This is a genomic window from Cupriavidus sp. 01L46 (assembly GCF_056399905.1).
The window spans coordinates 1-50,589 of the sequence record NZ_JBFTSF010000038.1 but is presented as its reverse complement, the minus strand read 5'-3'; the positions used below and the strand labels follow the sequence as shown (position 1 = coordinate 50,589).

Sequence of the window (50,589 nt, the reverse complement as noted above, 5' to 3'; positions counted from 1 at the left end):
CCCGCGAAGAGAAACGCCCAGCGAAAATCGCCGAGCGTAAAGTGCGGCACGTCGCTGGCCTCGCCGCGCAGCGATGCGGCAATCCTCAGCGACAGCGAGCCAAACGCGATGCCAAGGCCGATCGACATCTGCTGGGCAGCATTCCATAGCGTATTGGCGCTGCTCATCTGGTTTTGCGGGATATCGGCATAGGCCAGCGTGGCGAGCGTGGAGAACTGCATTGAGCGCGTCACGCCGTAGATAAACACCACGAACAGCACGATGGCGAGCGGCGTCTCGGGCGTGAGCAACCCGCACGCGACGATGAACAGGCTGGCGAAAGCCACGTCGACGATCGCGGTGGCACGAAAGCCGTAGTGTTGCAGCACGCGCGTGGTCAATGCCTTCATGCCGAGGTTGCCGAGCGCGCTGGCTAGCAGCAACAGCCCGGAGCGGAACGCGGACAGCCCGAAGCCAACCTGGAACAGCAGAGGCATCAGGTACGGCACCGCCCCGATGCCGATACGGGTGACGGACCCGGTGATCACGGTGACCGAGAACGTCGGCACGCGCAGCGTCGTGAAATCGAGCAGCGGATGCTCGCGCCCCGCTGCATGGCGCACGGCCAGCACGCCCAGGGCGACGCCAGCAGCCACGAAAGCGCCCGCCGTTGCCAGGCTGGAGCCTTGCTGGCTGGCCAGCTCCGTGCCGTACAGCACGAAGGTGAGCGTGGTCCCGCTGAGCAGGAAGCCAACGATATCAAGCGGCTTGGGCTCGCTCGCGCGTTCGTTGCGGATCATCATGAAGGTGGCGATCAGCGCGGCAATGCCGAATGGCACGTTAAGCAGGAAGATCCAGCGCCAGGAGGCGTAGGTGGTGATGAACCCGCCGATGGGCGGCCCCACCACGGGCGCCACGATGGCCGGCCAGGTGATGGTGGAAATGGCCTTGATCAATTGGCGCTTATCCGTGTTGCGCACCACGATCAGCCGACCGACCGGCACCATCATCGCGCCGCCAATGCCCTGCAGCACGCGCGCCGCGGTGAACGCGAACAACCCGTTCGATGCGCCGCACAGCACCGAGGCCACCGTGAAAACAACGATCGCCCCGCCGAACACCGTCCTTGACCCAAAGCGATCAGCGATCCAGCCACTGATCGGGATAAACACCGCCAGCGCCAGCATATAGGCCGTCATGCCCAGGCTCAGGTCATTCGGCCCGACCCCGAACGACCGCGCCATCTGCGGCAACGCAGTAGCGAGCACGGTGGTATCGAGGTACTCCATGAAGAAGGTAGCCGCGACGAGATAAGGCAGGAATCTCATCGACGATGACTGGGTTTGCGTGTGGTCCATGGAGCGGCGGGTGCGGGGGATGCGGGTCTGCGCGGCGAAGCGGGCGGACCGCCTTTTTGCCACCGGAAAAGCCATTTCAAGCCAGGATGGCAATCATACCGGGCATCGGCAAAGGACGTTCGCCCACGCCCGGCCCCGCGCAGCCGTCATGCCGCGCCTGCGCGCGCCGGGCCCTCCGCCTGGCGCTGCGGCACGCGCACCGGGTCGACATGGGTCATCACATTGAGCACGTCCTGAATCTGCATGGCGGCAAGGCGCGCCTCCACCGCAATACGGTGCCCTGCTTCGACTGTCATTGCGCCATCGATCTCCAGATGCACGTCGACCAGGATCGCGTCGCCCATCTTGCGGGTCTTCAGGTCATGCAGGCCCAGCACGCCAGGCGTGGCCAGCATGGCCTGGCGAATCGCCTCGATGCTCTGCGCGTCCACGGCACGGTCCATCAGGTCATGCAGGGCATCCCAGGAGAACTTCCAGCCCATCCTGGTCACCATCAGGCCGACCACCAGCGCGGCCACAGGGTCGAGCATGTGGTAGCCAAGCAGGTTGCCGCCGATGCCCACGGCGACCACCAGCGACGATGCCGCATCCGAGCGCGCATGCCATGCGTTGGCAACCAGCATGCTGGAGCGCACGCGCTCGGCCACGGCAAGCATGTAGCGGAACAACGATTCCTTTGCCGCCAGCGCGCCCAATGCCACCCATAGCGCGACACCCTTGACCGGCTGGATCAGATCGGGATGCTCCAGCTTTTGCACAGCCGACCACAGCATGCCGACGCCGACCGCGAGCAACAGCAGGCCGATCGCCAGCGAGGCGGCGGTCTCGAAACGCTGGTGGCCGTACTGGTGGTCGGCATCCGCGCCCTTGCGGCTATGGTGGCTGGCAAACAGCACGACAAAGTCCGAGACCAGGTCGGAGAGCGAGTGAATGGCATCCGCGATCAATGCCTGGGAGCCGGCCACCACGCCCGCCACCAGCTGCATGCAGGTCAGCAGGATATTCACGGCCACGCTCACCCAGGTGCTGCGCCGCGCCGCCTGGTCCCGGGCGGGCGTTTCTACCTCGGCCTCGTCGATGACCTCATCAGTTCGCATCGATGGATGACTCCTGTTGTCCGGCTCACGTCCGGTTTATGTCCGGTTTATGCTCAATTAGCGTCCGGTCAATGCCTTGCCGGGTAAAACGCGGCCGCGTCCGAGCCATTCCAGCCACTCGAACAGCGCCATTCCGGCCAGCATGGCCAGCACAAAGACTGCGCCTTGCCATGCGCCCGCGCCCAGCAGCACCAGCGCCGGCCCCGGGCAGATCCCCGCCAGCCCCCAGCCCACACCGAACAACAGGCTACCACCAAGCAAGCGCCGGTCAATCCGGCGCGACGCCGGCAGCTGCATGGGCAAGCCCAGCAGCGAGACGGCACGCCGCCGGGCAATGCAGAACGCCACCACGCCCACCGCGATCGCGCCGCCCATCACCAGCGCCAGCGAGGGATCCCAGCGCCCGGCAAGGTCGAGGAATCCGAGCACCTTCTCTGGATTGGCCATGCCGGCCAGGATCAGCCCGAGGCCGAATACCAGGCCAGAGGCCAGCGAGATCAGCAAGGAAGAAAGGCGGTTCATGTCGCTCCTCATGCGCCGAGCAAGTGCCGTGCGACAAAGACCGTCGCAAAACCGGCCCCCATAAAGGCCGCTGTGGCCGCCAGCGAGCGTGGCGAGAGCCGCGATAGCCCGCAAACGCCATGCCCACTGGTGCAGCCCGCGCCGTAGCGGGTACCCAATCCCACCAGCAAGCCGGCGACGGCCAGCAGGCCGGCGCCGGCATGGACCCGAATCTCCGGCAGCGCGCCGAACAGGCGCCAGAGCAGCGGTGCCGCCAGCAGGCCAAGCACAAAGGCGATACGCCAGCCGGCTTCCGCGCGCGTTGGCCGCAGCAAGCCACCAATGATGCCGCTGATGCCCGCGATGCGCCCGTTGAGCAGCACGAGCGCGGCGGCGGCCAGTCCAATCAGCAGGCCCCCGCCCAGCGCGGACCAGGGCGTGAAGTGTGTCCAGTCAATGATCATGGCCAGTGGCTCCTTCATTCAGTGGGGCAATACAGGGCGTAAAGCGTTTCGAGCACGGCCAGCACCCGCGCATCGGCAACCGCGTAGAAAATCCGCTTGCCGTCGCGCCGCGTGTTGACCAGCCCTTCCGCGCGCAGCACACCGAGTTGTTGCGACAAGGTGGGTTGGTGGATGCCGAGCAGCGCTTCGAGCTCGCCCACCGACATCTCGCCCTGGCTGAGCTGGCAAAGCAGCAGCAGCCTGTCTTCATTGGCGAGGGCGCGCAACATGGCGGTGGCGTCGCCCGCGGCGGCGCGCATCGCGTCCAGGCTCAGGGAGGGAGAAGCCGCTTGCATGGGTTCGGCAAAGGCCGGGCGAGACCCCGGCCTGCTAATCAATATACGGTCGAATATTATATCAAAAAGTATATTGATTCCAGTCCAGGCCGACCTTCAATGCGACATCAACACCGGAATGCCGGCGTGGCGCATCAGGGTGCGGGTGGTGCCGCCAGTGACCAGTTCACGCAACCGGGCGTGCCCATAACCACCCGCCACCAGCAGGTCGGCCTGCAAGTGCCGCACCGCATCGAGCAATAGCTCGCCGATCCCGTGGCTGCCTTGCACGGCGTGCATGACGCTGGTGACGCCCTGGCGCGCCAGGTGATCGCGCAGGCCGGCGTGCGCGCCGGGCACATCGGGCATGCCGTGGGCCGCCGAGCCGTCATGCGTGCTGGACGCCGCCACCACGGTGACACGCTTGGCCAGGCGCAGCAGGGGCATCGCATCGGCCACGGCCCGGGCGGCTTCCCGCCCACCATCCCATGCAATGGCCACATGCTCGCAGGGCAAATGCCGCACGCCCGGCGGCACCAGCAGCACCGGGCGGCCAGTGTTGAGCAACACATATTCCGGGGTCTGCGCCACCAGCACGGGAATGGTTTCCGGCCCGGGCAGGCGGGCCAGGACGACCACGTCCGCCACCCGCCCTTGCTGGACCAGCGCCCAGCCCACGTCGTCCTCGATGACCCGGTGGGTGAAACCCACGCCGGGCGCCGCTTCGCGCATGGCCCGATGAAATGCAGCGCTGGCTTCGGCGCCCTGCGCCAGCAACTGGCGCCGGGCCAGTTCCGCGTAGTATCCCGCCTCGTCGCCCGCGCCCCGGAACGGCTCCAGCCGCATGCCGGTGGCCGTCACCCCGATCACATGGCCGGCCGAGCGCTGCGCCAGTTCCGCAGCCAGGTTGACGCGATCCGCACAGCCGGGATCCGCTCCGAGTTCGACCAGCACGGTCTTGAAATCCATGATGTTTTCCCTCCGGTCTGGAGACCCCTGCACACGGTTGCAGGCGTTTTTTGCGACTATCCGAAAATGGACTCTACTCCGTGCGCGGAGCAGCGCAAGCGGGCAATGCGGGCGAATTGCGGCAGATCAATGCCGAGAGCCTGCCCCGCGCGGCCGGCGCGCGGAGCTACGCAAGCGGCGGCAGATCGAGCTGGCTGGCCATTGGCGCCAGCGCACGGATCAGCATGATGCTCATATCAGTGAACGCCAGCGTGCAACTGGCCAGCGTGCCACACCAGTGCGCATCGGCCAGCGTCAGGTTCTCCCAGACCTCGACCGGATGCTCGGGCGGCACGCCCTGCGCCACCAGCCAGGCGGCGATATCGCTGGGCATGAAATCCCATGGGCGCGGAATCACGATGGCGTTGCGCTGGTCCGCCAGCACGTGCACCAGATGGCGCTTGAACGGCTCCAGGTCTCCGCGCCGGTGAAAGGTCAGGAAGGTGGTCTCGTCAAAGCAAACCTTGCCGCGCGCGGCCAGCACCTGGGCCGAAGAGATGCCGGGCACGGTATCCACCGGATGGCCGCATGCCCGCTCGACCCGCTCCAGGTACTGGAATCCGCTGAAATGCATGTCGCCCATGAACAGCACCACGCAGCGCCGGCCGCCATGGTGCTCGGCGGCAACCCAGGCGAGCCGCTCCACCTGGTCCTGGTATCCCATGGTGACCACCCGGGCCGCCGCCGGCACCAGCGGCCGGATGACGTCGATGACCGTGTCGAAGCCGGCCACGATGTCGGCGCCACGGATCAGGTCCGCCACGCCGTGGGTCAGGAAGTCGAGGTGCCCGGGGCCAACGCCGGCGCAGATGATCATGAAGAGTCCCGCTTCGATCGATGCAAATGGGGACGGCGCGCGCATCGCCCCGTCAAGACAGGGCGCGATTATGCCAAGCCATCGGCGCGCGAGGCGGGCGCCGGGGGCCGCCTCGCGCAAAAAAAAGTACTTCAGGATCCAGCCATGGATGCCGATACCTGCTTCAGAGCCGAGTCAATGTCCCGCGAGCCCTACCGGGCAAGGCAGGCATTCTCGGTCGTTAGCGACGTTTACCTCACTCATGCCAGATAGAGACAAAGCGCTCAGCATAGCCGACCCCCATCAGTTGTTCCGCAATTCGCTCGAGCAAGCCACCGACGCCGTCTTCATCCTGAACGCGGACAACAAGGTGATCTTCCTGAACGCTGCTGCGGAGGCACTCTATGGCGCATCCCGTACGCAGGTCTTCGGCATGAACGTCGAGGCGCTCGTGCAAAAGCTGCCGGATGCCGACGCGAAGCGCGCCCAGCCCTTGCCCGCCGTCCAGATCCTGAGGCCGGATGGTGAACTTCGCTTTGGCCATGTCGCGGAATCCAGCACCCGCCTGGGCGACGTTACGCTGCGCACGCTGCTGGTCAAGGTGCCCAGCCACCAGGATGCCAGCCGCGACGATCACCCGCTGCTATCCGTCATTGCCGACGAGATCGACAGCGCCGTGCTGGTGGTCGATGCCGACTGGCACATCGTGTACGCCAACGCCGGGCTCACGCGCATGCTGGGCTACAAGCCCAGCGAGCTGACCGGCAAGACCCCGCGCGAGATACTGGCCGGCGAGTTCACCGATCCCGGCGTGATGCAACGCTTGCATGCCCAGCGCTCATCCCCGGGCGGCGAGCGCCACGAGGCCCTGGTGTATGCGCGCAACGGCAGCGCGCTGTGGGTCTGCGCCACCGTCCGCCATCTGGTCAGCGCGACTGGCGACCGGCATCACGCCATCGTCATCCTGTCCGACATCACCCAGCAGCGGACCTACGAGATGCTGCAGCGAAAGGTCCTGCAAGCCATGGTGATGGAGCAGCCGCTGCCCGCCGTGATGGAGTTGATCTGCGAAGAAGTACAACGGGTGGCACCCTCCGTGATCGCGTCCGTGCTGCGGGTGGACGCCGACGGGCGCATGCACCCGCTGGCCGCGCCCGGCCTGCCGCCCGAGTATTCGGCCGCGCTGGACAGCCTGATCATCGGGCCGTCCGTGGGCTCCTGCGGCACGGCCGCCTGGCTGGGCGAGCCGGTGGTGGTCAGCGATATCGCCAACGATCCGCTTTGGGCGGATTTTCGCGATCTTGCCCTGCCCCTCGGCCTGGCGGCATGCTGGTCCTATCCGATCAAGGCCAGCGATGGCCGCGTGCTTGCCACGCTGGCCTTCTACTGCCGCACCGTCCGCCGGCCCGACGCCTTCCATCAGCAGCTGGCCGAGGTATGCGCCTCGCTGTGCAAGCTCGCGTTCGAGCGCGAGGAAGCCGCCGAGCGCATCCTGCAGCTCGACCACTACGACTCGCTGACCGGCTTGCCCAACCGCAGCCTGCTGCAGATGCAAGCCAGCACCCTGCTGCTCGCGGCGCGCTCGGCCGGCACCACGCTCAGCGTGCTGTTCGTCGACCTGGACCGCTTCAAGCATATCAACGACTCGCTCGGCCACGTCGGCGGCGACAAGCTGCTGCGCGAGGTTGCGCAACGCCTTAGCGCGCACGCCGGGGATACCGCGCTGGTGGCGCGGCTGTCGGGCGACGAATTCGCACTGGTGCTGCCCGACAGCGACCGCACCCAGACCATTGCGGCGGGCAAGCGCATCCTGGCCGCGCTGCGCCAGCCGCTGCGCATCGACCACGCCAGCATTGCCCCCTCGGCCAGCATCGGCATCAGCATGTTCCCGGCCGACGGCGATGCGCTGGACTACCTGCTGCACTGCGCCGAGATGGCCATGTACGACGCCAAGGCCGCCGGGCGCAACCTGTTCCGCTTCTTCAGCATCGAGATGAACTGGGCCGCCCAGGAGCGCCTGGCGCTGGAGTCCGCGCTGCGCGACGCCCTGCTGGCCGAGGAGCTTCACCTCAACTTCCAGCCTCAGGTGTTCCTGCGCGATGGGCGCCTCTATGGCCTGGAGGTGCTGGTGCGCTGGCACCACCCGCACTTCGGGATGGTGTCGCCGGACCGCTTCGTGCCACTGGCCGAAGACAGCGGCCTGATCGGCACGCTGGATCGCTGGGTGCTGGAGCAATCGTGCGCGCAGCTAGCTGCCTGGCGCCGGGAAGGGCTTTCCGTACCCACGATCTCCGTCAATATCTCGCCCGCCAGCTTCCGCGACCCGGGGCTGCCTGCGCAAGTGGCCGAGACCCTGGCCCGCCATGGGCTGCCCGCCCAGGCGCTGGTGCTGGAAATGACCGAAGGACTGCTGATGGAAGACGACGCGGGCCTCGCCGCCACCGTTGCCGCCATCCACGCGCAGGGCGTGCGCTTGTCCATGGACGACTTCGGCACGGGATATTCCAGCCTGGGGTACCTCAGGCAATTGCCCGTGCACCAGCTCAAGCTGGACAAGAGCTTTGTGATCGACCTGGAGAGCGATGCCGCCGCCCGCGAGCTGGCCAGCGCCGTCATCCGCATTGGCGACAGCCTGAAGCTCGCGGTGATCGCCGAAGGCGTGGAAAACGAAGCCCAGCGGCGCTTCCTGCTATCGCAGGGATGCCATATGGGGCAAGGCTACCTGTTCTCGCGCCCGCTGGATGCCCTGGCGGTGGCGAAATGGATCGCCGCGCCGCAGGCGGTTGAGCGGCAGCCGGCGGAACATGGGGAGCGACATTCACGGCGCTGAAGGAAGAAGCGGGGCAGCGCCCCGCTCCCGACCTACCGCAAGCGGACCCGTCAATCGAAAGCCAGGCTGACGGATTTGGTCTGCAAGTAGGCGCCTAGCCCCTCGCTGCCCCCTTCGGACCCATAGCCGCTGTCCTTGACGCCGCCAAACGGCGTTTCGGCCACAGCCACGCGTGCCGTATTGACGCCCACCATGCCGGCCTCCAGCGCCTGCGCAGCCCGATGCGCGGTCTTCAGCGAACGCGTGAACACATAGGACGCCAGCCCGAACGGCACACTGTTGGCCAGCGTGATCGCCTCGTCGAAGCTAGCAAAACGCTGGCAAGCCGCCACCGGGCCGAACGGCTCCTCTTGCAGGATGCGGGCCGTCGTGCCACCCACGCCATGCAACACGGTCGGCGCAAAGTAAAAACCATCCCCGGCAGGCAAGCTCCCGGCCGGGCACACCTCGGCGCCCTGCGCCAGCGCGTCATCGACCAGCGCCTGCAATTGCGCGGCGCGGCGCGCATTCGCCAGTGGCCCCATCTGCGTGGCACCGTCCGAGCCAGCGCCAACGCGCAGCCCGTGCGCATAGGCCGAGAGCCGCAGGACGAAAGCCTCGTACGCCGGTGCCTCCACCAGAAAACGCGTGGGCGCGGTGCAGACCTGCCCGGCATTGCGGAATTTTGCGCTGCCTGCCTGCGCCACCGCCAGGTCGAGATCGGCGTCGGCGAACACTAGCACCGGCGCCTGTCCGCCGAGCTCCAGCGTGGCCGGGATGTTGCGCTGTGCGGCCTGGGCCGCCAGCAGCCGCCCGACGGCGGTTGAGCCGGTGAACGACATCTTGCGGATCGCGGGCGAGGCCAGCAGGCGCGAGGCGATGGCGGGCGCATCGCCACAAACCACGTTGAGCACGCCGTCGGGCAGCCCGGCGTCCTGCAAGGCGCGTGCAATCGCCAGCGTGGACAGCGGGGTTTCTTCCGCCGGCTTGATCACGCAGGTGCAACCCGCGGCAAGCGCGCCCGCGATCTTGCGCATCGGCGTGAGGGCCGGGAAATTCCATGGCGCGAAGGCGGCCACAGGCCCGATGGGCTCGCGCGTGACCATCTGGCTCAGGCCGCTGGCGCGGGCCGGCACGATGCGCCCGTAAGCCCGCAAGCCCTCCTCCGCGTACCACGCCAGCACTTCGATGGCGCCGCGCCACTCAGCCCTGGCCTCCGCCAGCGGCTTGCCCTGTTCGCGCGTGAGCGTGACGGCGAGGGACTCGGCCTGCGCGCGCAGCAGGTCCGCCGCCGTACGCAGGATCACCGCGCGGTCCTGCGCGCTACGACTCTTCCAGCCGGCAAACGCACCCGCGGCTGCCGCAGCTGCGCGGTCCACCTGCGCGCCCGAGGCCCCGGCGAATTCATTGAACACGTTGCCGCTGGCAGGATCCGTCAGCACAAAGCCACCGGCTTCGCCGCGCACCCATTCACCGGCGATCAGCATTGGCACCCCGGCCGCTGCCCGGTCCTTTGTCATTGCATCCATGGACATCTCCCCGCTTACAGGGCCTTGAGCACGTCGCCCAGCGTGGAGAACAGAGTGTCGATCTGTGCCTCCTCGATGACCAGCGGCGGCGACAGCACCATGATGTCGCCCGAGGCGCGGATCAGGCAGTTCTTGTCCAGGCAAGCCAAGTGCGCTGCATAGCCACGCTGCCCGGGCTGGCCGGCCAGCGGCGCCAGCTCAACCGCCGCCAGCAGGCCAATATTGCGGATATCCACCACATGCGGCAGCCCCTTGAGGCTGTGCGCCGCGTCGGCCCAGCGCTCGGACAGCTCGGCGGCGCGGGTGAAAAGCCCCTCGCGGCGATAGATGCCTAGTGCCGCCAGCCCCGCCGCGCAAGCCATTGGATGGCCGGAATAGGTATAGCCATGGGGCAGCTCGATGCTGCCGGCCGGGCCGTGCATGAAGGCGTCGTACACATGGCTGCGCACTAGCGTGGCGCCCATCGGCACCGCGCCATTGGTCAGGCCCTTGGCACTGGTCAGGATATCGGGCACCACGCCGAAGGTCTCGGACGCGAAGGCCGCGCCAACCCGGCCAAAGCCAGAGATGACCTCATCGAAAATCAGCAGGATGCCGTGCTTGTCGCAGATGCTGCGCAGCCGCTGCAGATAGCCGACGGGTGGCACCAGCACACCGGTGGAGCCCGACACCGGCTCAACAATGACCGCGGCGATGGTGGACGCATCGTGCAGCGCCACGATGCGTTCGAGCTCATCGGCCAGGTGGGCGCCCCACTCGGGCTGCCCGCGCGAGTAGCCCATTGCCTCGCGGTTGTAGGTATGCGGCAGGTGGTCGACCCACGGCAGCAAATTGCCGTAGGGCTTGCGATGGCCGGCGATGCCGGACACCGACAGCCCGCCGAACCCCACCCCATGGTAGGCACGCTCGCGGCCGATCAGGCGCACGCGCTGCGGCTCGCCCCGAGCACGGTGATAAGCCAGCGCGATCTTCAGCGCCGAGTCCACCGCCTCCGAGCCGGAGTTGGAGAAAAACACATTGGAGAAGCCCGCCGGCGCTTCGGCGATCAAGGCCTCCGCAAATTCAAAGGCCAGCGGGTGGCTCATCTGGAACGACGGCGCATAGTCCAGCCGGTACGCGGTGCGGGCGATGGCATCGACGATCTCGGTGCGACGGTGGCCGGCGTTTACGCACCACAGCCCCGCGATGCCGTCCAGCACGCGGCTGCCGTCGGGGCGGATGTAATACATGCCGTCGGCCTCGGAGAACAGCTGGGGCTGCTGCTTGAAGCGGCGGTTGGCGGTAAAGGGCATCCAGTAGGCGTCCAGCGAGCCACTGGGAGAACGACCGGGCTGGGCGGCGGCCGTGGCAGGAAGGGAATCGGGCAATACGGTCTGAGCGGACATGGGCGGCGTCTGGGTGGGCGACAGAAGAAAAAGAAGAAAAGGAGGATCCAACCTGAGGAACAACGTGCCGCCCATTTTGTACTAAACGAGTATAAAGTGCAATTTGGATTCACAAAGTCTGTGCGTGCGCACCACCGCCGGCACCAACAGCGCGCACGGACGAACGCCACCGCACCGCACTGACGGGCGGTGGAGGTGGCGGCAATCGGGGAAGAAAAGAAACGCTAGCTAAGGTCGCGCGCGGTGACCAGGTGGCGGCGCATCAGGGCGGCGGCCCATTCGCGGTCGCCCAGCGCCAGCGCATCGAGAATCTGCAAATGCTCCTGGCAGGCTTCGATCAGATTGATCTGGCGATAGAAGGCCGCGTGCTCCTCCAGGCGGCGCAACTGGGTCTGCTGCTGCACCGCCTGGAGAATGAAGCGATTGCCGGAAAAACGCGCCAGCATCTCGTGAAAGGAGGTGTTGAGCGAGAAGAACTCACCCGGGGAAAGATTGGTGTACCCCTGGTCGATCACCTGCTCATACGCCTTGCGGCATCGATCCATCTGCACCGCGTCGACCGCAAAGGTGGGCTCCAGCAAGCCTGCACACTCCACGATCATGCGAAAACGGTAGCTCTCGGCCAGCGCCTCCGGCGTCTCCAGCGACGGCAGGAAGCGCCAGCCATGGCCGGCGCGCTTCTCCACCAGGCCATCGGCCATCATACGCATCAGCGTCTTGGTCAGCAGGCTGCGCGACACCGGATAGGTGCGCAGCAGGTCGATCTCGGTCAGGGTATCCGGCAACAGCTTGCGCGCCCGCCCATCCACCAGCTGGCGATACAACTCATCGCCGCCCATTCCCGACTCGCCAAAGTCAGGCACCTCCATTCCTTCGGCCTTGGCCTCGACAAAGTAGCCGCTGTTGGCCCGATAGGCGATCAGGCCGCGCTCGGCCAGCAGCCGCAACGCGGCCCGCACCGGTGTGCGGGACACCTCGAACTGGGCGGCGAGCGTTTCCTCGGCCAGGTGCGCGCCGGGCTGGAGCTCGCCCTCCACCACCTGGCGCGCGATGCGGCGCGCTAGATCGATTTGCAGCGGCGAGACGCGCACGGGCGCCGACCGTTTCCTGGAAGCTGGCATTGGCGGGGATATGGAATAAGTCCTGGCGGAACTCCGCGGGCAGGGTGCGGCGCATCCGCCGCAAGACGGCGGGACAAGAGCCGCGATGGTATCCCTGAAAACGGGTCGGCGCAAATAATCGGAATGTCACATTGCACTTCATATTAATTTAGTACAAAATATTTCCCACCGTACCACCACACATGCCGGAGCCTTGCCGATGTCGTTGCCCCAAGAATCGTCTTTCCCGTTGGTTGAGTTGCATGGCAGTCCGTTCGAGCGGGGCCGGCAGCACGGCGCCGCAGTACCGGACCGGGTTGCCCGCAGCGTCGCGCTGTACCGCACGCAGCTGGAGCGCCGCGGCGTCGGCGCCGAACGCCTCAAGGCGCTGGCCATGGCAATGGCCCCGGCCATCACCCGCTACGACCCCGATTACTTCGAAGAAATGAAGGGCATCGCCGCCGGCGCACAGGTTGCGCTGGAAGACATCATCGTCATCAACTGCCGCACCGAAATGATGTTCGGCCACGCCGAGCTGAAGCCGGCCAGCGACGAGCCGGACGATGGCTGCACCGGCCTCGTTGTCCTGCCCGAAGCCTCAGCCAATGGCCGCCTGCTGCACGCGCACAACTGGGACTGGCGCGAGGAATGCGTCGACACCGGCATCGTGGTGCGCATGGCGCGCGACAACGGACCGGACCTGCTGATGTTTACCGAAGCGGGCAGCCTGGCTCGGCTAGGCATGAACAGCGCCGGCGTATCCTTGACCGGCAACTTCCTGAGCTCCAACCTCGACTACAAGCGCCCCGCCGACGTGCCGCTGGTGCTGGTGCGCCGCAAGATGCTGGAAGCCGACAACGTCTGCAACGCCATGAAGGTGCTGTGGACCTCCACCCGTTTCTGCTCCAACAACCTGATGCTGGCGCAGGCGGAGGGCGAAGCGGTCGACCTGGAATGCGCGCCCGACGAGATCTTCTGGATCACCCCGCAGAACGGCGTGCTGGTCCACGCCAACCACTGGATGTGCCCGGTGGCGCGCACCAAGCTGCAGGACAAGGGCCTGGCCGCAAACCCCGACTCCATCTACCGCCAGCGCCGCACCGAAGCCGCGCTCGCCCGCGCGGCCGGCCGCATCGACTGGGACATCATCAAGGCCGCGCTGGCCGATGATCTGCCCAAGCCCGACGGCGTGCTGCGCTCGCCCAAGCCGGCCAGCTTCGCCAGCATCTCCGCGACCGTGGCCACCACCTTGATGGAGCCGGCCTCGGGCGTCATGTGGATTGCGCGCAAGCCTTACGAATCGCGCCGCTTCGTCGAATACCGCCTATAAGAACGGCCACCCCAAGTGGAGGAGAGACCATGACGAAGATCACGATGATTGCCCGCCGGCTCGCGCTTGTGTTTATGCTGGTAGCTGCCGGCGCAGCAGCAACAGCAAGCGCCGCGCCACTGCCGGAGATCCGCTATGCGGACGGCGCCGGGACCGCCACCTCGATGCCCGGCAACCGGGCCCGCAACACCTCGACGGACAACATCCTGCTGCACGTGGTGGAGTCGTTGGTGGCGCTGCGCGCCGACATGAGCGTGGGGCCCATGCTGGCCGACAGCTGGGCCGTGTCCCGCGACGCACGAACGTATACGTTCAAGCTGCGCCCGGGCGCCACCTTCCACAATGGCGCGCCAGTCACGTCCGCCGAGGTGAAGTGGAGCTACAACTTTCTGATGAACCCCAAGTCGGAGTGGATGTGCCGCAACCTCTATGACGGCGCGAAGGGGCCGAAGGTGATCGCCGTCGACACGCCCACGCCGGATACCGTGGTGTTCCGGCTGGAGGAACCCTACGCCCTGTTCCTCGACCAGATGGCCAGCGTGCAATGCCCGCTGGCGGTGCTGCATCCGAGCAGCGTCGACGCCCAAGGCGCATGGCTCAAGCCGGTGGCAACCGGCCCCTACCTGTTCTCCGACTGGAAGAAAGGGCAATCGGTGCTACTGACCCGCTTCGACGGCTACAAGCCGCGCCCCGAGCCGCTCGACGGCATGGTGGGCAACAAGCAGGCGCTGGCCAACCTGCGCTTTGTCGTGATCCCCGACGCAGCGGCGCAAAAAGCCGCACTGATGGCGGGCCAGGTCGATATCATCAACGCCGACGAAGACAACCTGCCGCCCAAGGACCCGCGCTGGAACGTGGTAGTTGAGCAAGGGCTGGATACCGTGAACCTGCTCATGCAGGGTACCGATCCCTTGCTCAAGGACGTGCGCATGCGCCGTGCCATCGCGCTGGCGCTGGACCTGCCAGCCATCACCAAGGCGCTCAACAATGGACTGACGCAGTACAACCCGTCGCTGGTCCCCGCCGCAAGCCGTTACTACTCTGCGGCCGAGAGGCGTGGCTACGCCCGGAACCTCGCCGAGGCCAAGACGTTGATGGACGCTGCCGGCTACAAAGCCGAAGTGATCAAGATCCAGGCCAACAAGCGCTACCCGTACATGTACCGGCTGGCGGTGGTGACGCAATCGCTGCTCTCCAAAGCGGGCATCAAGACTGAGCTGGAGATGCTGGAGTGGGCCACGCAGGTGTCCAATTTCCGCGAAGGCAAGTTCCAGCTGATGGCGTTCGGCTACTCGGCCCGTACCGAGCCCGCCCTGCTCTATCGCGACGTGCTGGGCAACAAGAGCAAGACGCCGATGGCGCAGTGGGAAAACCCCGAGGCGCTCACGCTGCTGGACAGCATCGAGGGCAACCCGGACGAAGCCGTGCGCAGGCAAACCTTCGAGAAACTGCACGACATGATGATTGCCGACGTGCCGATGGCGATGGTCTACAACAAGCCCGGCATGGTCGTGGTCAGCCGCAACGTGACCGGTTTCAAGGGCTGGCCGCTGCGCAAGCCCCGTCTGTTCAACCTCACCAAGCACTGAGCGCGCCATGTTGTCCTACATGCTCAAGCGGATCGGCACTGCCATCCCCACCGTGCTGATAGTCTCGCTGCTGGTGTTCGGCATGATCCGCGCCATTCCCGGCGATCCGGCCACCCTGATGCTCGGCGATATCGATAATCCGCAGGTGCTGGCCGAGGTGCGCGCCTCGCTCGGCCTGGACCGCCCGCTGCCGCAGCAGTACGCGATCTGGGCCGCCCGCGCGCTGCATGGCGACCTGGGCATGTCGATTGCCCGTAAGGAACCGGTGCGGGACCTGATCCTGTCGCACTTCCCGGTGACCGCGCAGATCGTGCTGGCCGCCACGGCGCTGGCCTGCCTGGTCGCGGTGCCGGCCGGGCTGTTCTCCGCGTGGCGGCAGAACAAGGCGTCGGACGTGGCCATAGTCTCGTCGTCGATCCTGCTGGTGTCGATGCCGAGCTTCTGGATCGGCATCCTGCTGATCTGGCTGTTCGGGGTGAAGCTCAACTGGCTGCCCACCTATGGCTTCGAGTCGATTGCCGAGTCCGGCTTCGGCGCGGCGCGCTACCTTGTGCTGCCGGTGATCGCCGTGGCGCTGACCGAGATCGCCGCAATCACGCGCATGATGCGCGCCAGCACGATTGAAGTGCTGCGCCTGGAATACGTGGCCCACGCGCGCGCCAAGGGTCTGCCAGAGCGCCGCGTGCTGTTGCGCCACGCGCTGCCCAACGCCTTTGGCCCGACGTTGACGGTGATCGGCCTGATCCTCGGCCACTTGCTCTCGGGCGCGGCGGTGATCGAGACCGTGTTTACCGTGCCCGGCATCGGGCGGCTGCTGATCGAGAGCATCTACGCCCGCGACTATCCCGTGGTGCAGGGTTGCCTGCTGTTTATCGCGCTGCTCTATGTCGCCGTCAACCTGGTGGTAGACCTGCTCTATCCGCTGTTCGACCCACGCATCAAGCTGTAGAACGCCATGTCGAAACTCAAATACACCAATGCCGTGCTGGGCGCAGTGCTGATGGCACTGGTGCTCCTGCTGGCCATCGCGGGCTTGATCCATACGCCCTATGACCCCATCGATGGCGACCTGCTCGCCCGCTTTGCGCCGCCCACCGCGGAACACTGGTTCGGCACCGACGATTTCGGTCGGGACGTGCTGTCACGCGTGATGGCCGGCGCCGCGGTAAGCGTGACGGTCAGCCTTTGCTCGGTGCTGTTCGCGCTGGCCGCGGGCACCGTCATCGGCGTGCTGTGCGGCTACCTCGGCGGCTGGTGGGACCGCGGCATCATGGTCTTCATCGAATCGTTGATGGCCTTTCCCGGCCTGCTGCTTGCACTTGGCATCATGACCATCCTCGGCCCCTCCAAATGGGGCGTGGTGCTGGCACTTGGCCTTGCGTACACTCCTTCGGTCACGCGAATCGCGCGCGGCGCGGTGCTCTCGCTGCGCCAGCGCGATTTCGTCGTGGCCTCGCAAGCCATGGGCAACAGCGGCGCCTGGACCGTGATGCGGCACATCCTGCCCAATTGCGTAGCGCCGCTGATCGTGTTCTCCACCTCCTTGTTCGGCTCGGCGCTGCTGGCCGAGAGCGCCCTGAGCTTTCTTGGCCTGGGCGTGCCGCCACCGGCGCCCACCTGGGGCGGCATGCTGGCGGAGAGCCGCAGCGCCATGGACCAGGCCATCTGGCTTGCAGCGTTTCCCGGCGGCATGATCTCGCTCGCGCTGCTTGGCATCAACTTGTTCGGCGACGCGGTGCGCGACATGCTCGACCCGCGCATGAAGGGAGCTTCGGCATGACCGCGATGGCAGACACCAACGCAAATGCGCCGCTGCTGAGCGTGCGCAACCTCAGCATTGCCTTCCCCGGCGCCAGGCACATGCTTAACACCGTGGTCGACACAATCTCCTTCGACCTGTGCGCCGGCGAATCGCTGGCCGTGGTGGGCGAGTCCGGCAGCGGCAAGACCATGATTGGCAAGGCGCTGCTGGGGCTGTTACCCGACGCCGCCCGCATCACCGGCGGCAGCGCCAGCTTTCAGGGCCGCGACCTGCTGGCCCAGCCGGCGCAGGACTGGCTGGCCACGCGCGGCACGCAGATCGGCATGGTGTTCCAGGAGCCCATGGTCTCGCTCAACCCAGCCTTTCGCATTGGCGACCAGTTGACCGAGGCGCTGGTGCTCAGGCGCGGCCTGCGCCACGATGAGGCGCGCGATAAGGCCATCGCCATGCTGGAGCGCGTCAAGGTGCACAACGCCGGCGCGGCGATGCAGCGCTACCCGCACGAGTTCTCCGGCGGCATGCGCCAGCGCATCCTGCTGGCCGCGGTGATGCTGCTCAAGCCCAAGCTGCTGATTGCCGATGAACCCACCACCGCGCTCGATTGCGTGGTGCAAAAGGAAGTACTCGAGCTGATGATGGAACTGACGCGGGCCGAGGGCACGGCTCTGATCTTCATCAGCCATAACCTGGCACTCGTCGCAGCGTACACCCAGCGCGTGCTGGTGATGAAACGCGGGGAGGCAATGGAGACCGGCGCCGTGGCGGACGTGCTGTCGAGGCCAAGCCATCCGTATACCCTGAGCCTGCTGGATGCGCTGCCCAAGCGCGGCGACAAGCCTGCGCCGCCCGCCACGGCGATCGCTCCCATCCTGGAGGTGCGCGGGCTGGCGGTGGACTATCACGTTGCCGACGGCTGGTTCCGGCGCAAGGCCGTGCGCGCGGTCCACGACGCCAGCTTCCACCTCGCCCCCGGCGAGACCCTGGCCATCGTCGGCGAATCGGGCAGCGGCAAGACCACCATCATGAAGGCCATCCTGGGCCTGGCAGGCACGGCCGAAGGCGAAATCCTGCTGCACGGGCGCAATCTGGCCGGGGCCTCCCGCGCGGCGATGCAGGCCGCGCGCCATCGTGTGCAGATGGTGTTCCAGGACCCGTACTCGGCGCTAGACCCGCGCATGCGCATCGAGGCCATCGTGGGCGAGGGGCTGCACGCGGACCGGTCGGTGCCGCCGGCCGAGCGGCGTGAGCGGGTCCTGGTGGCGCTGGCCGATGTCGGCCTGGATGCGGGCTATGCCAGCCGTCATATCCATGAGCTCTCGGGCGGCCAGCGCCAGCGGGTGGCCATCGCCCGGGCGCTGGTGATGCGTCCGGATATCGTCATCGCGGACGAGCCCGTGTCGGCGCTCGATGTGACCGTGCAGAAGCAGGTGCTGGCCACGCTGACCAAGCTGCAGCGGCGGTATGGCTTTGCCTGCCTGCTAATCTCGCATGACCTGGGCGTGGTCGAGCAGGTGGCCGACCGCGTCATCGTGATGCTGCGCGGCCATGCGGTCGAGCAGGGCACGCGCGATGCCGTGTTCGACCGGCCCACGCACCCCTATACGCAACGGCTGTTGCAGGCGGTGCCGGAGCTGCGCGGCAGCCCCGAAGCGGGATTTCGCATCGAGACCCGCGCCGTACCGCCCAGCCCTGGCGGCCCACGGCGCTACTATGACCCCAGTGGCGATGCGCCGGCCTCCCGCCGGCTGGTAGCCGCATGTGCAGCGCCCCCCGCCCCGGCGGATGCCCGCTTCGCGCATCTGGTCGCGGTGGCGGCTTAAGGCCGGCACCGCCCGCTGGCTACCTGGCGGCGGCGCGCTTTTCCAGCAACGGCTGGCTCACGCCCTGCACGCCCACCAGCCCGAGCACGGTGGTTAGCCCGACCTGAGCGCCTTCCCAGGCGTTGGCCGGGTCGTACCATTCATCCCGGGCATGGAAGCCGCCGGTCTTGCCGCCGCTGCCGATGATGATGGCGGGAATGCCGAGCGACATCGGCACGTTGGCGTCGGTGCTGCCGCCGCGCAGGCTGGGCGTGCCCTTGCCGTGGCCCTTGATGGCGCGCACCGCCGCCTGCACGATGGTGGCGTCAGGCGGCGTGCGGCCCGCCGGACGGTCGCCGATCTGCTTGACCTGGTAGGTGATCTGGCTGGCAGCGTCGGCCGGATGCCAGCGGCGGTTTTCCTCGGCGACCCCGGCCTCGATGGCCGCCATGATCTGCTTCTCGGTTTCCAGCAGCGACGGCGTCGCGTTGGAGCGGATATCCACCGCCATGCGCGCATCGCCCGCAATCGCGTTGACCGACGTGCCGCCACCCACCGTGCCCACCGTGAACGTGGTCTTGGGATCCTCGGGCGGGCGCACGTCGCTCACCTTGGCAATGGCCCGTCCCATCGCGTGGATGGCGCTGGGCAGGCCGAAGGCGCCGAAGCTGTGGCCGCCCGGGCCGCGGAACGTCACCTCGTAGCGATGGCTGCCGGTGCCGAGCGACAGCACCCGGTCGCCCACGCCCGGCTCCAGCCCGACCATGCCGTCGATATCCGGGTGGTCGCGGAACACGGCCTTCATGCCGCGCAGGTTGCCCAGTTCTTCCTCGCCCACGTTGCCAACGAACACCAGGTCGCCCACGGTGCGCACCTGGTTGTCGTTGAGCACCTTGAGCCATGACAACAGGACTGTCAGCCCGCGCGTGTCATCCGAGATGCCTGGCGCATAGAGACGGCCATCGCGCGGCTTGACCGTGACATCGGTGCCTTCGGGAAACACCGTGTCCAGGTGCGCCGAGATCAGCAGCTTGGGGCCGTTCCCGCTGCCCTTGCGGATGCCAATGGCATTGCCCTCGGCATCGATATGCGCATCGGCAAGGCCAAGCGCCTTGAGCCGGGAGAGGAAATACTCGGCCCGTGCCTTCTCCTTGAACGGCGGCGCAGGGATTTCGGTCAACGCCTTGAGATCGCCCAACGAGCGCGCGTCATCCGCCTTCACGTCGGCCAGCACCTTCCTGACCAGCGGGGCGGCTTCGAGCGTGGCGTAGGTGCGCTCCACCGCAGGCGAGACCGTTGGCACGGGGATGGTCTGCGCAACGGCGTGGGTGCCTGCCAGGGCGAACGCCGCGAGCATCAGGGAAAACGGACGGAACGGGATGGCAACGGATTGGGAGTGTGCTTGCATGGTGGGGCGATGGCTCCGGAAAGGACATGGCAGCATGGCGAACGGCACAGGCATCGGGTGTGGCCGGGCGAAGCCATATTCTGCCAGCGAGGCGGGAGATGGTGGGCGGCAACAAGGGGGCTGCCTGGGGCATCCATGCGCCGGGCAAGGTAATTGGATTACCATTCAATACCTGGCGGCAGGCTGTGCCGTGCCAGTTGCCCGCCTTCCGGCTTGCCCGGTGTCCACGCTGCATAGAGGTTTTACCGAGGGTGATGTGGTAGAAGCAACGATTGAGATGTCCAGTCCGCACGGCCTGCAGGGCCGCAGGGCCACACGGCTGACCACCACGGCCAGTCAGTTCGAGTGCAACATCCGGCTGAGCAGCAACGACTGCACGGCGGACGCCAAGAATGTGTCCGAGGTCATGCGCTTGTCGGCGCGCGCCGGCCTGCGCTTGCGCATCCAGGCCAGCGGCGTGGATGAATCGGTGGCGCTGCGCGTCATCTGCGCCTTGCTGACCGACTAAGCGGCCGGCCCGGCAGTCAGCGACCATGCCCATCACCTACCTGCGCAACCTCACTGGACGGGTACGCAGCCCGCACGCCAACCGGCAGCTTGCCGGCTATCTCAGCTTTGTGGCCGGCGCCACCAACGCCGGCGGCTTCCTTGCCGTGCAGCAGTACACCTCCCACATGACGGGCATCGTCTCGGCCATGGCGGACCACCTGGCGCTGGGGCAGGTCGGGCTGATCCTGGAGGGCCTTGGCGCACTGCTGTCCTTCCTGGCGGGCGCGGCCACTTCCGCCGTGCTCATCAACTGGGCACGGCGTGAACACTTGAACAGCGAATATGCGTTGCCCCTGATGCTGGAGGCTCTCCTGTTGCTGTGCTTTGGCTTGCTCGGCGGCAACCTTGGCAATCACCAATGGCTGTTCATACCCGCCACGGTGATGGTGCTGTGCTTCATCATGGGCCTGCAAAACGCCATGATCACCAAGATTTCCCACGCTGAGATCCGCACCACCCACATCACCGGGATGGTGACCGATATCGGCATCGAGTTCGGCAAGCTGTTCTACTGGAACCTCGCCAAATCCGACGAGACCAAGCCGCCGGTGCTGGCCAACCGGTCCCGGCTGCGCATGCTGGCCATGCTGGTGGCGCTGTTTTTCTTCGGCGGCGTTGTCGGCGCGCTAGGTTTCAAGCATCTGGGATTCAGCGCCACGCTGGCGCTGGCGGCGTTGCTGCTGGTGCTGGCGTTCGTGCCGGTGATGGACGATGCGCGGGCACACGGCGCGCGGCTGGCCGCCTACGGGCGCAAATGGGCGCGCGAGGTATTGCGCGATGTCCATGCCCTGTGGCTGGCCGCGCGCGACCCGCGCACGCCGTGGTACGCAAAAGCCATGGCCCTGCTGGTGGCGGGCTACGCGCTGTCGCCGATCGACCTGATCCCCGACTTCATCCCGGTGCTCGGCTACCTGGACGACGTCGTGCTGGTGCCGCTCGGGGTCATGCTGGCCATCCGGATGATCCCGCCGGACCTCATGCGCGAGTACCGGGCCGCCGCCGTTGCGGCCGGGCAACGCCCAAGCAGCCGCGTGGCGGCCGCGGTCATCATCGCGCTATGGATTGGCGGCGCACTTGTGATGGCTGCGCTGCTCGCGCGCTATGTTCCGTGGCTCCGAAGCAACTGATTTGCAATTCCAGGCTCTCAAGGTACGCGCGGACACATTGGTTTGCATTTGGCACGGCCGGCGCTACCTACAATCGAATTGTCGGGAGGCACATCCCGCCCATCACCGAGCCAGCAACGCATCATGCAGGACCAAGCCTTATCCCCCACCGTGACCTGCCTGCAGGGCCTGCGCGATCTCGCGGCCCTGCTCACCGCGGGCTCCCTGCTCCAGTCCGCCACCTTGCAGGTCATTGCCGAGTACGAACGGCACGCCCGCACCTCCGAAGACGAATACTGCGCCCGACGACATAGTTGGGATTGACTTCGCCCCGGCAGCGCCGCTCAGTGCTTGCACGCCAGCGGCGAACGCACGCCGGCGTCGCGCACCAGTGGCAGGATGGTTGGCGCCAGCGATTTCAGCAACTGCACGGACAGCGCGCTGGTGAAGGCATAGCGCGCGGCGTAGGGCTCTTGCACATACGCCGTGACGTTGCCGAAGTAACGGTCGCCAAGGAAGAACACGAAGGTGGCCGAGCGGCTGACCACGCGCGAGGAAATCAGCCTGCCGCCTGGCCCGTAGACTTCGTAGCGATGATCGCCCGTGCCGGTCTTGCCGCCTGCCACGATGCCGCTGCCAGCCAGCGCGGACTTCAGCATTCCCGCCGTGCCCGAATCCACCACGCCGATCAGCGCGGCGCGCACCACCTCGGTGATATCCTCGCTCAGCAAGCGCGTGCCCTTCTGCCCCAACCCAAAATCCGTCGCGTACGGCGTGCCCGCCGCAAACTCCAGGCTGCGCAGCGCCGTGGCCTGCTGGCGCACGCCGTTGCCCTGCACGATGCCGACCAGCTCGGCCAGCGCGGCCGGCCGGTCCCCCGCCGCGCCGATTGCCGAAGCATAGGACGCCGTGATCGCGCTGAACGGATAGCCCAGGCGCTGCCACCGGTGCGCAATCTCAACAAAGGCCTGGCGCTCCAGCTGGCTGCGGATGCGGCGCGTCTGGCCGCCGGGATGGCGGGTCTTGAACAGCCAGGCATACACCTCCTGGCGTTGCGCGGTGCTGTCGCGCAAGGCTTCATCCAGGCTGGCATCGGGGCGCTGGCGCAGGTAATTGAGCAGCCATAGCTCGAGCGGGTGCACCCGCGCCAGGTAGCCCCGGTCATTGAGCGAAAAGCTGGTCGGTCCGTATTTGCTGTACAGCTTGGCCAGCTTCTCATCGGTCAGCCCCGCCTTGGGCAGGGTGGCGAGCATGACCTTGTTGAACTGCGCCGGATCGATGTCGGGATCGATGCTGCGCAGCGTCACCGCCAGCCCCACCGGCGAGAAATGGCGATTCTGGAGCACGCGCCTGGCCGCTTCCTGCTGGGTCATGCCGCGATATTTCCCATAGAAAGCACGCAGGTAGTCGCTGCCTTCCTTGTCGGCAAAGCGCACCAGGTAAGCACGGCGCTGCGGCGCTGCCGGATTGTTCAGCCAGTCGTCGGCATCGGGATGCAGGCGATAGGTTTCGTAGCGCACGATATCGCGCATCAGGCGGATAAAGACCAGGTTCACCGAGTGCTCGAACGCTTCGCGCACGGTCATGATCTTCATGTTCTCCCAGCGCTCGAAGTTGGTGAACGTCTGCAGCCCGCCCCCGGTAAAGAAGGCCTCTCCCGCGTTGCCGGAATAGCGGCGCAGCATGGCGGCTTCCAGCATGGCGCGGCGGCTCTTGTCGGGTGCGGCGAGCAGGTAGCCCACCACCCACTGGGTCAGCGCGTCCAGCTTGGCTGGCTTGATCTCGCGCAGCTCGGCGGCGGACATGCCGGCATATTTCTCGTGGAGCTCGGAGAGGATTTCCAGGTAGGACACCAGCGTGCGCAGCTTGGCGGTGGAGCCCAGGTTCAGCCGCGCGCCGCGGTTCAGGTCGAACGGCAGGTCGAGGTTGTCGGCCTGCACGCGCAGCAGGTTGGCGCCGTCCACCTTCTCGTAGAGCGTGAAGCTGATCGCCAGCTTGCCCGGGTCGTCGCCCTCGCGCAGCAGGTTGTGGCCGTACATCCCGAAGCCATGCGCGCCGTCACGCGTGCCCGCCCGCAGCAGCGCCTCGGTGACCACCCGTTGCAGGCCCGTGTTGATGGTGCTGTGGACAGTCAGGTCGAGCCGGTCCAGCTCGTAGCTGCTGCCAAGGTCAAGATAGCGCAGTAAATCGGTGCGCACCCCGCTGATGGCCTTGCGCGAGATAAATGACACCTCCGGCCGGTCCATCGCCGGGGGGGCCAGCGTCAAGGACTGGGCCAGCGAAGCGTCGCGCAGCCAGGGCGGGATGGCACCGGCGGCCGACAGCAAGCGGATGTAGCTGTCGGTCAGCTCCACCAGCGTGGCGGTATCGCGCCGCAGGAAATGCGATGGCCCGCGCTGCGCAATGATCAGCGAGAGCGCCTGCTTGAACACCCGCGCCTGCCGCTGGCCAAGCTCGCCCTCGCCCTGGCCCGCGCCGGGTCCCGGCCCGGCGGCGTTCGCCAGCAAGCGGTTGGCCTCGTCGAAGTCCTGCCCGTACCAGGCCCACAGGCCATCGCCCAGCCCGTTGACCTCGCCCACGCCGGCCCGGGCCGACAGTGGCACGGTGTTGAGGTAATCCAGCAGGATGCGCTCCCTGGCGGCCACGGTGTTCGGGCCGTCCAGGTAGGCGCGCATCGATGCGCTGGCCATCTGGCGTAGCTTTTCCTTGGGCGAACCGGTGCGGCCGGCGCGCGAATGCCGGTATTTCTCGATCTGGGTAGCGAGCGTGCTGCCGCCGGCGGCGTCGTGCTTCTCGTTGAAGAAGTGCACGCCCTGATCCAATGCGGCGCGCGTGAAGCGCCGCACATCCAGCGCGGGATTGCGCGTGGGAAATTCGGGATCAAGCAGGTCGCGGTTCTCGATGAAGAGCAGCGCGTTCACGAGCAAGACTGGAACGTCCTTGAAGCTGGCGTAGGTACGAGGCGCCGGGCGCCCGGCGCCAAATGGCAGGTCGTTGCAGTCAAGCAGGTCCAGGCCGGCCTGGGTCTTCTCGTGATAGGGCGCGAACAGGCCGGAGTCCGTCAGTTCAAGCATGCGGTCGGACCACTGCGCCTGGCGTTCGCGCCGAAAGCCCCGCGCTTCCAGCAATTCGGTGAACTGCGGCATCCGGCTATAGCCAAAGCGCAGGTCATAGGGGCCATCGTCCGGAAAGCGGATGCGCTCGCTTGGGCCGTCCTTTACCGCGAAGGCGACGTCTTTCGCCCGCCCGGCGAAGTAGCGCGCCTGCAGCCGCGAGGTGGCGAGTTCCTCGGCAACGACGGCGCAAAGGACGTAACCGCCCCCTACAAGCAGAGCCAATACCAGGAGCCTGGGCCAGACACGTCGACGCACGATTCAGGTCCATTTGCGAGGAAACCGGGGCTTTTCCCGGCGCGTCGGCCTATGCCGGGCGCCTGCTGGCAACGATGGCACTATTCCGCCACGCTCGTCACAACGTATACCCTAGTCTAATGGGGCCTAACGCACAAAGTGCGCGTGCGCCATCCCCGCGTTTTCCGCCATGTTCACGTCATTTCCTGCTGCGCGCCGGCGCTCCCGGCCCGCCTGGCCGCCTCCGCCTAGACGCTGAACGCCGCGATGGCCTGATTAAGCTGGCGCGCCTGGTCCTCCAGCGACGCGGCAGCGGCGGCGGCCTCCTCGACCAGCGCCGCGTTCTGCTGGGTGGACTGGTCCATCGACGCCACCGCCTGATTGACCTGCTCGATGCCGCTGCTCTGCTCGACCGAAGCCGCCGCAATCTCGCTCATGATGTCGGTCACCCGGCGGATCGCCGCAACCACCTCCTCCATGGTGCTGGCCGCGCGCCCGGCCTGGCCACTGCCCAAAGCCACATGCGCCAGCGACGTCTCGATCATGGACTTGATCTCGCGGGCCGCCCCGGCGCTGCGCTGGGCCAGGCCGCGCACTTCGCCGGCAACCACCGCGAACCCGCGCCCCTGCTCGCCGGCGCGGGCAGCTTCCACGGCGGCGTTGAGCGCCAGGATATTGGTCTGGAAGGCGATGCCGTCGACCACGCCGATGATCTCCGCGACCGTCCTGGCCGCCGTGCTGATATCGCCCATGGTGGCCAGCACATCGCCCACCACCGCACCGCCCTGGCTAGCCACCTCGACCGCGCTGACAGCAAGTTGGCTGGCCTGGCGCGCGTTGTCTGCGTTCTGGCGCACGGTGGAGGTCATCTGCTCCATGCTAGAGGCCGTTTCCTCGAGCGAGGCAGCCTGCGCTTCCGTGCGGCTGGACAAATCCGCGTTGCCCGCGGCGATCTGCCGCGTGGCCGACGTAATCGCATCCGAGCCCTGGCGCACCCGCCCCACGGTGAGCGCAAGGCTGGCCTGCATGCGCGCGAGGCCCTCCAGCAAGCGGCCCATTTCATCGCCGCGCGTTACCTGCACCGGGTGGCTCAGATCTCCGGCCGCGATGCGGTCGAATTGCGTCAGCGCCTGCTCCAGCGGGCCAACGATGGCACGCAGCAGGAACACCGCGCAGGCGGCCGCCACCAGCAGCGCCAGCAGGATCGCGGCAATCACGCCATTGCGAAAATGCAAGTACGCCACCTGCGACGCTTCGAAATTGCCCGCGGCCATCTTCATCTGGAACTGGCTCAGTTTCAGGCTGCTGTCGTTGGCGTCCCGAAACAGCCTGGACAGCTTGCCATCCATGATCTGGTCGGCCAGCGCGCGATCCTTGGCGCGCAGCGCGGTGATGATGGCGGCGATGCCTTCGCGGTTGGCGGCATCCCGCTTGGCCGACACGGCCACGGCGAGCCGGTCTTCCTCGCTGTCGCGCGGCAGGGCCATGAAGCGCTTCCAGGCCTCGTCCGAGCGTCGCGTGAGTTCTTCGGTGCGGTCCAGCAAGCCAGGGGCTTCCGGGCTGTCCGGGTACAGCATGGCGCGGTCCAGCGCGGTGCGCGCCCGGGTGAGGCTCAGGTCCGCCTCGCCCAGCGCCAGGGCAGAGGCAAGCTGGTTCGAGTAAGTGGATTCATGGGCGTCGTTGGCGGCGCGCAAGCCGAGCAAGCCGGCCACGCCCACACCAAGCGCGAGCAGGAACAACAGGGAAACGGTGGCAATGAGGCGGGCGCGGATGGTAAGGCTGGCAAGCATGGGAAAGAGGCCCGGAAAGTGAAAGGCGGAAATGGCGCGCTGGGCGGCAAACCTGTCTATCGGTGCGGTGCAGCAGCAACTTGAGGCCGCGCTATCGGCTGTGCGCAAAGCAGCACCTGAAGGGCAAATTCAGGCACCGCGATTGATTTTGCGCAAACTTTCATGCGTCCGCGCGCCGGCCTCGGTCAAGTCCGGCCAAAGCCGTCCGTTAGCCCAGTGATCTCAAACCCCTGTTCCAGACGATGATGAAAAACCTGAGCGTGCGCACTGCCCTGCTGGCAGTCCTGGTGACCTTTGCCTGCATGATCGTGTTCGGCGCGGGCGTTGGCGTGCTCGCGCTGCGCGCCGCGGACCAGGCGACCGGGCGCGTGGAGCAACTCTCCGCCAGCGCCCTGCTGCTCAACGATGCGTACAAGGACATGACCCGGGCACGCTCGGCGCTCGCGCGCGCCTACGCCTCGGCCCGCGAGGGCAGCACTGAAGTCAACACCAGCGCACTCGATGCCGCCGGCAAATCGCTCAAGCGCTCGGCCGAGGCGTTGCAGCGCTTCGAGGCCACGCCCGCCCAGGAAGGCCAGGACGACGCCCAGCGCCGACAGGTCGCGGATGCCGCGCGCCGGCATGCCGGCACGGTCGAGCGAGCCCTGGCCGCCTTGCGCGCGGGAGACCCCGCCACCTACGCGGCCATCAACGAGCGCGACATCACCGCCTCCGGGGCCGAGTATTCGGTGGGCGTCGAGCGCTTCCAGGAACAGGCGAGCCAGCTGACGCAGCAGGAAACCGAGACTAGCCGCTCGCGCTACCAATGGGTGGTGAGGCTCGTGGTGGTTGGTATCACCGCCGCGCTTGGCTTGATCGTCGCGGTGCACCTCGGGCTGCGCGCGGCCATCGTGGCGCCGCTGGCCACGGCCGCCGAGCACCTCGACCGCGTGGCGCAAGGCGACCTGAGCCATCCCACTACTGCCGCCGGCAATAACGAGGTAGGCCGCGTGCTGGCCGCCGTGGCACGCATGCAGGTGGCGCTCACGCGCACAGTCAGCCAGGTGCGCGCCAGCTCGGACTCGGTCAACATCGGCGCGCGCGAGATCGCGGCCGGCAATACCGACCTGTCCTCGCGCACCGAGCAGCAGTCCGCATCGCTCGAGCAAACCGCGGCCAGCATGGAGGAGCTCACCTCCACGGTGAGCAACAACACCGAGAGCGCGCGCCAGGCCAGCGCGCTGGCCGCCGAAGCGGCGCGGCTGGCCACGCGCGGCGGCGACGACGTGCGCGGCGTGGTCCAGACCATGGGCGACATCAGCAGCAGTTCGCAGCGGATCGCCGACATCATCGGCGTGATCGACGGCATTGCCTTCCAGACCAATATCCTGGCGCTCAACGCCGCCGTGGAAGCGGCGCGCGCGGGCGAGGCGGGCCGCGGCTTTGCCGTGGTAGCGGGCGAGGTGCGCGCACTGGCGCAGCGCAGCGCCAACGCGGCACGGGAGATCAAGTCGCTGATCGACGACTCGGCCAGCAAGGTGGGCGCCGGCAACGCGCTCGTCGCCCAGGCCGGCCAGACCATGAGCGAGACGGTGAACGCCGTGGGCCGCCTGGCGCGGATCATGGAAGACATCTCGTCGGCGTCGCTGGAACAAAGCGCCGGCATCGTGCAGGTGAGCCAGGCGGTGACACAGATGGAAGCCGTCACCCAGCAGAACGCGGCGCTGGTGGAACAGGCGGCCGCCGCGGCCGGATCGCTGGAAGCGCAGGCGCGCCAGCTTGCCGAGGCGGTGGGTGCCTTCCGGCTTGCGCCGGCAGCCTGAGGGACCGCAGCGTCCCCTTCCCCCAAAGCCAAGCTCAAGCCGACCTCAAGCCACCTTCACACGGCCGTGATACCGCGCTGCAAGGTGATCTTGAGCATGGAAAACACCTGCCGCGCCACCGGGTTGGCCGCATTGGGCCGCGCCCACAAGTAGTACGTCACATCGGGCAGGCGCGGCAGCCCGTCCTTGTCGCCCAGCACCCGCATGTCGGCACCCAGCAGGTCGATGCTGCGCGCCGTGATCCCCAGCCCGGCGCGGATCGCCGCCTTGATGCCGATCAGGCTCGGCGCGAAATACGCCGCGCGCCAGGGCACGCCGGCCTCCTTCAGTGCATCCAGCGCCAGTTTGCGAAACAGGCTGGGCTCGTCAGCCAGGATCAGCGGCACCGTGCTGCCGCTCTCATAGGCAAAATCCGCCGCGCAAACCCAGATCGTGGGCGAGGTGCGCAAGACCAGGCCGTCCAGGCTGGTGTCTTCCCGGGTGGAAACGGTCAGGTCGATCTCGCCCCGCCGCAACGATTCCATCAGGAAGGGGCTGCGCCCCACATGGATCTCCAGCCGCAGGGCAGGCGAGGCACGCGCGATATGCGACAGCAGCGGCGGCAGGATCGTGTCGGCCACATCGTGCGGCGCCCCGATCCGCAGCGAGCCTGTCAGGTCGCCCTCGCGCAGCACGCGCAGCGCCTCGTCGTTCAGGTTCAGCAATTGCCGCGCGTATTCCACCAGCTTGTTGCCGTGCCGCGTGAGCTGCTTGCCGCGCCCGTGCCGCTCGAACAGCACCAGCGCCACCTGCTCCTCCAGCCGCTGCATCTGCTGGGTGACGGCGGATTGGGTGCGGTGCAGCCGCTGCGCCGCGGCGGCAAAGGTACCGTGGTCGGCAATGGCCACCAAGGTGCGCAACAGGTCCAGATCGAGATTACGCATTCATTAGACTTGCTTAAGTATTTTCATGGGTGATTAAGTGGTTTCAGGTGCCAGCCTTCATTACAGTGAAACCATGCAAGGTGATGCACCACACCGCAAACCAAGAACCATCAAGACTCAGCAAGGATTCTAGAGACATGTCGATCGCACAACAACGCCAGGCCGCCGTCGGGGACACAATTCAATCGATCAAGGAAATCGTAGCCAGCGGCGGCGTCACCCGCGAATCGCTGGCCAGCGTGCTGGGCCAGGTCGAGCAGCTCGCGGCCATGCCGCACCTGTGGGCGCAGAGCGAATTCGCCCCACCGGAGGAAGGCGAGCGCCAGGCCCGCTACCTGATCGCAGAAGACCCCGACCAGACCTTCGCGTTGTACCTCAACGTGATGCGCCCCGGCAAGCGCATCCCCCCGCACGACCACACCACCTGGGCCTGCGTGGCCGGCGTGGTGGGCACCGAGTACAACGACGTCTACCTGCGCACCGACGATGGCAGCGAGCCGGGCGTCGGCACGCTGAAGCACTCGCACACGGTGGAAGTGGGCCCGGGGTCGGGCATCGCGCTGCTGCCCGACGACATCCACTCGGTGGAGATCCGCGGCGAATCCGTGATCCGCCACCTGCACATGTACGGCCGCGCGCTGGAAACCCTGACCGGGCGCACCGCCTACGACCTCGAGACCGGCCGCTGCCAGGCCATGAGCGTGGGCGTCAAGACGCGCCGCTAAACGGCACCCGGGAGGTGCAGCGCTAACCCGCCCTACCGCCAACACCCACCTCCCGGCTTCTGCCGAAGCCCATCTCCAACGCATTTCCAGTTGCCTCCCGCCCGCGTGCGGCCAGGAGGTCTGGCCCCCTTTTTGCCTGAACAAACGCATGCCCGCCATCCTGAACACGCCCGACACCCGCTACACCCAAGTCGACCCGGTCACCCTCAAGGGCTGGCTGCACGACCAGGACGAGATCGCCCTGCTCGATATCCGCGAGCATGGCCAATATGGCGAAGGCCATCCGTTCTACGCAGTGCCACTCCCCTTTAGCCGGCTGGAGCTGGATATCGGCCGCCTGGCCCCCAACACCGCGGCGCGCATCGTGCTGGCGGACGACGGCGACGGCGTGGCAGCGCGCGCCGCGCAGGCACTGGCCGCCCTCGGCTACACCCGCCTGATCGTGCTGGACGGCGGCGTGCCGGGCTGGCAGGCCGCCGGCTACGCCTTGTTCGCCGGCGTCAACGTGCCCTCCAAGACCTTCGGCGAGCTGGCCGAGCACCATTACGGCACGCCGCGCGTCTCGGCCGCGGAGCTGGCGGCCATGCAGGCAGGCGAGCAAGCCCCGGTGGTGCTCGATGGCCGGCCCGTGGCGGAATTCCGCAAGATGAATATCCCCGGCGCCATCTGCTGCCCCAACGGCGAGCTGGCTTACCGGCTGCGCGACCTGGTGCCCGACCCGGCCACGCCGATCGTGGTCAACTGCGCCGGCCGCACGCGCAGCATCATCGGCGCGCAAACCCTGATCAACTTCGGCGTGCCCAACCCCGTGTTCGCGCTGGAAAACGGCACCCAGGGCTGGTACCTGAACGATTACAAGCTGGAGCACGGCGGCACCCGGCGCTATCCCGACAGCGCCGCGCCTGCGGGGCTGGACGCGGCCCGGGCCGCCGCGCAAACGATGGCGGTGCGCTTTGCGGTGCCGCACATCAACGCCGCCGAAGCGGGCGCGTGGCTGAACGACCGCTCGCGCACCACCTTCCTGTGCGACGTGCGCACGCCGGAGGAATACAGCGCCGGCTCCGTGCCCGGCGCCCAGAACACGCCGGGCGGCCAGTTGATGCAGGCCACCGACCAATACGTGGGCGTGCGCCGCGCGCGCCTCGTGCTGATCGATGCCGATGGCGTGCGCGCCACGGTGGTGGCGAGCTGGCTGCGCCAGATGGGCCATGACGCCGTGGCGCTCGAAGGCGGGCTTGCGGCTGCGCTTGCCTACGGCCTCGCCGCGCCCACCGGCCCCGTGGCGCCCTCCCGTGCCTTGCCGGGCATCGACGCCCCCGCGCTGGCGGCTGGCCTGGCCGTGCGGCGGCTGCTGGCGCTCGACGTGCGCGCCAGCATGGCGTATCGCGCCGGGCACGTGCCGGGCAGCCGCTGGTCGATCCGCCCGGTGTTTGCCCGCGATCTCGCCGGCGTGCCGCGCGACACGCCAATCGTGCTGATCGGCGATGACGATCAACCGGGCATGGCCACGCTGGCCGCCGCCGAACTGGCCGCACTGGGCTATAGCGACATCAGGCTGCTCGCCGGTGGCGCGGGCGCCTGGCAGGCGGCGGGCCATGCGCTGGCAAGCGATGCCGGGCATGGCGACGCGGCAAGCAGCCTGCCCGATGCGCGCTGCATCGATTTCCTGTTCTTCGTCCACGACCGTCACGACGGCAACAAGGAAGCCGCGCGCCGCTACCTGGCCTGGGAAACCAACCTGATCGGCCAGCTCGACGCTCAGGAACTGGCCACTTTCCGCTTCGCCTGATCCGCACAGCGTCCTTCCGACATGACCCGCCATCAGCGACCGAGCCAGTCACGCAGCCACCTCCCGCCCCTCGCGGCGGGCAACCGTGCGCATGGCTGGCAAGGCGAGTCGCGAGGCATTGATTCCCATCCGGCTCGACGGTGCAGCGCCAAGGGGACACCCCGGCATGCCGGGGACACAGGGGCAAGAGGCAAGTGGCAGCGACCGGTATGCCAGACCGGCCACCGGGCCCACGAAAAACCTGCCCAGCCCCCTTCGCTCTGACATCTCTCTACATCACAGGGGTTTTTCATGCCACGCATCCAGCAAGTCCTGACCCGCACCTTCGCCACCGCCGTCACCATCACCCTCGCCATGGCCGGCGCCCCCGGCAGCGCGCAACCACTCGCGCCGGTCGGCGGCTTTCCCTCGCAGCCGCTGCGCTTTGTCTCGCCGTTTCCCGCTGGCGGCGGCAACGATGCCGTCACGCGCATTGTCACCACGCGGCTCGGCGAAGTGCTGGGGCAGACCGCCGTCACCGACAACCGCGGTGGCGCCGGCGGCAATATCGGCACGCGCTTCGTGGCCGAGGCCAAGCCGGACGGCTACACCCTGCTGACCTCGCAGGTGTCGGTCATGGCGGTGAACCCGACGCTGTACAGCGCGCCTGGCTTCGACCCGATCAAGAACTTCACGCCGGTCACCCAAATCAATGCGGCTCCGCTGGCCATCGTGGTAGCGGCCAACGCGCCATGGCAGACCTTTGCCGAACTGGCCACGCAGGCCAAGGCCCAGCCGCAAAAGATCACCTTTGCCACGCCCGGCAACGGCACGCTCTCGCACCTGGTCGGCGTGGTGCTGGACAAGGATAGCGGCATCGCCCTGCAGCACGTGCCCTACAAGGGCGCCGGCCCGGCCATCAATGACCTGCTGGGCGGGCAGGTGAACGTGCTGATCACCTCGACCTCCTCGGTGGCAGGCTTTATCCAGGCCGGCCGCATGCGCGCACTGGCGGTCACCAGTCCGCGCCGCCTGGGCGTGTTCGCCAAGGTGCCGACGCTGGAGGAACTGGGCTATCGCAATGCCCGTTTCGAGGACTGGTACGGGGTGTTCGCCCCCGCCGGCACCTCGCCCGAGCGCGTCGCCTACCTGAACCGCGCCATCGTGCAGGTACTGCAGATGCCGGAGGTGGTGAAGCTGATCAACGAAGGCGGCAGCGACGTGGTGGGCAACAAGCCGGAGGCATTCGCCGCGCAGCTCAAGGGCGACATCGCGCGCTGGTCGCAGATCGTCAAGCTCTCCGGCGCCCGCGTGGACTGATCCGCTCGCAGCCGGTGCAGGCGGCATGGCTCTTGCTGCTGCCTGCCACCGCAAGTTGTCACACCAGCCGCGCCACCCTGGCGCGGCACCCCAACAGGCCAAGCCATGAAGCCCAGCATCCTTACCCACCTCGCGCATGCGGGCCGCGCCAGCGCCGTGGATGGCGGACAGCCCGTCAACCCGCCCGTGGTGCGCGCCAGCACCGTGTTGTTCGACTCGGTGGCGCAGATGCGCGAAATGCGCTCCCGGCGCGGCAGCGAACGCCTGTTTACCTACGGCGCACGCGGCAATCCCACGGCGTTTGCACTCGAAGACATGGTCACCGAGCTGGAAGGCGGCTACCGCACGCGCCTGTTCCCCAGCGGGCTGGCGGCCGCCGCGATGACGCTGCTGGCCTACCTGCGCCCCGGCCAGCACGTGCTGCTGCCCGATTGCGTGTATGAGCCGGTGCGCAAGCTGGCCGAAGGTTTCCTGGCGCAGCACGGCATCGCCGCCAGCTTCTACGCGGCCGATGGCCACGACCTGCAAGCCAGGCTGCGGCGCGAAACCCGGCTGGTATACGTAGAGGCACCCGGTTCGCTGGCCTATGAAATGTGTGACCTGCCAGCCATCGCCGACATCGCCCACCAGCACGGCGCGCTGGTGGCGGCTGATAACACCTGGGGCTCCGGCCTGCTGTACCAGCCCCTTGCGCTCGGCGCCGATATCTCCCTGATGGCCGCGACCAAATACCTGTCCGGGCATTCGGACGTGATGATGGGCACGGTCTGTACCGTTGAAGCCGCCTGGCCCGCACTCGCCGCGGTGGCCGACGCCTTCGGCATCAGCGTCAGCCCGGACGACGCCTACCTGGTCCAGCGCGGCATGCGCTCCCTCGGCGCGCGCCTGTCCCAGCACGAGCGCAGCGCGCTGACGGTCGCGCACTGGCTGCGCACCCGCCCCGAAGTGGCGGAGATCTTCTGCCCCGCCCTGCCCGGCGACCCCGGCCACGCGCTGTGGCAGCGCGACTGCCGCGGCACCAACGGCCTGCTGTCGTTCTCGCTGCGCGCCGCGGCACCGGACGCCGCCGAACGCTTCATCGACAGCCTTGCACTGTTCGGCATCGGCGCCTCCTGGGGAGGCTTCGAAAGCCTCGCCGTGGTCGCCGACATGCGCGGCGCGCGCAGCGTCACCGACTGGTCCAGGCGCGGCCAGGTGATCCGGCTGCATATCGGGCTGGAGGATGTGGATGACCTGCTAGCGGATCTGGCGCGGGGATTCGAGGTGATTGGCGGCGGCCGGGTTGCCGGGCGGGCGTTGGAGGCGCGCCTGGATACGGCGTAGTGAACCAATCTGCGTCCCGTGCTAGCATTGCATGCATTGCTAGCACAGGAGATTGACATGGCGACACTGACCATCCGTCATGTGGATGAGGAACTCAAGGCACGTTTGCGCATGGAGGCCGCGCAGCACGGCCACTCGATGGAAGAGGAAGTTCGCGCCATTCTGCGGCGTGCGCTGACCAATGTGCTATCCGAATTCATGCGAGGCCAGCCTGAGCCAGCGGTCATACGTTGGCTCGACCTGCACTCACAACATGAATACGCGATTACTGCGGTGACTGTTGCTGAACTTCTATATGGCATTGCCCGTTTGCCCGAAGGGCGCAGGAAAGGCGGGCTCCAGGAGGCGGCACTCCAAATGATCGAAGATGAATTCGCGGGCATGGTACTTCCATTCGACGAACATACGGCCCCCCATTACGCCGCAGTCGTAACTCAGCGGGAACGATCTGGACGGCCCGTCAGCATGGCAGATGCGCAAATTGCAGCTATTTGCCGTCACCACGGCGCCGTGCTTGCTACTCGCAACGGCAAGGACTTCGAAGGAATAGGCCTGAGCCTGGTGAATCCTTGGCTCGAGTAACGTCGAGCGTGTCAGCGCAAATACGCAGCGCTAAGTCCTGACCGTTTCCCTCGCAAGCCCACCTTGCGATCCGCCGCTTCGCACAGGCATACAATGCCGGCTTTTGCCCTTGCGCCCCGCGATGCCCCCACCCCTGACCGAAAGCCACTCCGCCGTTTTCTCGCCCGAGGAACAGGAGAGCTTCTATCGTCTCATCGCGTCGCGCCGCGACATGCGGCATTTCATTGCGGGCGCGTCGGTCGATGAAGCTGTCCTGATGCGCCTGCTGAGGGCTGCGCACAGCGCGCCTTCGGTGGGGCTGATGCAGCCGTGGCGCTTTATCCGCGTCGCCGATGCCGCCTTGCGCAAAGAGATCGCCGCGTTGGTCGAGGCCGAACGGCAGAAGACCGCCGTGGCGCTGGGCGAGCGCGATGGCGAGTTCCTACGGCTGAAAGTGGAAGGCGTGCGCGAGTGCGCCGAGCTGTTGGTGGTGGCAATGGCACCGGATGACGGCACCGTGTTTGGCCGGCGCACCATGCCGCGCGAGATGGCGCTGTGCTCGGCGGCCTGTGCCATTGAAAACCTCTGGCTGGCGGCGCGCGTGGAAAACCTTGGGCTGGGCTGGGTCTCGATGTTCGCGCCCGACGCGCTGGCTGCGCTATTGCGGTTGCCGCCGGGTGGCCAGCCTATCGCCATTCTCTGTCTCGGCCCCGTGCAAGCCTTCTACCCCGCGCCAATGCTGGAGCTGGAAGGCTGGCGCCAGGGCCGCCCGCTCGCGGACCTGATGTCCACGGACACCTGGGACCGCCCGGACGCCTGAGGCCCCATCCATCGGGCCACTCAAGGCGCCACTGACGGTTCCCGTTTCATGCAGCGCAGCACGAAGGTGGAATGGCTGTGCCGCAAGCCCGGTAGCTTGTAGAGCTTGTGGCGCAGGAATTCCTCGTACCCTTCCGTGCCCGCCACCGCCACCTTGATCAGGTAATCGTATTCGCCGGTGAGCAGGTACGCTTCCATCACTTCCGGCAATTCGGCCAGCGCTTCGCCGAAGCGATCCAGCATGTCGTCGTCATGCCGGTCCAGCGTGACCTCGATCAGCACGGTGTCGGGCAGGCCGAGCGCCTTCTGGTTCAGCAGGGCCGCATAGCCCTCGATCACACCGCTTTCTTCCAAAGCGCGCACGCGGTTCCAGCACGGCGTGGGCGACAAGCCGACCTGCTCGGCCAGCTTGAGGTTGGAGAGCCTGCCGTCGCGCCGCAGCGCGCGCAGGATGCGGCGGTCGGTTTCGTCCAGTTTTGGGGAGGTTGCCATGTCTTCTGCCGATGATAAGGAAGGAATCACCCATAACTCTATCATCAACAGTTAATTCATCTCCAAATTGATCAGAACTGGAGGCAATAAAGAAGCCCATTCTGAGGTGGCGCTGGTAAATTTGTCGCATGCCTTCCCGGCCACAAACCCCAACAAACTGCCGCCGATACCATGTCAACCTTGAACCTCGCCCTGCGGCTGGACCGCACTGACCTCTTCGGCGCCGTCGAATGGACGCTGGCCAACGCCCGCCGCACCGGCCTGCACCTGATCGACCTGTGCTTCGGGCAAGCGGCCGCGCCCTACCAGCTCACGTTGTCGGTCGGAGCGGAAGATGCGGACCGGCTGGATCTGTTCGTCAGGCGGCTGGAAAACGGCGTGGACGTGCTGGAGGTCTTCGAGATTGCGGCGCCGGGCGAGCGCGCTGCCGAGGCGCCGGCGCACGTCGAGGCATGGCGTGACGCGGTGGAACCTTCGCTGGCATTGGCCTAGGCCGTCGCCAAAGAACGGGTCCCGGTACGCAGTCCGGCACCGCGCCCACCGGATTCAGCGCTGCTCGAAGCTGCGCGTGAAGTAGACCAGGCCGGCCTGCTCGCGCAAGCGGTACAAGGAGGCCGGGCGGCGCCCGGTCTCTTTTTGGGCGCCCAGGTCTTCCAGCAAGTCCGCGGCGAGCATGCGGGTGCGGAAGGCCTTTTTTTCGAGAGGGCGGCCCAGCACGATCTCGTAGACATGCTGCAGTTCGCCTAACGTGAACGCGGCCGGCAGCAAATGCGCGGGCAGCGACGTGTACTCGGTCTTGCCCCGCACGCGCCCGAGCGCCGCGCTTAGCAGCGTGGCGTGATCAAAGGCTAGCGGCATCCCCACGCCATCACCCTCCACCGGCGCCCAGCGCAGGTCGGCGGCGTTGCCGCCTTTCTGCAAGGCCAGCGTGTCATCCGCCAGCAAGGCAACGTAGACATGGGTGGTGGACCATCCGCGCGGATCGCGCGTGGCGCTGCCCCAACTGCCTACCTGTTCCAGATAGGGACTATTGACCCCGGTCTTCTCCGCCAGCTTGCGCAACGCGCAGCCCTGTAGATCCTGGTCCCGTTCGATATCGACAAAGCCGCCCGGCAAGGCCCATTGCCCGGGAAATGGCTCACCGGACTGTTCCGGCCGCTGCACGAGCAGAACCTGCAGCGCCCCCGCACGGATCGTCAGGATGACCACGTCGACGGTGGTCAAGGGGCGCGGGAATGCGGCGGTGGTGGGTTTAGTCATAGGGCGGGCGTTCCTGGAAGGAGGTGGTTTGAGCGGTTCGAGCGGTTCAAGCCATTCACGCCGGATTATAGATTGACAAGTGTCTCAGCCACACTTATATTAGTGGCACAGACACACTTAATGCCAGGCGCCCAGCACGGGCGAATCCAACAACACCACCGGAAAGGACCACCATGTTCGGCATCCGATTCATCAAGGCAGATCCCACCACCTATCTGATGCAGATGAAGAGCGGCAAGATCATCCGCGAAGGCAGCGGCCAGTCGTTCTACTACTACGCGCCCACCACATCCCTCGTTGCGGTGCCCGTGGGCAGCCAGATCCTGCCGTATATCTTCGAGCTGATCACGACCGACTTCCAGTCCGTCACCGTGCAAGGCAACCTCTCCTACCGCATCACCGAGCCGCGCAAGACGGCCGCCATGCTCAATTTCGCGCTCAAGCCGGACGGCCGCAACTACATCTCCGAGGATCCGCAGAACCTGCGCACCCGCGTCGAGGGCGTGGTGGAGGTACTGGTGCAGCAGGCCGTGAGCGCCGAAACGCTGCGCTCCGCGCTGCAGGCGTCCGACCGCATGGCCCGCCAGGTCGAAGGCGCGCTCAAGGCGCATCCGGACCTGCTGGCCCTCGGCCTGGAAATCCTGTCGTTCTCGATGGTGGCCGTCAAGCCGCGCGCCGAAACCGCGCGGGCGCTGGAAGCCGAGGTCCGCGAGCAGATCCTGAAGGCCGCCGACGACGCCATCTACGCCCGCCGCAATGCCGCGGTGGAAAACGAACGCGCCATCAAGGAGAGCGAGCTCGACACCGAAGTCGCGGTGGAGCTCAAGCAGCGCACGATCCGCGAAACCCAGATGGAAGCCGAAGCCGCGGTGCAGAAGAAGCAGGCGGAACTGGAGGCCAGCACCATGGAGGCGCAGATCACGCTGGAAGCGCGCCGCAAGGAGTTCGTGGGCCTGGAGGCCGACAACACACGCACCACCGCCGAGGCCGAGGCACACCGCCTGGGCGCCGTGATGCAGGCCTTGCAGGGCGCCGACGCGCGCATCGTGCAGGCGCTGGCCGCATCGGGCATGGCGCCGGGCCAGTTGATCGCGCAGGCCTTCGGCGGGATTGCCGACAAGGCCGAGAAGATCGGGCAGCTGAATATGTCGCCGGAACTGCTTCAGTCGCTGCTGGCACCGCAGAGCAGCGGCCGCGCAAAATAACCGAAGATCAGCGCAGCTTCAAGATGCTTCAAGACGCTTCAAGACGCTTTAAGCGGTATTAAGTAGTTAAGAGAAAAAGGAGCCAAAACAATGAGCGCAAGCGCCGATCGCAAGGTAGTGCTGGTGACGCGCAAAACACGGCTGGAAGAGTTGCTGGCGCGCTACCACTCGCTGGCGCAGGCACGCTTCTACCTGGAACACCTCGGCGCGGACATCACCGATTACCAGCGTGAGCACGACACCTATCTTGCTGCGCGCGAACAGGTGGCCGCCGTGCTGTCGCGCTACCTGCGCCGGCAGGTGGTGGACCGCCAGTTCCTGCCCAACTTCCTGTTCGGCCCGGAGGACATCGTGGTGGCCCTGGGCCAGGACGGCCTGGTTGCCAACACCATGAAATACCTGAATGGCCAGCCGCTGATCGGCGTGAACCCGGATCCGGCGCGCCACGACGGCGTGCTGCTGCCATTCAAGGTGGGCGACCTGGCGCGTGTGCTGGCCGAAGCCATGCAGGACCGCCGCCCCGCGCGCCCGGTCACCATGGCGCGCGCCGAACTGTCGGACCAGCAGGTGCTGTACGCGGTCAACGACTTCTTTATCGGGCCGCGCAGCCACACCTCGGCGCGCTACGAGATCCAGCTCGGCGCGCGCAGCGAGGTGCAGTCGTCGAGCGGCGTCATTGTCTCCACGGGACTTGGCTCCACTGCCTGGCTCAAGAGCATCGTCACCGGCGCGCGCGCCATTGCGCAGCCAGACGGTGGCGCCGACGTAGCCTATCAACCCTTGCCATGGGATACCGACCGGCTGGTGTTTGCGGTGCGCGAGCCCTTTCCGAGCCGCGCCAGCCAGGCCACATTGGTTTATGGCAACGTGCCGCGCGGCGAGCAGATCGTGCTGCGCTCGCTGATGCCGGAAACTGGCGTGATCTTCAGCGACGGCATCGAAGCCGATTTCCTGCAATTCAACGCGGGCACCGAGGCCCGCATCGGCGTGGCCGAGCGCAGCGGGCAGCTCGTGCAGTAGGGCCGCCCCTTATTCGCCCTCCGGCAGCAGTTCGATCCCATCCAGCTCGGCCGCGCAGGTATCGCGCACGATGGAGACAAAGTCGCGCACATAGGGGCGCTGCGCGAGCGGCGCCGGCGTGGTGGCATAGAGCTCGCTCCACAAACCCTTGGCGCCGATGCGCTTGGCCAGCACGTAATCGTGGTCGACGTAGTTCTTCACGCCCCAGTTGGGCAGCGCGGCCACGCCGCGGCGGCTGGCCACCAGCTGCAGCACGGCCACCGTCAGCTCGGCGGTGCGCCGCTGCAGCTTGATGCCGGCGGGCTCCAGCACTTCGCGGATCAGGTCGATGCGCTGCTCCGGCACCGGATAGGTGATCAGCGTTTCGCCGTCCAGGTCGACCGCCTCGATCCGGCGCTTGTTGCGCAGCCGGTGCTCGTTGGCGATCACCGCGAGGATCTCGAAGCGGAACAGCGGCGCCACCGCCAGGCCGCGCTTGGCCGGCGGCATCGAGCCGATCACCATGTCCGTGCGGCCCTCGGCCAGCAGCGCCAGGGGATCGGCGTGGAAGCCCGCCACCAGGTCCACCTCCACCTCCGGCCAGCGCCGGCGGAATTCGTCCATCACGGGCATCAGCCAGTCAAAGCAGGTATGGCACTCCAGCACGATGCGCAGCTCGCCGCGCGTGTCGCCCTTGAGCCGGGCCAGGTCGCGCTCGGCCGTGCTGATGGCCGCCAGCGTCTCGCGCGCCAGCGCCAGCAGCCGGTCGCCGGCCGGCGTGAAGCGCAGGCCCTGGCGGGTGCGGTCGAACAGCGGCAGGCCGTAGTGCGCCTCGATGCCTTTGATCTGATGGGACAGCGCCGACTGGCTGACGTGCACGCGCTCCGCGGCCGTGGCGAGCTTGCCGGATTCGGCAATCGCTACCAACGAGCGCAGGTGCCTGACTTCGATCACGGTTTGCTCCTGGAATGTGAAACATGGCGCCGGGATGGCGTGATATGAAATTGACTCATACGTTGATTAAATCTTATCGCTTGATTCATTTTACGCTGGATTCCACACTGTGCGCCATCGTCACATTCCCAATACCGAGCACTGCATGGCACGCACTCATATCGCTGGATTTCCGCGCATCGGCGCCCAGCGCGAACTGAAATTCGCCCAGGAGGCGTTCTGGCGCGGCGAAACGGACGAGGCCAGCCTGCGCCAGGTAGCGGCCGGCCTGCGCCAGCGCCACTGGCAGTCGCAGGCGCAAGCCGGACTGGACGGCGTGGCGGTGGGCGACTTCGCCTACTACGACCAGGTGCTGGGCCTGAGCGCCTTGCTCGGCGCCCTGCCCACGCGTTTCGGCTTCGACCCGACGCAGCTGAGCCTGGCCCAGTACTTCGAGCTGGCCCGTGGCAACAAGGCCCAGCCCGCCATGGAAATGACCAAGTGGTTCGATACCAACTACCACTACCTGGTCCCGGAACTCGGCCCCGATACCCATTTCGACGGCGGCGTGGACTGGTTCTTCGATGAAGTGGAAGAAGCGCTGGCGCTGGGGCTCAAGACCAAGCCGGTGCTGATCGGGCCGGTCACCTACCTGTGGCTGTCCAAGACCCACGTGGACTGATTCGACCGCCTGAGCCTGCTGCCCAGCCTGGTCGCCGCCTATGGCCGCATCCTGGCCCGCCTGCGCGAACGTGGCATCGAATGGGTGCAGATCGACGAGCCCGCGCTGTGCCTGGACCTGGAGCCGGCATGGCTCGATGCCTATGACAGCGCCTACGCCGAACTGGCCAGGTCCGGCGTCAAGCTGCTGCTGGCTACCTACTTCGACAGCGCCGCCGACCACGCCGCGCGCGCCGCCGCCCTGCCGGTGCAAGGCTTCCACATCGACCTGGTCCGCGCGCCGCAGCAGCTCGACGCCTGGCGCAAGGTGCTGCCGGCCGGCGCGGTGCTGTCCGCCGGCGTCATCGACGGCCGCAACATCTGGCGCACCGACCTACGCCGCGCGCTGGCCGCGCTGGCACCGCTGCATGCCGAACTGGGCGAGCGCCTGTGGGTCGCGCCGTCCTGCTCGCTGCTGCACGTACCGGTCTCGCTAGAGGCCGAGCGCAAGCTCGATGCGGAAATCAAGACCTGGCTGGCCTTCGCCACCGAGAAGCTGGCCGAGGTCAGCGTGCTGGCCCGCGCCTTGAACGAAGGCGAGGCAGCGGTCGCCGCCGAGCTGGCCGCCGCCGATGCCGCGCTGGCCTCGCGCCGCAGCTCGCGCCGCGTGGTTAACCTGCAGGTGCAGGCACGCGTCGCGGCAGTCACCGCTGCCATGGCGGAGCGCAAGAGCCCGTTCCAGACCCGCATCGAACACCAGCGCGCCGCGCTGCAGCTGCCGGCACTGCCGACCACCACCATCGGCTCCTTCCCGCAGACACCGGCGATCCGCCAGACCCGTGCCGCCTACCGCCGCGGCGACATCGGCGCGCTGGATTACCTGCAGCGCATCCGCGGAGAAATCGAGACCGCCGTGCGCAAGCAGGAAGCGCTCGGCCTGGACGTGCTGGTGCACGGTGAAGCCGAGCGCAACGACATGGTCGAGTATTTCGGTGAGCAGCTGTGCGGTTACACCTTCACCGAAAACGGCTGGGTGCAAAGCTATGGCTCGCGCTGCGTCAAGCCGCCGGTGATCTACGGCGATGTGTACCGCCCCGAGCCGATGACGGTGGAAACCACGCGCTATGCGCAATCGCTCACCGACCGTCCGATGAAGGGCATGCTCACCGGCCCCGTCACCATGCTGCAATGGTCCTTCGTGCGCGACGACCAGCCGCGCGCCACCACCACGCTGCAACTCGCGCTGGCGATCCGCGACGAGGTCTCGGACCTGGAACAAGCCGGCATCCGCATCATCCAGATCGACGAGCCCGCGCTGCGCGAAGGCTTGCCGCTGCGCAAGGGTGACTGGGCCGCGTACCTGGACTGGGCCGTGCATGCGTTCAAGATCTCGGCCGCCTCGGTGGCGGACGAAACGCAGATCCACACCCATATGTGCTACGCCGAGTTCAACGACATCCTGCCCGCCATTGCCGCGCTGGACGCCGACGTGATCACCATCGAAATCTCGCGCTCCGCCATGGAGCTGCTCGAAGGCTTCGGCGAGTTCGACTACCCCAACGAGATCGGACCGGGCGTGTACGACATCCACTCGCCGCGCGTGCCTAGCGTGCAAGCCATCACGCACCTGCTGGAACGCGCCTGCGAGGTCATTCCGCCGCAACGGCTGTGGGTCAATCCGGACTGTGGGCTGAAGACGCGCGCCTGGCCCGAAACCGAAGCCGCGCTGGCCAATATGGTCGCCGCCGCGCGCAGCCTGCGCGAGCAGATCGGCAAGGACAGCGCGACCAAGTGGCAGCGCGCCACCCGCCGCACCGGGCTGGGCGTGCACGCCGCAAACCATGGCGCCGCGCACGCAGCGGGTTGCGCCGATTGCGCTAGCCAGGCGGCCTGATCCGCGCCCTGCCAGGTCCGATCAAGCGCCACCAAGCCTTACCAAGCCAACGGGCCGGCATGCATCGCATGCCGGCCCGTTGGCCGTCTTGCGTTCCCTTGCACGCAAAGCGGCAAAACGCCGCACCGCGACGGGCAGACTGCCCCCGGGTGCACGTTGCGGCAATGTGTCACATAGCGTACACCAGGCTTCCCTCCGTATCGTACGCGGCTATCCAAGCACGGTTAAAAGGAAAAGGCGCGGCCCAAAGCAGGCCTGGCGCCACAAGGGAAATCATGAAACGAGCCAGACACTGGAAGCAGCGCGCCGCCGCCCTGCCCGCCGCCGCCTTCACCACATTCACCACCGCCGCGCTCGCACAGGCTGGCGCGCCCGCCACACCCGATGCAACTGTCACGTTGCCTGTGGCGACCGTTACGGCCAAGGCCCCAGGCTCGCTCACCGCGCCGAACGTGCAGCAGCAACAACAGGCACTGGACCAGACGGCCGGCTCGGTCGGCTTTGTCGACGCCGCGTCCTACGGCGACACCTACGCCAGCAACCTGCGCGACGTGCTCAAGGATGCGCCCGGCGTGTATGTGCAGGAGCGCTACGGCCAGGAACTGCGCCTGTCGATCCGCGGCTCGGGCATTGCGCGCGGCTATCACGCGCGTGGCCTGGATCTCCTGCAAGATGGCGTCCCCACCAACTTTGCCGACGGCAGCGGCGACTACTACCAGATCGACCCGCTCGGCCTGAACGCGGCCGAAATCTACAAGGGCGGCAACGGGCTGGCTTACGGTACCACCACGCTGGGCGGTGCGATCAACTTCACCACGCCCACCGCGCTCACCGCCGATGCGCCCAACCAGGTGCGCGTCGATGGCGGCAGCTTCGGCACGGCGCGCGCCAGCGGCCAGGTCTCGCGCCAGATCGGCGCCTTCGACTTTCTCGCCAGCCTGAGCGTCAACCACTCGGACGGGTTCCGTGCGCACGAGCGCGGCCAGTACGAGCAGTTCAACGCCAACTTCGGCTATCGGTTCAACCCGGCGGTGGAAACCCGTTTCTATGTGGGCGCCTATATCGTCGACCAGCAATTGCCCGGCGCGCTGTCGCTCACCGATGCGCTGAACAATCCGAAGAAGGCCGCGCCGGCCGCGCTGTCCGGCGACCAGGCGCGCAACACGCGCACCGAGCGCGTGGCCAATGTCACCACCGTCAAGCTAGACAGCGGCCAGCTCGATTTCAGCACCTGGGTCATTCACAAGAGCCTGTACCACCCGATCTTCCAGGTCATCGACCAGGACTACTGGACCTATGGCTTCGCGCCGCGCTACACCGGCACGCAGACCATCGGCGGCCTGCGCAACCAGCTCATCGTCGGCGCGCGCTTCTTCGGCGGCAACAACGATGCGCGCCAGTACGTCAACAACGCCGGCAACCGCGGCGGGCAGACGCTCAACGCCGCGCAGGATGCGTACAACTACGAGGCCTATCTCGAAGACCGCCTTTACGTGACCCCCACCATCGCGCTGATGGCCGGTGCCAAGGCCTACCGCAATGTCCGCCGCTATCAGGACTACGGCGGCCTGCCGGCCAATCCCACGGCCAAGTCCGATAGCGCCACCTACAGCGGCGTGAACCCGAAATTCGGCGTGCTGTGGGAGCCTGCGCCTGACGTGCAGGCGTTTGCCGACATCACGCGCAGCGCGGACGTACCCGACTTTACCGACCTGAGCCAGACCATGGCCACCACCACCCGCTTTGTGCCGCTGAGCGCGCAGCGCGGCTGGACGCTGGAGCTGGGCACGCGGGGCAAGCGCGAACGTTACTCCTGGGACGTGACGGCCTACCGCTCGCTGGTGCGCGACCAGTTGCTGCAATACACCACCAACCCGAACATCCCGGCCGCGACCTTCAACGCCAACCGCACCACGCTGCAAGGCGTGGAGCTCGGCGTCTCCGGCGACGTGCTGCAGAACCTGTTCGGCTCCGGCGACAAGCTCACGCTGTCGCAACTGTGGAATTACAGCGACTTCCGCTTCGACAACGATCCGCAGTACGGCAACAACCGCATCGCCGGCGTACCCGAGCACGTGCTGCGCACCACCGTTGCCTACAGCCGCGCGGCCGGGCTGCGCGTTGCCGGGACCATCGACTGGGTGCCGGGCGGCGCCTATGTCGACTACGCCAACACGCTGCGCACGCCTGGCTACGTGCTATTTGGCCTGCAGGCCAGCTACGCATTCCAGCGCGGCGTGACGGTGTTCCTGGATGCGCGCAATCTCGGCAACAAGCGCTATGTGAGCGACTTCAGCACCGTGGCCGACGCGCGGACAGCCAACACCGCAGTGTTCTATCCCGGTTCGGGCCGCGCGCTTTATGCTGGCATCAAATACAAGTTCTGAGCCCGCCTTCACTCCACCCGCATCACCGGCGGCGCGCTCCAGGTGCCGTCCAGCATCACCTGCCGGGGCCAATACACCCGCATCATCAGGTTGAAGCCATCAGGCGGCGCCGGCAGCCAGTTGGCCACCCGCTTGCCCGCCGGGCGCGCATTCTGGATATAGATATCGAGCGAGCCGTCCCGGTTGTACCGCAGCCGGTCACGGTCCCCGATGGCATAGCGGTTGAGCGGATTGGCGACAAACGCCTGCTTGTCGTTATAGAGCGTCAGTGACCAGAAGGCCGTGCCCGGCGGCATCTGGCCTTTGTTGAAATGCATGACGTAGCGGTTTGCCCCGTTCAACGGCTTGCCGCCGGCGTCGACCCGCGTGCTGGGATACAACGCATCCGCCGGCAGGTTGGCGCCAAGCCCAACCCGCGCCACCAGCGCGCGCTTGCCATAGGCCGTGCCGTAGTCGCCGAGATCCCGGTGCACGATCCATTTGCCATCCCCTTCGCCACTGCCGCGCTTGGCCATGGCCACGATGCCCGCCAGGGCGGTGGTGGCGCCCTCCTGCACCGCGCGGGCCGTCGATGGCTCCAGCGCGGTCACGGAGAAGGGCTTGCCCGGAACGATCCCGAGCTTCTTGATCGATTCCACCATGGCCGCATCGGCCGCGGCCGGAGGATTGGCCGGCAGCAATTCGGCGAAGCGGGTGAAGAATGCCTGCGCGTCCATTGCCGCCACCTGCTCAACGGGCGGCGTTTCCATATCCACGGGAACCGCTTCGGGCAGCATCGCATCGGCGGGCTTGGGCCGCGCCTTGCCGCCACGCTGCAAGGCGGAGAGCGGCGCCAGGCGATATTGGTCCTGCAAGCGGCGGACCGCTGCGTAATCCTGCTTGCCATTGGTTTGAGTACGGCCGATCAGCCACACCATCTCGGTCGGCGAGCGGATTTCCGTGACGCCTGGCGGCAAGGTGCCATTCCACATCGGCCCCGTGACAGCGTAGACCGCTTTTCTGGTGCCCGCGGTGCGCTTGCCCGGCGACGCGAAGACGTTGGTCCAGGCGTCCATCAGCGGCATCAGGTAATAACGCCCGTGCGTGTCGGGCAGCGCGAGGATCACCGGGCCGCCCGACAAATCCAGCCATGCCGTCGAATAGAGCGTATCGGCATTCGGGCTGACCACGTCGGTGAAGGTGGCGTCCGGGAAACTGCGCTTATGCGAGAAGGTATTGGCCGGCACGCGGGCACTCATGACCTCACGCGTGACATCCATCAGCACCAGCGGATAGGCATAGACAAAAATCTGGGCAGATAAAGCCTTGACCGCATCATCGGATGGCGGCGAAGCTGGCTGCGGCACCGCGGAAGTTTGCGGGCCCGCGGCGCAGGCAGACAACAGCAGACCGAGCGCAAGCGCGCTCGCAATTCGGCGTAGCGAAATAATCATGACCCCGGTTCCTCGTCGGAATGGCTACCTTCCATGGGCTTTTCGCCGACGAACGGGCGACATCGCTGCACAGAGGCGCGTCTATTTTCCCGAGCGATGATGTTCCCGGCAACCGGAGTTGTCAATTGCGCAACGGTAAACAGTGAGGGCAAACGCACCATTGCCCACCAACGCCCACCAACGCTTACCCCGCGCAATGCATTTGACTGGAAGCTGATGGACCGGCGCTATCTCTCATTACTGCTTCGATTACCTTGATGGTTATCTTGCCGATAAGAGCCGCCTGATGAAATTAATATGGCCAAGCCCCTGGAATCCATTATTGGCCCAACACATTCAGCCTGGATGGCTGCCCGGTAAAACCGGAGCCCGAGCGTGTTTGACTGCAGCGCCCCGCCCGAACTCTCGGCACCAAAGAAGTGCAATTCAAGCCACAAAAACAAAGCGACTCGGATTGTGCCGTCTGGCGGATCCGAAAGTAGTTTTGTCCGTTCGGTAACGCTCGGAAGCCGTAGATTCATAACACCGGACATGGGACCGCCCGCGTTTTCTTCCCTGGCAACGCTAATCGATGCCAGCGGCTGCCTGCGCAAGATCATCAGGAGGAAGGCCGGCAACGCGAGCCGCGCCTCGTCCGGTAGCGGCGGGCCATTTGTGGCCGGCCGCAACATGTCGCCCCCTTCCCGGCCCTTGCACTGGGCGGAACGGGGCGGGAAGCGGAGCAACATGCGATGCATGACTACGACATCGACGCGGAGCCGCCCGGGCTCCAGGTATTCGAAGGCGTCGTGACTCGACATCTGCTCGACGAGATCAATGCGACAATCGACGCCAGCCGGCAAACGTGGCGGCCCGCAGATGGCCGCCGCGCCACGCAGGCAGCCGTGCAATTTGCAGACATGCTGCGCCAAAACGAGGGCTTTCAGCTGGCGGAACGGCAGGCCTGCGAGATCTCAAGGCGATGGGCGCGCAAGGCCGGCTGGGAACTCAACGGCGAGCCGCCACTGTGCGTACTGCGCTGTGTCAATAGCGGCTTGCCCGCCCAGAGCCACTTGCGGCATTACGACTCCCATATCCTGACGCTGCTGATTCCGCTGCAAGAGGCGCAGGCCACCCAGGAAAACGGGGACCTGATCATCTACCGGCGCCAGCGCCGTGCGGTGACGGCCTTGTCGAATATCGTTGCGAAGATCCGGCTGATCCTGTTGCGCAACCTGCCGTTCGTCATCCGCCGCGCGCAGACCTTCCGCCATCTTGCCAAGCACCAGTGCGACCGCATCGCCTGTTTGCCGGGCAATGTCTATGCGTTCAACGGCTTCGTCACCCTGCACGCCAACCTGCATGCCGAGGCGGGCGAGCGCCGTTCCTTGATCGTCCACTATTACGATCCCGGCCTGACCGCCGGGCTCAGCACGGTGCCGCGCGCGTGGCGCGCGTTGCGCGACCGGCTGCTTGACGCGTTCCAGCACACCAGGCCGCGGGCCTGAAGCCACGTCCTCCTGTCATCCCCCATCGGTTCCGCTTGGGCGCCCGGATCATTTCGCCGATACTGGGTAAGCGGGTCGTCGCCCCGGCGGCGCCAGGCTGCGAATTGCATCTACGCGATCGATGGGACCGTCATGGCAACTGGCAGTGCGATGCTGGCCAAGCACCCCGACCTGTCGGCTGCGCAGGTTTATCTCTTCGCCTTTACCCTGGGCTGCACCACCGGCGTGGACTTCGTGGCGTCGTCCATGATGGGCGTCGCGGGCACCCATATCCGGGGTGGCATTCACGCCTCGCCTGAGGATTTTCTCTGGAGCCTCACCTCCTATGCCGCCGCTGCCACCGTCGCCAATCTGGTGCTGCGGCGCATCGCGCAGGACATCAGCTATCGCGGATTCACGCTGCTCGGCCTGCTCATCGCCACCGTGGGCGCCGCGCTTTGCGCTGTCTGCAATACACCGCTCGAACTGAGCCTGGCGCGCGCGGTACAGGGTCTTGGGGCGGGTGGCCTGTTCACCGCGTCGCGCATCATCATCCAGCTGGTCGCCGCCCGTGAAGAGCGCCGGCCCCTCTTCCTGGGCTTCAACGCCGGCGGCATGGGCCTGGCGGCACTGGCCCCATGGATTTCCGCGGTGCTGGTGGAGGATGCGAGCTGGCGGATGATCTTCGTGGTCCAGGCCGCGATGTCGGTCGCGGCGATATTGCTGGTGCTGGTCTCGTATCCGCGCCGGCTCGCGGCCTCGCTGGCACCGTGGGAGGTAGACGTCGGCGGCATGGATTGGGTGACCGTGATCTTGCTGGGCACGGGCGCGCTGGTGCTGCTACACGGGCTGGGCGACCTGCGATTCTACGAGCTGGCGAACTCGCCGTCGGTAGCGATCACCCCGATCGTCGGGCTGTTGCTCATGGCTAGCGTCTTCATCCACCAGCATCGCCACCCCGATCCCTGGCTCAACCCCAAGCTGCTGTTCGGCCGCCGCTACCTGGTCGGGCTGGGCTTCTATACCTTGTATTACTTCCTCAACGGGCTCTGGGGCTATGTGGTACCTACCACGCTGCAGTCCGGGCTGGGCTTTACCTTCCAGACCGCCGGCAAGGTGCTCACCATCACTGGACTGATCGGCTTCGCGGGCCTTTGCGTCTTTACCTATGCCGGCGCCCGCTTGACGGGGCAACGCCGCTACATCGCGCTGGGGTATTGCATGTTTGCCGGCGCGGCCTGGATGCTGAGCCAGCGGATGATGCCGGGGGCTTCCATGGCCGTCCTGCTGCCGGCCCTGACCCTGCAAAGCCTGACCACGCCCTTCATCCTGGCATTGGTGGCGGGGCTGACCTATGCGGAATTCAGCGTCGAGGATTTTGCCCACGCCTATCAGTTCAAGAACATCGTGCGCCAGATCGCAACGGCCGGCGGCACGGGCGTGGCAAGCCTGTGGCTCCAGTATGGCGAGGCCATGGCACGCACGCAGCTGGTAGCGCGGATTACGCCCTTCGACCTGCCCGATGGTTATGACGCCGCCACGCTGGTACGCTGGTCGGCGCTGATCGACCAACAGGCGCAGCTGATTGCAGTGAGC

General features: G+C 66.8%; 40 protein-coding genes and 1 pseudogene. 23 read left to right on the top strand and 18 right to left on the bottom strand.

Annotated elements, in window-relative coordinates:
• The 7 genes from AC1DS3_RS09625 to AC1DS3_RS09595 all read right to left on the bottom strand — a co-directional run.
• Positions 1-1,337: DHA2 family efflux MFS transporter permease subunit (locus AC1DS3_RS09625; RefSeq protein WP_477127076.1), on the bottom strand; the 1,337-nt coding region annotated here is incomplete at its 3' end.
• A 146-nt stretch (positions 1,338-1,483) separates the two neighbouring features.
• Positions 1,484-2,434 (bottom strand): cation diffusion facilitator family transporter, encoded by a 951-nt coding sequence (locus AC1DS3_RS09620; RefSeq protein ID WP_477109153.1) that lies wholly within the window; start codon positions 2,432-2,434, stop codon positions 1,484-1,486.
• A gap of 57 nt (positions 2,435-2,491) precedes the next feature.
• A complete protein-coding gene (locus tag AC1DS3_RS09615; protein WP_441631578.1) occupies positions 2,492-2,956 on the bottom strand; it encodes a DUF6691 family protein in 465 nt (154 codons plus the stop codon).
• 8 nt (positions 2,957-2,964) lie between these two features.
• Entirely contained in the window at positions 2,965-3,399 is a 435-nt protein-coding gene (locus AC1DS3_RS09610) for a YeeE/YedE family protein (protein WP_441631576.1), read from the bottom strand.
• Positions 3,400-3,413: 14 nt separating this feature from the next.
• Positions 3,414-3,734 (bottom strand): metalloregulator ArsR/SmtB family transcription factor, encoded by a 321-nt coding sequence (locus AC1DS3_RS09605; RefSeq protein WP_441631575.1) that lies wholly within the window; start codon positions 3,732-3,734, stop codon positions 3,414-3,416.
• A gap of 96 nt (positions 3,735-3,830) precedes the next feature.
• Complete coding sequence (locus AC1DS3_RS09600) at positions 3,831-4,682, bottom strand: universal stress protein (protein ID WP_441631573.1); 852 nt, start codon at positions 4,680-4,682, stop codon at positions 3,831-3,833.
• A 166-nt stretch (positions 4,683-4,848) separates the two neighbouring features.
• A complete protein-coding gene (locus tag AC1DS3_RS09595) occupies positions 4,849-5,538 on the bottom strand; it encodes a cobalt-precorrin-7 (C(5))-methyltransferase (protein WP_441631571.1) in 690 nt (229 codons plus the stop codon).
• Positions 5,539-5,779: 241 nt separating this feature from the next.
• On the opposite strand from AC1DS3_RS09595, the gene AC1DS3_RS09590 reads away from it, so the two are divergent.
• Entirely contained in the window at positions 5,780-8,347 is a 2,568-nt protein-coding gene (locus AC1DS3_RS09590; protein WP_441631569.1) for a sensor domain-containing protein, read from the top strand.
• 50 nt (positions 8,348-8,397) lie between these two features.
• On the opposite strand, the gene AC1DS3_RS09585 is transcribed toward AC1DS3_RS09590, so the two are convergent.
• The 3 genes from AC1DS3_RS09585 to AC1DS3_RS09575 all read right to left on the bottom strand — a co-directional run bounded on the left by AC1DS3_RS09585 (position 8,398) and on the right by AC1DS3_RS09575 (position 12,331).
• Complete coding sequence (locus tag AC1DS3_RS09585; RefSeq protein WP_441631567.1) at positions 8,398-9,855, bottom strand: NAD-dependent succinate-semialdehyde dehydrogenase; 1,458 nt, start codon at positions 9,853-9,855, stop codon at positions 8,398-8,400.
• Positions 9,856-9,869: 14 nt separating this feature from the next.
• Positions 9,870-11,240 carry an omega-aminotransferase AptA gene (gene aptA / locus AC1DS3_RS09580; RefSeq protein ID WP_477109152.1) on the bottom strand — a complete coding sequence of 457 codons (1,371 nt, stop codon included), beginning with the start codon at positions 11,238-11,240 and terminating at the stop codon, positions 9,870-9,872.
• 224 nt (positions 11,241-11,464) lie between these two features.
• Positions 11,465-12,331 carry a GntR family transcriptional regulator gene (locus AC1DS3_RS09575; protein WP_441631565.1) on the bottom strand — a complete coding sequence of 289 codons (867 nt, stop codon included), beginning with the start codon at positions 12,329-12,331 and terminating at the stop codon, positions 11,465-11,467.
• 229 nt (positions 12,332-12,560) lie between these two features.
• On the opposite strand from AC1DS3_RS09575, the gene AC1DS3_RS09570 reads away from it, so the two are divergent.
• From AC1DS3_RS09570 to AC1DS3_RS09550, 5 genes are read left to right on the top strand one after another with little or no spacing between them, the layout of a single operon-like run.
• The gene (locus tag AC1DS3_RS09570; protein WP_441631563.1) at positions 12,561-13,670 is read left to right on the top strand and encodes a C45 family autoproteolytic acyltransferase/hydolase; all 1,110 of its coding nucleotides are present in this window, start codon (positions 12,561-12,563) and stop codon (positions 13,668-13,670) included.
• Positions 13,671-13,699: 29 nt separating this feature from the next.
• Complete coding sequence (locus tag AC1DS3_RS09565; protein ID WP_477109151.1) at positions 13,700-15,259, top strand: ABC transporter substrate-binding protein; 1,560 nt, start codon at positions 13,700-13,702, stop codon at positions 15,257-15,259.
• A gap of 7 nt (positions 15,260-15,266) precedes the next feature.
• Positions 15,267-16,208 (top strand): ABC transporter permease, encoded by a 942-nt coding sequence (locus AC1DS3_RS09560; RefSeq protein ID WP_441631560.1) that lies wholly within the window; start codon positions 15,267-15,269, stop codon positions 16,206-16,208.
• 6 nt (positions 16,209-16,214) lie between these two features.
• Positions 16,215-17,039, top strand: a complete 825-nt coding sequence (locus AC1DS3_RS09555; protein ID WP_441631559.1) for an ABC transporter permease — start codon at positions 16,215-16,217, stop codon at positions 17,037-17,039.
• Positions 17,036-18,841, top strand: a complete 1,806-nt coding sequence (locus AC1DS3_RS09550; RefSeq protein ID WP_441631557.1) for a dipeptide ABC transporter ATP-binding protein — start codon at positions 17,036-17,038, stop codon at positions 18,839-18,841. Before AC1DS3_RS09555 ends, AC1DS3_RS09550 begins: the two co-directional genes overlap by 4 nt.
• Positions 18,842-18,860: 19 nt before the next feature.
• Here the strand turns inward: AC1DS3_RS09550 and AC1DS3_RS09545 are convergent, their stop codons facing one another.
• Positions 18,861-20,228: a M20/M25/M40 family metallo-hydrolase gene (locus AC1DS3_RS09545; RefSeq protein ID WP_441631555.1), complete on the bottom strand. Its 1,368-nt coding sequence runs from the start codon at positions 20,226-20,228 to the stop codon at positions 18,861-18,863.
• A gap of 220 nt (positions 20,229-20,448) precedes the next feature.
• Here AC1DS3_RS09545 and AC1DS3_RS09540 point away from each other — a divergent pair, with 220 nt between their 5' ends.
• The 3 genes from AC1DS3_RS09540 to AC1DS3_RS09530 all read left to right on the top strand — a co-directional run bounded on the left by AC1DS3_RS09540 (position 20,449) and on the right by AC1DS3_RS09530 (position 22,207).
• Entirely contained in the window at positions 20,449-20,736 is a 288-nt protein-coding gene (locus AC1DS3_RS09540; protein WP_441631553.1) for an HPr family phosphocarrier protein, read from the top strand.
• A 25-nt stretch (positions 20,737-20,761) separates the two neighbouring features.
• The gene (locus tag AC1DS3_RS09535) at positions 20,762-21,904 is read left to right on the top strand and encodes a DUF1275 domain-containing transporter (RefSeq protein WP_441631551.1); all 1,143 of its coding nucleotides are present in this window, start codon (positions 20,762-20,764) and stop codon (positions 21,902-21,904) included.
• Positions 21,905-22,027: 123 nt separating this feature from the next.
• Positions 22,028-22,207 (top strand): hypothetical protein, encoded by a 180-nt coding sequence (locus AC1DS3_RS09530; RefSeq protein WP_441631549.1) that lies wholly within the window; start codon positions 22,028-22,030, stop codon positions 22,205-22,207.
• Between the two features lie 20 nt (positions 22,208-22,227).
• Here the strand turns inward: AC1DS3_RS09530 and AC1DS3_RS09525 are convergent, their stop codons facing one another.
• Entirely contained in the window at positions 22,228-25,221 is a 2,994-nt protein-coding gene (locus tag AC1DS3_RS09525) for a transglycosylase domain-containing protein (RefSeq protein WP_441631547.1), read from the bottom strand.
• Positions 25,222-25,481: 260 nt separating this feature from the next.
• Positions 25,482-27,023, bottom strand: a complete 1,542-nt coding sequence (locus AC1DS3_RS09520) for a methyl-accepting chemotaxis protein (RefSeq protein ID WP_441631545.1) — start codon at positions 27,021-27,023, stop codon at positions 25,482-25,484.
• Positions 27,024-27,268: 245 nt separating this feature from the next.
• On the opposite strand from AC1DS3_RS09520, the gene AC1DS3_RS09515 reads away from it, so the two are divergent.
• On the top strand, positions 27,269-28,825 hold the full coding sequence (locus tag AC1DS3_RS09515) for a methyl-accepting chemotaxis protein (protein WP_441631543.1): 1,557 nt from the start codon (positions 27,269-27,271) through the stop codon (positions 28,823-28,825).
• 56 nt (positions 28,826-28,881) lie between these two features.
• Here the strand turns inward: AC1DS3_RS09515 and AC1DS3_RS09510 are convergent, their stop codons facing one another.
• Entirely contained in the window at positions 28,882-29,748 is an 867-nt protein-coding gene (locus AC1DS3_RS09510; RefSeq protein WP_441631541.1) for a LysR substrate-binding domain-containing protein, read from the bottom strand.
• Between the two features lie 137 nt (positions 29,749-29,885).
• Between AC1DS3_RS09510 and AC1DS3_RS09505 the strand changes: the two genes are divergently transcribed.
• The 6 genes from AC1DS3_RS09505 (at position 29,886) to bluB (ending at position 36,265) form a co-directional block, all read left to right on the top strand.
• A complete protein-coding gene (locus AC1DS3_RS09505) occupies positions 29,886-30,473 on the top strand; it encodes a cysteine dioxygenase family protein (protein ID WP_441631539.1) in 588 nt (195 codons plus the stop codon).
• Positions 30,474-30,621: 148 nt separating this feature from the next.
• Positions 30,622-32,262 (top strand): rhodanese-like domain-containing protein, encoded by a 1,641-nt coding sequence (locus AC1DS3_RS09500; RefSeq protein ID WP_441631537.1) that lies wholly within the window; start codon positions 30,622-30,624, stop codon positions 32,260-32,262.
• A gap of 291 nt (positions 32,263-32,553) precedes the next feature.
• Positions 32,554-33,561, top strand: a complete 1,008-nt coding sequence (locus AC1DS3_RS09495; RefSeq protein WP_441631535.1) for a Bug family tripartite tricarboxylate transporter substrate binding protein — start codon at positions 32,554-32,556, stop codon at positions 33,559-33,561.
• A gap of 105 nt (positions 33,562-33,666) precedes the next feature.
• Entirely contained in the window at positions 33,667-34,884 is a 1,218-nt protein-coding gene (gene metC, locus AC1DS3_RS09490) for a cystathionine beta-lyase (RefSeq protein ID WP_441631533.1), read from the top strand.
• Positions 34,885-34,941: 57 nt separating this feature from the next.
• Positions 34,942-35,466 carry a FitA-like ribbon-helix-helix domain-containing protein gene (locus AC1DS3_RS09485; protein ID WP_477127075.1) on the top strand — a complete coding sequence of 175 codons (525 nt, stop codon included), beginning with the start codon at positions 34,942-34,944 and terminating at the stop codon, positions 35,464-35,466.
• Between the two features lie 121 nt (positions 35,467-35,587).
• Entirely contained in the window at positions 35,588-36,265 is a 678-nt protein-coding gene (gene bluB, locus AC1DS3_RS09480) for a 5,6-dimethylbenzimidazole synthase (protein WP_441631528.1), read from the top strand.
• A gap of 20 nt (positions 36,266-36,285) precedes the next feature.
• Here the strand turns inward: bluB and AC1DS3_RS09475 are convergent, their stop codons facing one another.
• Complete coding sequence (locus AC1DS3_RS09475; RefSeq protein WP_045240794.1) at positions 36,286-36,756, bottom strand: Lrp/AsnC family transcriptional regulator; 471 nt, start codon at positions 36,754-36,756, stop codon at positions 36,286-36,288.
• A gap of 171 nt (positions 36,757-36,927) precedes the next feature.
• Between AC1DS3_RS09475 and AC1DS3_RS09470 the strand changes: the two genes are divergently transcribed.
• Positions 36,928-37,248, top strand: coding sequence for a hypothetical protein (locus AC1DS3_RS09470; protein WP_441631526.1), 321 nt, complete (start codon positions 36,928-36,930; stop codon positions 37,246-37,248).
• Positions 37,249-37,302: 54 nt separating this feature from the next.
• Here AC1DS3_RS09470 and AC1DS3_RS09465 read toward each other — a convergent pair whose 3' ends face one another.
• A complete protein-coding gene (locus tag AC1DS3_RS09465) occupies positions 37,303-38,016 on the bottom strand; it encodes an NUDIX hydrolase (RefSeq protein WP_441631524.1) in 714 nt (237 codons plus the stop codon).
• Positions 38,017-38,189: 173 nt separating this feature from the next.
• Here AC1DS3_RS09465 and AC1DS3_RS09460 point away from each other — a divergent pair, with 173 nt between their 5' ends.
• Both AC1DS3_RS09460 and AC1DS3_RS09455 read left to right on the top strand, forming a co-directional pair.
• Positions 38,190-39,221 (top strand): SPFH domain-containing protein, encoded by a 1,032-nt coding sequence (locus AC1DS3_RS09460; protein ID WP_477127074.1) that lies wholly within the window; start codon positions 38,190-38,192, stop codon positions 39,219-39,221.
• A 90-nt stretch (positions 39,222-39,311) separates the two neighbouring features.
• Positions 39,312-40,241, top strand: coding sequence for a diacylglycerol kinase catalytic domain-containing protein (locus tag AC1DS3_RS09455; RefSeq protein WP_441631522.1), 930 nt, complete (start codon positions 39,312-39,314; stop codon positions 40,239-40,241).
• Between the two features lie 9 nt (positions 40,242-40,250).
• Here AC1DS3_RS09455 and AC1DS3_RS09450 read toward each other — a convergent pair whose 3' ends face one another.
• Positions 40,251-41,174, bottom strand: coding sequence for a LysR family transcriptional regulator (locus tag AC1DS3_RS09450; RefSeq protein ID WP_441631520.1), 924 nt, complete (start codon positions 41,172-41,174; stop codon positions 40,251-40,253).
• A gap of 145 nt (positions 41,175-41,319) precedes the next feature.
• On the opposite strand from AC1DS3_RS09450, the pseudogene metE reads away from it, so the two are divergent.
• A pseudogene (metE, locus tag AC1DS3_RS09445) lies at positions 41,320-43,707 on the top strand (5-methyltetrahydropteroyltriglutamate--homocysteine S-methyltransferase).
• Between the two features lie 275 nt (positions 43,708-43,982).
• On the top strand, positions 43,983-46,094 hold the full coding sequence (locus tag AC1DS3_RS09440; RefSeq protein WP_441631518.1) for a TonB-dependent receptor family protein: 2,112 nt from the start codon (positions 43,983-43,985) through the stop codon (positions 46,092-46,094).
• A gap of 8 nt (positions 46,095-46,102) precedes the next feature.
• Here AC1DS3_RS09440 and AC1DS3_RS09435 read toward each other — a convergent pair whose 3' ends face one another.
• Positions 46,103-47,527, bottom strand: a complete 1,425-nt coding sequence (locus tag AC1DS3_RS09435) for a DUF1254 domain-containing protein (protein WP_441631516.1) — start codon at positions 47,525-47,527, stop codon at positions 46,103-46,105.
• Positions 47,528-48,258: 731 nt separating this feature from the next.
• Between AC1DS3_RS09435 and AC1DS3_RS09430 the strand changes: the two genes are divergently transcribed.
• Positions 48,259-49,014, top strand: coding sequence for a hypothetical protein (locus AC1DS3_RS09430; RefSeq protein WP_441631514.1), 756 nt, complete (start codon positions 48,259-48,261; stop codon positions 49,012-49,014).
• Positions 49,015-49,146: 132 nt separating this feature from the next.
• Positions 49,147-50,589, top strand: a 1,443-nt coding sequence (locus AC1DS3_RS09425) for an MFS transporter (protein ID WP_477127073.1), incomplete at its 3' end; no start/stop codon positions are given.

What these genes read in the sequence shown, in the direction of transcription:
- AC1DS3_RS09615 (WP_441631578.1), bottom strand. Translation starts at nt 2,956, where the DNA reads ATGAACCGCCTTTCTTCCTTGCTGATCTCGCTGGCCTCTGGCCTGGTA.
- AC1DS3_RS09440 (WP_441631518.1), top strand. Translation starts at nt 43,983, where the DNA reads ATGAAACGAGCCAGACACTGGAAGCAGCGCGCCGCCGCCCTGCCCGCC.
- AC1DS3_RS09460 (WP_477127074.1), top strand. Translation starts at nt 38,190, where the DNA reads ATGTTCGGCATCCGATTCATCAAGGCAGATCCCACCACCTATCTGATG.
- AC1DS3_RS09610 (WP_441631576.1), bottom strand. Translation starts at nt 3,399, where the DNA reads ATGATCATTGACTGGACACACTTCACGCCCTGGTCCGCGCTGGGCGGG.
- AC1DS3_RS09560 (WP_441631560.1), top strand. Translation starts at nt 15,267, where the DNA reads ATGTTGTCCTACATGCTCAAGCGGATCGGCACTGCCATCCCCACCGTG.
- AC1DS3_RS09520 (WP_441631545.1), bottom strand. Translation starts at nt 27,023, where the DNA reads ATGCTTGCCAGCCTTACCATCCGCGCCCGCCTCATTGCCACCGTTTCC.
- AC1DS3_RS09605 (WP_441631575.1), bottom strand. Translation starts at nt 3,734, where the DNA reads ATGCAAGCGGCTTCTCCCTCCCTGAGCCTGGACGCGATGCGCGCCGCC.
- AC1DS3_RS09620 (WP_477109153.1), bottom strand. Translation starts at nt 2,434, where the DNA reads ATGCGAACTGATGAGGTCATCGACGAGGCCGAGGTAGAAACGCCCGCC.
- AC1DS3_RS09595 (WP_441631571.1), bottom strand. Translation starts at nt 5,538, where the DNA reads ATGATCATCTGCGCCGGCGTTGGCCCCGGGCACCTCGACTTCCTGACC.
- AC1DS3_RS09500 (WP_441631537.1), top strand. Translation starts at nt 30,622, where the DNA reads ATGCCCGCCATCCTGAACACGCCCGACACCCGCTACACCCAAGTCGAC.
- AC1DS3_RS09530 (WP_441631549.1), top strand. Translation starts at nt 22,028, where the DNA reads ATGCAGGACCAAGCCTTATCCCCCACCGTGACCTGCCTGCAGGGCCTG.
- AC1DS3_RS09565 (WP_477109151.1), top strand. Translation starts at nt 13,700, where the DNA reads ATGACGAAGATCACGATGATTGCCCGCCGGCTCGCGCTTGTGTTTATG.
- AC1DS3_RS09590 (WP_441631569.1), top strand. Translation starts at nt 5,780, where the DNA reads ATGCCAGATAGAGACAAAGCGCTCAGCATAGCCGACCCCCATCAGTTG.
- AC1DS3_RS09495 (WP_441631535.1), top strand. Translation starts at nt 32,554, where the DNA reads ATGCCACGCATCCAGCAAGTCCTGACCCGCACCTTCGCCACCGCCGTC.
- AC1DS3_RS09585 (WP_441631567.1), bottom strand. Translation starts at nt 9,855, where the DNA reads ATGGATGCAATGACAAAGGACCGGGCAGCGGCCGGGGTGCCAATGCTG.
- AC1DS3_RS09485 (WP_477127075.1), top strand. Translation starts at nt 34,942, where the DNA reads ATGGCGACACTGACCATCCGTCATGTGGATGAGGAACTCAAGGCACGT.
- AC1DS3_RS09570 (WP_441631563.1), top strand. Translation starts at nt 12,561, where the DNA reads ATGTCGTTGCCCCAAGAATCGTCTTTCCCGTTGGTTGAGTTGCATGGC.
- AC1DS3_RS09545 (WP_441631555.1), bottom strand. Translation starts at nt 20,228, where the DNA reads ATGCAAGCACACTCCCAATCCGTTGCCATCCCGTTCCGTCCGTTTTCC.
- AC1DS3_RS09475 (WP_045240794.1), bottom strand. Translation starts at nt 36,756, where the DNA reads ATGGCAACCTCCCCAAAACTGGACGAAACCGACCGCCGCATCCTGCGC.
- bluB (WP_441631528.1), top strand. Translation starts at nt 35,588, where the DNA reads ATGCCCCCACCCCTGACCGAAAGCCACTCCGCCGTTTTCTCGCCCGAG.
- AC1DS3_RS09510 (WP_441631541.1), bottom strand. Translation starts at nt 29,748, where the DNA reads ATGCGTAATCTCGATCTGGACCTGTTGCGCACCTTGGTGGCCATTGCC.
- AC1DS3_RS09470 (WP_441631526.1), top strand. Translation starts at nt 36,928, where the DNA reads ATGTCAACCTTGAACCTCGCCCTGCGGCTGGACCGCACTGACCTCTTC.
- AC1DS3_RS09600 (WP_441631573.1), bottom strand. Translation starts at nt 4,682, where the DNA reads ATGGATTTCAAGACCGTGCTGGTCGAACTCGGAGCGGATCCCGGCTGT.
- AC1DS3_RS09515 (WP_441631543.1), top strand. Translation starts at nt 27,269, where the DNA reads ATGAAAAACCTGAGCGTGCGCACTGCCCTGCTGGCAGTCCTGGTGACC.
- AC1DS3_RS09550 (WP_441631557.1), top strand. Translation starts at nt 17,036, where the DNA reads ATGACCGCGATGGCAGACACCAACGCAAATGCGCCGCTGCTGAGCGTG.
- AC1DS3_RS09535 (WP_441631551.1), top strand. Translation starts at nt 20,762, where the DNA reads ATGCCCATCACCTACCTGCGCAACCTCACTGGACGGGTACGCAGCCCG.
- metC (WP_441631533.1), top strand. Translation starts at nt 33,667, where the DNA reads ATGAAGCCCAGCATCCTTACCCACCTCGCGCATGCGGGCCGCGCCAGC.
- AC1DS3_RS09455 (WP_441631522.1), top strand. Translation starts at nt 39,312, where the DNA reads ATGAGCGCAAGCGCCGATCGCAAGGTAGTGCTGGTGACGCGCAAAACA.
- AC1DS3_RS09435 (WP_441631516.1), bottom strand. Translation starts at nt 47,527, where the DNA reads ATGATTATTTCGCTACGCCGAATTGCGAGCGCGCTTGCGCTCGGTCTG.
- AC1DS3_RS09430 (WP_441631514.1), top strand. Translation starts at nt 48,259, where the DNA reads ATGCATGACTACGACATCGACGCGGAGCCGCCCGGGCTCCAGGTATTC.
- AC1DS3_RS09555 (WP_441631559.1), top strand. Translation starts at nt 16,215, where the DNA reads ATGTCGAAACTCAAATACACCAATGCCGTGCTGGGCGCAGTGCTGATG.
- AC1DS3_RS09465 (WP_441631524.1), bottom strand. Translation starts at nt 38,016, where the DNA reads ATGACTAAACCCACCACCGCCGCATTCCCGCGCCCCTTGACCACCGTC.
- AC1DS3_RS09505 (WP_441631539.1), top strand. Translation starts at nt 29,886, where the DNA reads ATGTCGATCGCACAACAACGCCAGGCCGCCGTCGGGGACACAATTCAA.
- aptA (WP_477109152.1), bottom strand. Translation starts at nt 11,240, where the DNA reads ATGTCCGCTCAGACCGTATTGCCCGATTCCCTTCCTGCCACGGCCGCC.